Source organism: Pseudodesulfovibrio pelocollis (assembly GCF_030282845.1).
Classification (GTDB): Bacteria; Desulfobacterota; Desulfovibrionia; order Desulfovibrionales; family Desulfovibrionaceae; genus Pseudodesulfovibrio; species Pseudodesulfovibrio pelocollis.
In genome coordinates this window covers 1-57,671 of sequence record NZ_JASTWE010000009.1, presented here as the reverse complement: position 1 = coordinate 57,671, position 57,671 = coordinate 1, and the positions used below count along the sequence as shown (strand labels likewise).

Genomic DNA, 57,671 nt, shown 5'->3' with positions numbered 1-57,671 from the left:
TTCTACAACGTCTCCTTCGTGGGTGCCGAGGAGCTGGCGCGCAGGCTGGGGCCCGAGGTGCAGTCCGAGGTGATCATGTCCCAGGTGGTGCCCCAGCCCGTGGCCGGGCCGGACGGAGCCGAAGACGTGGCCTCGCAGTATGTGCGGCTGCTGGCCCGCTACTTTCCCGACGACACGCCGAGCTTCGTGGGGCTTGAGGGGTTCCTCAACGCGCGGATCATGGTCGAGGGGCTCCAGCGGGCCGGGCGCGACCTGACCCGCGACGGGCTCATCGCGGCCATCGAGTCCCTGCGCAACTACGAGCTGGGGCCGGGCCTGTCCATCACCTACGGCCCGGGCGATCGGCAGGGGCTTGAGAAGGTCTACTTCACCCGGCTTGAGCGCGGCCGGTTCGTGCCTTTGCTCGACTGGAAGGGCCTGGGCAGGGGGGAGGGTGCGCAATGACCATCGGCAAACGGATCGCCCAGTATTTCTCCCGGTTGGGGCTTCGGGAGAAGATTCTCTTCTCCATGCTCATCGCCATCATGTTCATCAGCGTGGCCATCGCCTTTGTGGCCCGCTACATCCTGGTCAACTCCCTGACCCACGAGCTGGAGATGCGCGGCGAGGCCATCGCCTATTCCGTGGCCGAGCGCGGCGGCTCGCATATCCTGGACAACGACGTGCCCCAGCTGCTGGCCCTGATCTTTGACGAAACCCGGCTGCATCAGCGCAAGCACCTGGTCTCGTACATCTTCATCGAGAATCAGGCGGGCGAGGTCCTGGCCCACACCCTGACCCGGGCGCTGCCCGAGAACCTGTTGACCAACCGGCTTTCGCCCGGGGCGCAGGACTCCATCAAGCTCCTCGATCTCGACGGCGAGCCGGTCTACGATCTGGCCACAGCCATCAACGAGGGGCTGTACCGCATCGGCACGGTCCACGTGGGGCTGAACAAGAGCCACATCGACGCCCTGGTGGGCAAGCTGCGCGTGGCCTTTCTCGGCTTCATCTCGGGTGTCATCATCATCACCATCTTCCTCAGCTCCTGGTTGACGCGCTACATCACCCGGCCCGTGTCCGACCTGACCCGTCTCTCCGACGAGATCGGCCGGGGCAACTTTGACATCCCGCTCAAGCTCGGGCCGGACGAGGACTGGGACGCCTCCCGCTGCCCGGCCTTCAACAACACGGACCTGCCGTGCTGGCACTTTGACCAGGCGCGCGGCGCGGCCAGCCCGGGGGAGGAGTATCGCAAGTGCGCCAACTGCACCTTCTACCGCAAGCACGAGGGCGACGAAGTGGTCCAGCTGGCCGACTCCTTCAGGAACATGGTCTGGTCCATCAAGCTCTATCGCCGCCGCCTGCGCGAATCCGAGGAAAAATACCGCTCCCTGTTCGATTCCGGGCCGGACCCCATCTTTGTGGTGGATTGCGAGACCGGCGAGATTCGCGATGCCAACCCCCGGGCCGTGGAGCTTTACGGCTATTCGCGGGCGACCCTGCACGGCATGCGTTTTGTCGAGCTTGGGCCGGATCACAACGAGAAGTGCCTGACCTTCTTCGCCGAGGGCGGCAGCGGCTGCGTCTATTTCCCCAAGCAGATCCACTACAAGCAGGGCAACGAGCCGTTTTTCGTCAACATGCACGCCTGCCCCATCTCCTATCGCGGTCACCACGCCATCATCATCGCGGTGACCGACATCACCGAGATGATCGAGAAGGACGCCCAACTCATCCAGGCGAGCAAGATGAAATCCCTGGGCGAGATGAGCGCGGGCGTGGCCCACGAGATCAACCAGCCGCTCAACGCCATCAAGATGGGCAGCGACTTCCTCTACCTGATGGGCGAGGAGAACGCCGACGTGCCCAAGGAACACTTCATGGAGGTGGTGCGCGAGATATCGGCCCAGGTGGACCGCGCCGCAGAGATCATCAACACCCTGCGCTCCTTTGGCCGCAAGTCGGATTTCATGGAGGAGCGGGTGGATGTCAACCAGCCGGTGCGGGCCGTGCTCTCCATGCTCCGGCGCCAGTTCGAGCTGGACAACATCGCCTTCGATCTGGAGCTGGTCGAGGGATTGCCGCCGGTCATGGCCCATTCCAACCGGCTCCAGCAGGTGGTCTTCAACCTGGTGGCCAATGCCCGCGACGCCATCAACGACACCGCCACGCCCCACGACGATGTCTCGCGCAGGCGCATCACCATCCGCACCGGGGCCGAGGAGTTCATGGTGTTCATCGAGGTGGAGGACACCGGCTCGGGCATCGACGAGGAGGATCGCGAGAAAATCTTCGAGCCCTTCTTCACCACCAAGGAGGCGGGCCAGGGCATGGGGCTCGGGCTGGCCATCACCTACGGCATCGTCAAGGATTACGGCGGAGACATCCGCATCCGTGGCGAAAAGGGCAAGGGGGCCGTCTTTCGCATGCAGTTCCCCGCGGCCAAGGGCGTGAACAGACAATGAAGGAATCCACCGTGAAGGAAACCATACTGATCATCGACGACGAGCGGCCAACGCTGAAAATGTTCTCCCTGCTGCTGACGGCCATGGGCTATCATGTGCTGATGGCCGAAAACGGCCGGGAGGGGCTTGAACTGTTCAAGCAGGAAAGCCCCTCGCTGGTGCTGACCGACATCAAGATGCCGGTCATGGACGGCATAGAGGTGCTCAAGGAAATAAAGAAAATCAAACCAATGGCCGAGGTAGTGGTCATCACCGGCCACGGAGACATGGACCTGGCCATCCAGGCCCTGAACCTCGACGCCACGGATTTCATCAACAAGCCCCTTCGCCGCGAGGCGCTGGAACTGGCCCTGTCCCGCGCAGGCGAGCGCCTGGCCATTGCCAAGAGCGAGGTGGAGCAGGTCGGGCTTCAGGTGCAGGGGGATGCGGTGGTCATCCGCGTGCGCGGCAACATCACCGGCAATACCGTGCCCCATCTGGCCGAGCGGCTGGCCGAGGCCAGGAAAATTGGCAAGGGGCTGATTCTCATGAACTTCGACGAGAACTCGTCTATCAACGGCGCTGGCATATCCGGCCTGACCGACCTGTTGCGCCAGTGCCGCGAGGCCGGGGTGCGCGTGGTCATGGCCGGGCTTTCGGACAACTTCCGCGCAGTCTTCGAGTCCGTGGGCATCACCCGGCTGGCCGATCTCTACCGTTCCGAGGCCTCGGCCCTGGACGCGCTAGGCAGCCGCAATACTTAGCTGACCGTGGCTGAGGCGCAACGCAGTGATCCGGCGGCCACATGTCGTGGCCGCCGGATCACTGCGTTGGGCGATGGCGCATTGCCATGCCGGGTGTCTGTCAGTCGAGCTTTTCCACTTCCCGGACCAGCAGGACTAGGTCGGGCCGGGTGTTGATGTCGTGGACATCGATGAAGCGCAGCACGCCCTGCTTGTCGATGACGAACAGGGCGCGCTCGGCCTCGCCGGAGGAGCGCAGGATGCCGTACTCGTCAGCCACCGCGCCGTGGGGCCAGAAGTCCGAGAGGACCGGAAACTTGAGCCCGCCCATGGCTTGGACCCAGGCGTGCTGGCTCGGGGTGTTGTCCACGGTGATTCCCAGGAGCACGGTGTCGTGTTGATCAAGGAGGTCCGTGATCAGGTTGTAGCCCGGCCACTGGTCCGAGCAGACAGGGGTCCAGGCCGCAGGCACGAAGGAGAGAACCACGTTTTTCCTGCCGCGAAAGTCGCGCAAACGCACGGGGTTGCCCGCGAGGTCGGGCAAGGTGAAGTCCGGGGCCATCTCGCCCACGGCCACCCGGAGCACGCTGTCCACTGGCTTGGCCGGGCCATGTCCATGGTCGCCCAGGGCCGTGCCGTGCAGGGTCAGGATCAGGATCAGGGAGGCCAGGGCCACCCCGGGAATCCGGTCGGCAAAATGCATGGTTGTGCTCCCTATCTGGTCTTGGCCAGGGACATGATAGTCTCGAAGATGTCTTTGGCAAGCGCCCCTTCGGCCTCGTAGAGCAGCTCCGGTGCCGGGCCGCTGGTGCTGACGATGTAGTAGGTGGGGGCAACCGGCTCTCCCAGCGCCTTGTGGATCACGTAATCCTCGTCCTTGAACAGGGGGAAGGGGACGTTGAACTTGTTCTGGTAGAACGTGGTCTCGAACTCCGTGTTGCCAAGCCCGAGGCCGATGAAGCGGATTCTTCCCTCCGGGTCGGCCTCGGCAATGCGTTGGAACAGTTCGTTGAGGGCCGGGGCGTCCTGCTGGCAGATGGGGCAGTACATGCTGTAGCCCTCGATGAACAGGATGTCGGCCTTGATCTCGGAGAGCCTGAAGGGGTTGGCGTCCACACCGAGATAGATCTTCTGGGCGTCCGTCACCGGGCCGGAGATCGTCAGATCAGGGAAGGCCCTGAGGGGCTGGGCTGCGGCTGCGGTGACCATGATCAGCAGGGCGGTGGCCGCGAGCAGGAAAATTCGCATTGTCATCCGGTCCTCATGTCCTGTTGCGGTTTGGGGGCCTGACGCGTTTTGCCGCGTGCTTGCAGGCCCGCGCGCACATTCAGCGCGTGTGCGCAGTGTCTCCATGAATATAATGGGCCCCGGCACAATAGCAATGGCCGGGGCCCTTGACTCTCCGGGCCATCGCCGCCAGGTCCGAAGCAGCGGGCATGCGGAGGTGTTCTATCCGAGTATGTTGTCCCCGGCGCGGGCCTGCCCGCGCCGGGGGTTTGACTGTTAGCTGTTCATGCGCTTCAGCGGCGAGGCCAGCTTGGCCAGGAACTGCTTCCTGGAGAGCGGTCCGCGCTGGATGGACGAAGCGTCCGCCTCAAGGTATTCGTGGTAGCTGGTCGGGCTGGTCTGCACCAGGTAGATGACCCGGACCGTGTACTCGTCCACCAGTTCGGCGTCGGGATACCGCTTCTGGGCCGCTTCGAGGTTCTTTTCGGCCAGTTCGAGCATGTCCTCGCGCTCGCCGAAGTTCATGGCCCCGGTGGGGCAGGTCAGCACGCAGGCGGGCAGCATGCCCATCTTCACGCGGTCGTTGCACATGTCGCACTTGACCACCATCCCGGTCTCTTTGTTGATGCGCGGGATGTCATAGGGGCAGTTGGCGGCAAAGGATTCCTTGTTGGGCTCCTTGGCCGTGAGGCTGGTGTAGATGACGGCTCCGGTCTCCTGGTCGTGGACGATGGAGCCGGGCACGGTCATGGCGTCGATGCACGGCGGCTCGACGCAGTGGCGGCACTGCTCGGGATAGAACAGCCACTGAAGCTTGCCGTTGGTCTCCACTTCGCTGAAGCGGACCAGTTTGAGGGTGACGCCGGAGAGGTCCTTGGGGTTCTGGCGGGAGCCCCAGTTCACGGTCTTTTCGGCGGGGAGTTTCTTCCACTGCTTGCAGGCAACCTGGCAACCCCGGCAGGCCGTACACTTGGTCAGGTCGATGAAGAAGGTCTTACTCATTTCATTCCTCCTTTACGCCTTGCGGACGTTGACCATGAAGGCCTTGGTTTCGGGGATGCCGGTGTTGGGATCGCCCACGGACGGGGTCAGGATGTTGGCGGAATCGCCGCCGTCCTTGGGCCATGTCCAGCCGTAGTGCCAGGGCAGGCCCACCTGATGGATGACCGTTCCCTGGACATCAAAGGGCTTGAACCGCTTGGTGACCATGGCCTTGGCCCAGACTGAGCCGCGCACGCTCTCGACGATGACCTTTTCGCCGTTGGTGATGCCCCGCAGCGCGGCCAGTTCTTCGCTCATTTCCACGAACATCTGGGGCTCCATTTCCACCAGCCATTCCTGGTTGCGGGTCATGAGGCCGGTCTGCCAGTGTTCGGTGACGCGATAGGTGGTGCCCACGAAGGGGTACCTGGGATCGCACACGGCTTTGTCCTCGTCGGCGTAGGAGATGGCCGTGGGGTTGTGCAGGGTGGTGGAGAACGGGTGTGAGTTCACCGGGCACTCCAGCGGCTCGTAGTATTCCGGGAGCGGGCCGTCCGCACGGCCGGGGCCGTAGAGCTGGCCGAAGCCGAACCTGGTCATGATGAAGGGGTGCCGCTCGCCGGGGGCCCAGCCGCCGTCGGGCACATCGCCCACCCATTTCTTGGTTATCGCGTCCCACTGGATGAGGGGAAGCTCCGGGTTCCAGGGCTTGCCCGTCGGGTCCACGGAGGCGCGGTTGTAGAGGATGCGCCGGTTGACCGGCCAGCACCACGTGTAGTTGGGGAAGAGGCCGAGCTTTTCCTGCTCCGGGGTCTGGGCGAGGCTGCGCCGTGCGGCCATGTTGCCCTGCTCGGTGTAGGAGTTGCAGTACAGCCAGTTGCCCGAGCAGGTCGAGCCGTCGGCCTGGAGCATGGCGAAGCTGGGCACCTGGGTGCCCTTCTTGTAGACCGTGCCGCCGATCTCCACGTCGCGCGTGAAGTGGCCGTTGATCAGCTTGGCCGTCTTGTGCGGATCGAAGATGCCGTTGGTGGCCCAGCCCTCCAGGTTGAACCGCAGGATGGGCTCGGGGTAGACGCCGCCCTCCTTCTTGTACAGGGCCTGGATCTCGTGCATCAGCTCGTACATCAGGTCGCCATCGGGCTTGAAGCCGTGGGGCGCGTCAGGTCCTTGGTAGCGCCACTGCATCCAGCGGCCGGAGTTGCTGACCGAGCCTTCCTTTTCGATGGAAACGGAGCAGGGCAGGAAGAAGACCTCGGTCTTGATCTTAGAGGGGTCCATGCCCGGGCCTTCCCAGAACGAGCCGGTCTCGTTGGGGAAGATGTTGACGTTCACCAGCCAGTCGAGCCTGGTCAGGGCCTGACGGGTCTTGTGGGTGTTGGCGCCCGAACAGGCGGGGTTCATGCCCCAGGCGAACAGCCCCTTGAACTGGCCCTTGTCCATCTTGTCGAAGAGGTTCAGCCAGGAGTAGACCGACGCCGCAGCCGTATCGAGCTTGGGCAGGTAGTTGAAGGAAACCGCCGGGTCGTCGTCCATCCACATGGATTTGAGCAGCGACGCCGAATACTTCGGGAAGTTTTGCCACCAGTTGGCGGACATGGGGTCGTTGGAGACCGGGGTGAAGGCCTTGTTGTACTCCGCCAGGCTCTGGTGCGCCGCCAAGGGGGTGGCCAGGTAGCCGGGCAGGATGTGGTAGAGCAGGCCGTGGTCCGTGGACCCCTGGACGTTGGCCTCGCCGCGCAGGGCGTTGACGCCGCCGCCCGGGATGCCGATGTTGCCCAGCAGCAGCTGGATGATGGCCATGGCCCGGATGTTCTGCACACCCACGGTGTGCTGGGTCCAGCCCATGGCGTACATGATGGTTCCGGCCTTGTCCTTTTTGCCGGTGGCCGCGTAGGTTTCGTAGAACTTGACGATGTCCGCGCGGGTCATGCCGGAGATGGCCTCGACATTGTCCAGGGTGTAGCGCTCGTAGTGCTTCCTGAGCATCTGGTACACGCAGCGCGGGTCCTGAAGGGTCGGGTCCTTTTTGGGGTTGCCGTTCTCGTCCATGGCAAAGGCCCACTGGGACAGGTCATAGCTTCTGGTCTCGCGGTTGTATCCGGAGAAGATGCCGTTATCAAAGGCGTACTTGTCGCCGACGATGAACGAGGCGTTGGTGTACTCCAGGACGTATTCCTTGAATATCAGGTCGTTGTCCAGGATGTACTTGATCATGCCGCCAAGCACGGCGATGTCTGCACCGGACCGGATGGGGGCGTACATGTCCGCCTTGGCCGAGGTCCTGGTGAAGCGGGGGTCCACATGGATGACGGTGGCACCCTTTTCCTGGGCCTTGGTCACCCATTTGAAGGAGATGGGATGGTTTTCGGCAGCGTTGCTGCCCATTATGAGAATACAGTCACTGTTCTTCAGGTCGATCCAGTGATTGGTCATCGCGCCGCGTCCGAACGACTCTGCCAGAGCCGCAACAGTTGCGCTGTGTCAGATACGTGCCTGGTGCTCTACGTACACCAGGCCGAGGCTGCGGAGCATGGTCGAATAGGCCCAGCACTCCTCGTTGTCGAGGGCGGCCGAGCCAAGGGATGCGATGGTGTCGCACCGGTTGACCGCCTGTCCGCGTGAATTGAGATGGGTGAAGTTCTCGTCGCGCGCCTTCTTGACATTGTGGGCGATCTTTTCCAGCGCCCAGGCAAGGGAGACCTTCTTGAACTTGTTTGCGTAGGGGGCGCGGTAGAGGACCGAATCGGGCCTGCGGTCGTTTTCGGCCAGCTGCCAGATGGATGCGCCCTTGGCACACAGCGCGCCTTCGTTGATCGGGTGGTCCGGGTCGCCTTCGACGTTGACGGCGCGCTTGGTCTTCAGGGACGTGTTGACCACAAGCCCGCAGCCTACGGCGCAGTAGCAGCAGATGCTTGTGGTTTGCTTGCTCCACTTCGGGTCCATGGCCGCCGCCCTGTCGACCGCTTCGGCCTTGGGCGTACAGCCAAGCCCGAGGCCGCCGAAGGCCGTTGCCACGGCCGCCGTGGCGGAGAGCTTGAGGAAGTTCCTTCGATTGGTGTGCATGAGACCTCCTGATGTTGGGTGCGGGTCAGCGCCCGCGAATTTCGCGACACAGCGTCACGAGGAGCGTGTAGCCGCTTGGCCGCGCCACGGCAGAGGGCATGGGCGGCGTCTGCCGGTCCATGTCCATTCCGGGGCGGCGCAGGACCATGGCCCGGGCCGCAGAGCAGACCCCGGTCATGTCGAAACCCAGCCCGACAAAGGGCTGGAGCGCCGCCGCCCTGGCGGCCGCTGTCTGGTTGATTGAATCGCGCATGTGCGCACCTCTCCCTTTTGTAGCTGATATCTCTATAGGACGAGTTCGGAAAAAACCGCAAAGAAATCGGTCTTGCGTGTGGTGTTGCACAGTGGTTTTCCCACGTGCGCAGCGTAGGTGCCCGTATTTATGCGAATTCAATTATGCCACATTTGGCATAGCCTGTTTTCTTTACAAGGATTTCACACCAGCAGGGGGGCGAGCTTGCCGCGAGTCGGCATGCGTCGGCGCGGGGTTCAGTCCAGCGCGGGGACCAGGGCGCAGAGATAGGCGGCCAGCACCGCGGCGATGGGCTGCTCCCGGTTGTTGAAGCGGAACTCAAGCTCCTTGAGGTACAAGGGGAAGCGCTGGCAGGAGATGCCCCTGAACCGCCGGATGCGCTCCAGGGCAAAGGGCCAGAAGTCGTCGCCGCAGGCGTCGATGTGGGGCGGCTCGTCGTAGCGGCGGATGACCTCGTAGGGCAGGGAGTCGTTGCCGCAAAAGAGCAGGGCGTCGTATTCCTTGTAGCGGTCGGTGTAGACCAGGTTGCCGGTGCGGATGAGCTTGAGGTGGAAGTTCATGTGAAAGTGGAAGAGGGTCTCGGCCTGGAATCCCGGCACGAGGTCGATGAAGACCATGGCGTCGCGCCGCAGGATGCCATAGACCGGGATGGTGTCCATGCGCATGTCGCGCGGGCCGCCGGTGAGGCGGTTGCCCTTGATGTAGGAGTCGAGCCCGGTGGCCCGGCCCAGCACCTGGCGGGCGTCGATGGCGTGGGCCACGATGGCGAAGCGGATGGCGGTGAGGGCCTTGTACACGGTATTGTAGGAGAGGCCGAGCCGCTCCTTCATCTGGTGGACGCTGCACTCTTCCACGAACAGGGTGACAAGGCCCAGCCATTCCACGGCGGTCAGGGCGCCGTTGTTTATCCAGCGGCCTGAAAAGGGGTGGAAGGTGTACTTGCAGTCGGCGCAGCGCAGCCGCTCGCCCGAGAGGTCGTAGACCTTGCGATGGCCGCAGCGCGGACAGAAGGGGTCGCCCGTGGGCCAGGCCAGGTCGAGCAGATAGCTCCTGGCCCGGGCCTCGTCGCGCAGCATGGCAGAGAAGTCCCCGGTTGGCTGGTGCGTGTGCGCCACGGCCGGACGTCTGGGGCGCACATCACTTGACCGCACATCACTTGACCGCACATCACTTGACCGCGCATCACTTGACCGTGCATCACTTGACCGCGCATCACTTGACCGCGCATCGCTTGGCCGCGCACCGGGTCTGGTCCGCGCGGCCGGTCCTTGCTTGGTGCCGGGCATTGCGTAATCCATGGCCGCCTCCTGTCTCAGAATCCCCATGCGGACAGCGTGGCCCGCTTGTATCCCTGCCCCGCGGCAACGTAGTCCAGCGCCAGGGAGTCCAGGTCGTCGAGCACAGGCAGCGATACCCGGTCCAGCGCGCGGAAGTCGATGGTCTTGATGTAGGTCTTGCAGCTCTCGCAGACATCGACCCGGAAGCCGGGCTCCTCGTCCACGGTGAAGTAGGTCAGTTTTTTCTGGTCTTCCTCGCCGCAGACGGGACAGGCGATGCGCCGGATGCGGTAGTCGTGGCGACAGAAGGAACAGACCGCGTGGCGGAAGCCCGCCTTCTCCTTGAGGGACGAGATGAGCGGCAGGCTGCCGCAGATGGGACATTCGCCCGAAGGCGCGACCTTGGCCGACGGGAGCCGGGAGGCCAACTGCCCAGCCGCGGCCTCAAGGGATGGCCCCAGGGCGGCGGAGGCGAGAAAGGCCAGGGCCTTGGGTGCGCCAGGCGTGCGCTCGGTCCAGGAGGCGAAAAACGTCGCGTCGTCGCCCAGATAGCGGCGAAACAGTTCCTCGGGGGTCATCTCGCCGCTGTCCAGGGCCTTGCCCACGGTCCGGGCGGCCTGACCCAGCGGCCCCCCGGCCGCGTCGAGCAGCGCAACCAGCTTGCTCAGCAGTTTGGCGGCCTGGGCCGGGTCGTGGGGAAAACACTCGCGCGTGACCAGGGGCACCCCCTGGAGCAGGGCCTCGGCCGGAGGCTGTTCGGCATCGGGGGGCAGCGTCACCTCGGCCTCTGTCCGGGCTTCCAGCTGGAGATGCGCCACTGCGTCCAGCAGATCGATCAGTTCAGAGGAAATGTAGGACTTGCCCCTCAGTTGGGTCAGCTTCCGGTCCAGATTGCGCGTCGCTTTGGCCTTGTCGAATTGCATTGGCGTGTCCTCGCTGGATTATGCATGTTATGGAAAAAACCCTAGGGGCGCGCCACTTGGCTTGCCAATGGTTTGGCACTTGCTCACGATATGGCACAAAAAGTCTGCAATGTCTTTGATTCATGGAAGATAATAATCAAGAAACATGCCTTTTTGGGCATAGTCTTGTGGGGTTCGGCCACAAATTCAGCGGGTTCCGGGATGCGAAAAAAAGTGCGTTTTGAGTGAAAAAAGACAAAAAACACACGGCAGTGTCGAGAAAAAACCGCGCTGCGCTGCGTGTACCAAATACGAGGCAGTGGGGCGTGGTCGTCAGAACAGGGTGGTCAGCACCTCGACCTCGTCGCCCGCGAGCATGGCCTCGCCGCCGGGCATGACGGCCACGCCGTTGGCCAGCCCCGTGGCGAGCATGGGGGGGGTGGTCTTGCCTGCCAGCACCGAGGCGCGCAGGTGCGCGCCGTCGCGCCCAAGGATGCAGGGGGCCAGCCACTCGCCGCCCGGCCGGGTGGACAGGGGGGCGTCGAGGCGGGCAGTGACGGCTGCGGGGTCGGTCAGGCCGCGCAAACGGCGTACCAGGGGCAGGACAACGGCGTGGAAGCAGGCAAAGACCGCAGTGGGCGGGCCGGGCAGCCCGATGAGCAGGGTGGCCTCGCGGCGGGCGGCAAACATGTTGCGCCCGGGCCGGATGTCCAGGGAGTTGAAGAGGGTCTCGAACCCGGTCCGGCGCGCCCCGGCGCGGGCGAAATCGCGCTCGCTGCGGCCCGTGCCGCCGGTGGTGAGCACGAGTTCCGGCAGGTCCTCGGCCGCGAGCAGGGCCGTCAGCCGCTCCTCGTCGTCGGGCAGCACCCCGGTCTCAATGGCACCAAGGCCGCACCGGGCCAGCAGGCCCGAGGTCAGGACCAGATTGTCGGCCGGGAAGCGGGCCAGTGGGTGCGTCGGATCGCCATGCTTGGCATGGGTCGGGTCGGACAGTTCGCTGCCCAGAGCCACGACCCTGGCGCGCGGCGCGGGGTGGACCCATGCGCTGGCAACCTGGGTGCGCAGCATCACGGCCACGGCCTGGGGCGTGATCTCCCGGCCTTGGGAGACAAAGACATCGCCGCGTGCGATCTCGCCGCCAGCGGCGCGCACGAACCAGCCGGGCCGCACCGGGGCGCGTACCTCGATGCATTCCGCATCGCCATGGGTCGGGCGGGGGGCGTGCCCGCCGCCGTGGGCGACGTCCTCCTCGGCCACGACCGCGTCCGCGCCGGGCGGGAGCATGCCGCCGGTCAGTACCCGGGCGGCCGTGCCCGGCTCCACGGGGCGCAGGGCGTCGGACTCGGCGCGCACGGTGTGGGTGACACGCAGAACCACCGGCCTGCCTGTGGTCGCGGCCGCGATGTCGGCCGCGCGCAGGGCGTACCCGTCGCGCACCGAGCTGGCCCGCTCGGGCACGTCGCATGCGGCGGCCACGTCGGCGGCGGCCACGAGGCCCGCGCACTCCATGGGAGCCATGGCCGTGGGCGTGGTCGGCCGGGCCGCGTCGATCAGCCGCCCGATGGCCCGGGCGCGGGAGATGGGGCCGTCCTTGGTGCTTAGAATCCCACTATCCGTCCGTTGTCGTTGTAGACCCAGAAGCTGTCGTCCTTGGCGTTGCCCACCAGGGTGATGCCGGTCTTGCGCGCCAGCTCCACCGAAAAATTGGTGGCCACGGCCGTGGAGACCAGGATGGGCACGCCGATGCGCACCACCTTGAGCAGAATCTCCGAGGCCACGCGCCCGGTGGACACGATCATCTTGTCGGCCACGGCCACGTTGTCCAGGAAGCACTGGCCGCAGAGCATGTCAATGGCATTGTGCCGCCCGATGTCCTCGCGGAAGAGGAGCATCTCATCCGGTGTGCACAGGGATGAATTGTGGCATCCGCGCGTGTGGTTGTAAAGGGTGGAGCGTTCGTGCAGCTCGCGGACCAGGGCCAGGATCTGCTCGGGCGTGACCCGGATGTCGCCCCCGAGGCGCCGCTTGGACACGGTCTGCACGTTGCGGCCGAAGTTGGTGCCCTTGCCGCAGCCCGAGGTGATGGAGCGCTCCATGATCCGGTTCTCCCAGGGATCGTGGCAGGTCTCCACCTCGGCCACAAGGCGCTGGTCGTCCCGGCGCACGGTCAGGTCCGTGATCTGGTCCGGGTTGGTGATGAAGGCGTCGGACTTGAGAAAGCCCACGGCGAGATATTCCGGGTGCTTGGCGGTGCACAGCAGGGTGACCACCTCGCGGCCGTTGAGCATGATGGTCAGGGGCACCTCGCGGATGGAGGCGATGGGCCTGCGCGTGAACCCCTGGCGGTATTCGTGGATGTCGAAGTTTTGTGAGTCCATGGTCCGCTCCCTGCCGGTTCGCGGGCGGCCCGTCCGGCGTGGCATTTTTGGTCAGTCTCCTGTATACTGCCCATTGGCGCGGCGGCGCAAAGAAGCGTCTTTTCCCCCTGCTCTCACACTACGAGGTGGTTCCCATGTCCGTTCCCGTATTGTGCATCGTCGGCAAGAAGAAATCAGGCAAGACGACCCTCATCGAGGGGCTGCTGCCAGAGCTGGCCGCCCTGGGCCTGAGCGTGGGCACGGTCAAGCACGATGCCCACAGCTTCGAGATGGACCGCGAGGGCAAGGATTCCTGGCGGCATCGGCAGGCCGGGGCGGCCACGGTTGCCGTGTCCTCGCCGACCCGGGTGGCGGTGATCAAATCCGTGGACCGGGAGATGTCGCTGGCCGAACTGGCCGAGACCTTTTTCGCCGACCGGCAGCTAGTGCTGGCCGAAGGCTTTTTCCGCTCGGACATGCCCAAGATCGAGGTGTTCCGCGCCGAGGCCCACGCCGAGCCCCTGTGCGATAAGGACAACGCCGACGAGAAGCGCTTGATGGCCATGGTCACGGATGATCCGGCCGACGCGGGCGTGCCGGTCTTTGCCCTGAACGACGCGGCCGGGCTGGCAGAGTGGATCGCTCGGCGTTTCCACGGCTGGGTGCGCAGCGGCCTGTGGAGCGCGGACAGGCTGGGAGAAAGAGTGTGCAAGGCGGCTGGCCGGAGAACCTCGCGGCGCTAAAACGCCCCTTCTTCGGCCATCTGCCGGGCCAGGGCCAGGTCCTCGGGGCGGTTGACGTTGAGAAACGAGATCAGGTCAGGGTCGCCGGGAACCAATGCAGCCACCGGCACCTCTCGGACCTTCACCCGGTGGAAGAAATCGATGATCTTGAAATTCCCGTTTTCCAGCTGGCGGGCGATGTGGGGCAGACAGCGGCGGGAGTAGACCGCGGTCAGCGGCTCGCGGTAGCCGTCCTCCTTGAGGGGCAGGACCACGTCATCGTCCGGCTCCACATGGGCCAGCAGGCGGCGCACCAGCCCGGCCCGCAGAAAGGGTGCGTCGCAGGCCGCGAAAAAACCGTGGTCAGTGGTCATGGCCGCGAGTCCGGCGTGGATGCCGGTCAGGGAGCTGCGCGCTTCGAAGCGGTCCAGGGCCACGGGCAGCCCCAGCCGGGCAAAGGGTTCTGCCTCGCGGGCCGCGATGAGCACCTGCGCGAAGATGGGCCGGTACACGGCCAAGAGCCGCTCGATGATGGGCCTGCCGCCGATGTCGAGAAACGCCTTGGCCACAGAGCCCATGCGCGTGCCCAGCCCGCCCGCCAGGATCACGCCCGTGATCGCGGCGCAGGGGATGTCCGCGACGCGGGCAGTCGTGTCGGCCCCGATGTCGTCGGGAGTTTCGGTCTTATGCATGTCCCCACGGTACGCCAGGCCCGGGCCGATGAAAAGGGGAACCGCCGATTTTGTCCGGCCCGCCAAGGGTAGGCAACGGGAGCGCGGGCGTGTATGGTCCGGCCATGACCTCGTTTCTGAAGATCGCGTCAATTCTGGCCGTGATGTATCTTTGTCTGGCCGCCTGGGTCTATCTTACCCAGCGCAGGCTGCTCTATTTCCCCACCCGCAGCGTGGTCGCCACCCCGGCCGACGCCGGGCTGGCCTTTGAGGACGTGCTGCTGGTCAACGGGCTGGGCACCGAGCTGCACGGCTGGTGGCTGCCCCATCCCAAGGCCCGGTTCACCCTGCTTTTCTGCCACGGCAACGGCGGCAACATCTCGCACCGGCTTGAGTCGCTGCGCATCTTCCACGACCTTGGCCTCTCGGTGCTCATCTTCGACTACTCGGGCTATGGCCGCAGCCAGGGCGAGCCGTCCGAGACCGCCACCCGGGCCGATGCCCGCGCCGCCTGGGACTGGCTCTTCGAGCGGGGTGTCGAGCCCGGCTCTGTGATTGTTTTTGGCCGCTCCCTTGGCGGGGCCGTGGCCGCGGGGCTGGCCGCGCAGGTGGTCGCGCAGGGCGCGGCTCCGGCCGGGCTGATTGTCGAATCCACCTTCACCTCGGTGCCGGACATGGGCGCGCGCCTCTACCCCTGGCTGCCCGTGCGCCTCCTCGCCCGCGACCGATACGACGCGGCCGAGGCCCTGACCGGACTGCGGATTCCGGCCCTCTTCGTCCATTCGCCGGCCGACGAGATCGTGCCCCACGCCCTGGGCCGCGCCCTGTTCGAGGGCTACCAGGGGCCCAAATCCTTCCTCGCCCTGCGTGGCGGGCACAACGACGGCTTCCTGCTCTCCGGCCGCGACTATACCGACGGACTGGCCCGGTTCCTGGACAGCCTTTCCGGTCCTGGAGCTCCCTTGTCCGCCCCGGACCCGGCCAGGGCGGAAAATCCTGCCTGATTTTTGGGACCGTGTTTCGGCAACATCAAGAAATGAAAAGAAAAATGCGATTGTGCATGCCTCTTGCTGTGGTCGAACCACGCTGCAAGGAGGGACACGCATGCATCGAATAGACCTGTCGCCGGGGTTTGAGCCCCGCATAGACCAACTCTCCAAGAAGATACGGGACCTGCGCGATTCGCGTCAGTCGAGCGAGGGGCTTGACGCCGCCCTGAACGTGGTGGAGCGTAACGGCGGGCGGCGCGAGGCCATGGAGGCCGCAGCGAGCCTGAACGGCTTGAGCGATGCGTTGTCCGCGCAAGGCGCGCATCTGCACGGCCTGGACCCCAGCCGGGTGGCCGACCTCATCAGCGACCCCTTTGCCGACGAGTAGGCCCGGCTCACTGGCTGCCCGCATCGCCTGGAGCGGAGATTTACGAACAGCCTGGTCAGCTTGGCCGGGTCTTTGTTCTTGCCTTTGCGTAGCAATTGCAATATGCTGTTTTAATTGCCTCTTGTTTCGTCCGCCTGTCTTCGGGCGGTGACATGCTCCTCCGTATTCCCCTGACGCGTTTTTATCTCCTGCACTGCCCGGCGGTTGCGCTTTGCGAGCCGTTTTTTCGGCCAGACCCCCTTGCCATGATTTTTGGACAGGCGTATATTGCAGTCAAAGGCAGAGGCCCCTTCGAGAGCGAAGGCATCACAGCAACGGCAACGGAGGGTGGAGGGAAATAGACACCGATTTCTTCCAGAACACATGTGGCGAATCGAGTCGCCCTGTCTCTAGAAAGAGCACCGTGCGCCAGACCCAACGTATCAGGTCGTCATACAGACACAATTTGAAATGACGGTCCAGATACACCCGGATAACCCGGAATGGCGCACTTTGCTTGGGCCATTCGCCCCTTCCTGTCCCGTCATTTTCCCTTTTCCCGACCACCAATGCAACGCGCCGAAATCGTCTCGTTCCCTCTTTACATCCGCCGCCGGATGCTTATCTATTGATTGCAAGGGAGGCCCACTGGCAGCCCATGAGATAGACGGAAGAACCCAAGCGGAGGATAAAGGCGATATCACCCTCAAAAGCCATAAATCAGCGAAACGAGTCGCAACACATCACCAAACAGTGACGTGCGCATGAACCCCCCGGACCGAGAGCAAATCGGTCGGAGGCCAGCCGGGCAAACCGGCCAGCGCACTTCTTTTTTGCCTTTTTCCCGCCCCGGGCGCGGCAGTCCGCCGTGTCACCACTCCCCATCATTTCCTCTTTCGACCCTCTCCCCCTGCCTCTCACGGCCCGGCCCGCGTTCACGGGTCACAGCCGCCGCGACGATTCCGGCCGCAGGGGGCGGCAGCCCGCCAGGGCCGTGTCCAGCTCGGCCAGGGCCGCGTCCCGGCCCGAGGGCAGCCGGACTTTGAGGGGCAGGTAGTTGGAGGCGTGGTTGGCCAGGAACAGGCCGCGCGTGAGGGTCAGGTGGGCGAGCATCTCGCGGATTTCGGCCAGCATGCCGGTGGCGTCGGGCAGGACGAACTCGCCCCGGGCGTGCCTGTCGTAAAGCGGCGTTCCCGGCACGAGCATTAGGCTCAGGGCGCCGATCTGGTCCGGGTCCATGGCGCTCAGCGCCAGCCCGGTGGCCCGGGCGTGCTCCATGGAGCGCTCGACCCCGCCCAGGCCGTTGATGACCGTGACGTTGAGCTTGAACCCCGCCTGCCGGGCGCGGATGCCCTGCTCCACGATGGCCGCGCTGTCGCCGTTCTTGTCCATGGCGGCCAGGATGGTGTCGTCGCCCGATTCAAGCCCCATGTAGACCATGGCGATGCCTGCCTCGCGCAGCTCTGCCAGCTGGGCGTCGCTCTTCAGGCGCAGGCTCTTGGAGCTGGCATAGGTGGAGACCCGCGTGACCCAGGGCAGCTCGCGACGGATGGCGTCCAGGATGTCCAGCAGCCGGGCCTGGGGCATGACCAGGGCGTCGCCGTCGCACAGGAACACGCGGCGCTGGCGGCGGCAGTGGCGAGCGGCAAAGGTGATGTCCCGGGCCACTGTCTCGCGGTCCTTGATGCCGAACCGTTTGCCCTGGTATGCGCCGCAGAAGGCGCATTTGCCGTGGGAGCAGCCCAGCGTCACCTGGAGCAGGATGCTGTCCGCCTCGCTGGGCGGGCGAATGATGGTTCCCTGATAGTCCATGCCGCTTTCTACCATCCCCGCGCCGGATTGAAAACAGCCTCGAATCGGGCAAAGGCATCGGGTGAATGGGAAAATACCATTGACCTGTCCCGTGGGGTTCTCTACGGTTGCAGAGTGGACCATCTGTGCGCGGCGGTCCCCGGCATGCCTCGTCGAAACCGGAAATGTGAACGGGATAAGGATCATGGCGCTTCCCCCGAGGCCGGCAAGGCCCACCTCATATGTCTCCATGGACGAGACCTCCAGGGCGCTGCTCGAGTCGTCCATGGAGTCGTCGCTGGTCATCGACGTGAGCGGCTATGTGCTGGCCGCCAACCTCATGGCCGCCAAGCTTTTTGGCATGGAAACGCCCGGGGAGCTTGAGCAGGCCAATATCTACGACCTGCTCCCGCGCGATTCGGCGGACTCGCGCCGGGCGCGCATCAGCGAGGCCATCGAGGCCGTGCGCTCCCTGCGCTTCGAGGAGGAGGTCAGCGGCCGCTCGCTGGTCCATTCCATCGTGCCGGTGACCAACCCCTGGGGCGAGGTGACGCGGCTGGCCATCAACACCCTGGACCTGACCGAGCTGCACCGCACCGACGAGGACCTGCGCCGCGAGCAGCAGCGTCAGATATTCTTCATGGAGTCCCTGCCCGGCATCGTCTACCACCTGTATCCGGACCAGTCCATCCGCTACGCCAACCGCTATTTCCGCAAGTATTTCGGCAGCCCCAAGGGCAAGAAATGCGCCGAAGCCCTCAACTGCGCCAACAGCTCCTGCGAAGGGTGTCCGCCCATGGAGTCCATGGAATCGGACCGCACCCAGGAATGGGACTGGACCGACGCCCGGGGGCGCACCTTCCACCTCCAGTGCAGCCCCATGACCGATTCGGCCGGGGAGCGCATGATCATGGTCCTTGGCATCGACATCACGGACCGCAAGCGGGCCGAGGACGCCCTCAAGATCGCCCACGACAAGTCCGAGGACAAGGTCCGCCGCCGCACCCGCGAACTGGAGCGGGCCAACGCGGAGCTGACCAGCAAGTCCACCCGGCTGGTGGCCGCCATGAAGAAAGCCGATGCCGCCACCCGGGCCAAGTCCGCCTTCCTGGCCAACATGAGCCACGAGATCCGCACCCCGCTCAACGCGGTGCTGGGCATGGCCGAGCTGGCCCTGCGCGTGGAGGACCCGTCCCGCAAAAACGAGTGCCTGGGGCGCGTGCTCGAAGCGGGCACCTCGCTGCTCACGGTCATCAACGACATCCTCGACTTCTCCAAGATCGAGGCGCGCAAGCTGCCCCTGGAGCGCATCGACTTCGACATCCGCGAGGTGCTGCGCACGGCGCTGGACATGCACCGTCTGCACGCCGCGGACAAGGGGCTGACCCTGGTGGCCGAGGTGGGCGACGACGTGCCCCTGGCCATTGTCGGCGATCCCGGCAGGCTGCGGCAGGTGCTGGTCAACCTGGTGGCCAACGCGGTCAAGTTCACCGAGGCTGGCGGCGTCACGGTGCGCATCGGCGTGGCTCCGGGCGGGGTGGATACCGCCCCGGGCAGCCCGCTGACCCTCGAATTCGCCGTGGCGGACACGGGTATCGGCATTCCGAAGAAAAAGCGGCGTGCCATCTTCAAATCGTTTCTCCAGGCCGACGACTCCATCACCCGCAAGCACGGCGGCACCGGCCTGGGGCTGGCCATCTGCAAGCTGCTGGTCGAGCTGATGGGCGGCACGCTGGAGGTGGAGAGCGAGGAGGGCCGGGGCAGCACCTTTTTCTTTGCCATAGATTTTTCCGTGGGCGATCCCGAGGCCCTGGAGCAGGACCGCGCCGAGGCCGCCACAGCTGCCCCGAGGCCGGGCCTGCGCGTGCTCCTGGCCGACGACAACGCCCTCAACCGCAGCCTGGCCATGGACCTGCTGGCCGAAAAGGGCTACGAGGCCGTGGCCGTGGAGAACGGAGTCCAGGCCCTGGAGGCGGTCAGGCGCGAGCGGTTCGATCTGGTGCTCATGGACGTGCAGATGCCCGTTATGGACGGCATCACCGCCACCCGGGCCATCCGCGATCCCGGCTCGGGCGCCCTGGACTCGGAGGTGCCCATCGTGGCCCTCACCGCCCACGCCCTCAAGGGCGACCGCGAGCGGTTCCTGGCTGCGGGCATGAACGATTACATCGCCAAGCCCATCCGTATCGACGCCTTTTACGCCACCGTGGCCGGGGCCGTGAACGGCGCTCAGGCCCCCGGGGCTGATTCTGTGGCCGGGGCGGGCGTCGCGGCGGGCGTCGCGGCGGGAGGAAATGACTGTGCCGAGGACCGGCAGGAGGGCAACGGCTGCCCCGCCTTTGACCGGGGAACAGCCCTGGAGATGCTCGGCGGCAACCGCGCCCTGCTCGGGCGCATGGACGCCATCTTCCTGCGCGACACGCCGGGCGAGATGGAGGAACTGGCCGTGGCCCTGGCCGACCAGCGCTGGGACGAGGCGTTGCGGCTGGCCCATTCCATCAAGAGCAGCGCGCGGACCGTGGGCGCGCGCCGGGCCGGGGCCCAGGCCGAGCAGGTGGAGTTCTTCTGTCGCCAGCAGGATCACACCTCCGCGACCAGGGAGTACAAGGCGCTTGAATCCGAGATCCGATCCGCGCTAGAGTTCCTGGCGCGGGAGGCGGCCCCGAAGTGAGAAACGACCATCAACGCAAGGAGCGTGAGGATGAAGACTATACTGGTTGTTGACGACGCCCCCATGATCCGGGAGCTGCTCAGGAGCGTGCTTGAGGCCGAGGGATACGCCGTGGTCGAGGCGGCCGACGGCGAGGAGGCCCTGCGCGTGTACAAGGACAATGCCATCGACCTGAGCATCATTGACATTTTCCTGCCCAAGAAGGGCGGGCTTCAGGTCATGGGCGAGCTGATCAAGTCCGACCGCTCCCGCAAGTTCATCGCCATCTCGGGCGGCGAGGCCTTCAACCCCGAGGCCATCGTCGAGCTGGCCAAGGTCTTTGACGTGGTGGACACCTTCACCAAGCCCATCGACACCCGCAAGCTGCTGGAGGCCGTCAAGAAGGCCCTGGCAGACTAGCCGACACGGCAAAGGGCCGCGCTTCCCCGGAAGCGCGGCCCTTTGACTGCGGGGGTGCGGCCGGTCAGGCCACGTCCACGGTGACGCCCTCGTTGACGTAGAAGAGGACCATGTATTTCTTTTGCAGGGTTTCCACCAGTTGCTCCACGGCGCGGCCGCCCGGGCCTTCCAGGCGGATGTAGGCGTTTCGGGTGCCGGGGTTGCGGATGTCGTAGGCCGTGAACACGCTCGTGAAGTTCAGTCCCATCTCGCGGATGTCGGTGAGCAGTTCGGCCAGGGGGCCGGGCCGGGCTTCGAGCCGGAAGGCGAGTTGGACGCCCGAGCGCAGCGACCCCGCCGCAGCGCACAGGAAGCGCATAACGTCCGCCTGGGTGATGATGCCCACCAGTTGTCCCCCCTCCACCACGGGCAGGCCGCCCACCTTGTGCCTGACCAGGATCTCGGCCACGGCGTTGATGGATGTGTCCGGGGCCACGGTCAGGGGGCCGGGAGTCATGATGTCGCCTGCGGTCAGGGTGTTCAGGCCGCCCTCGCGGCCGTCGGTACAGTCGCCGGGAATGAACTTCGACGGCATGGCGTCGCGGATGTCCCGGTCGGACACGATGCCCACCAGCCGCCCCTCGGCGTCCATCACCGGAAATTGCCGGATATCCTTGCGGCGCAGGATGTCGGCCGCGTCCATGACCGACGAGTTGACACCCAGGGTGACGACGTTTTCCGTCATCCAGTCTCTGACAAGCATTGCAGCCTCCTTTGTTCCCGGCTCCGCGCCCCGGAGGGCACATCATCGCCCAACACTAGTCGGTCATTGGCAAAAATGCAACGGCCAGCCGGGCGGTGTGGCGTGGGCGGCAGGGGCGGCCCCTGGCCCTGGCCGCGATCAGGGACGAAATTCCGACCCCAAGCGTCTGAAAAGCCATTGTTTCCGAGCCCTTTGCTTGCCATGGGCCGCGCAGGGGCGTACACCGGAGAAAAGGGCCGGATTCTCCCTGGCCGGCCCCAGTGGTGCCAGAGCTGGCAAGGACGATGGAAAGGCCCGGACATGCGCGCGCTCAGCCTGATTCTCTCCCTTCTCCTGCACGCGGCCTTCGCGGCGGTGCTGATCCAGACCCTGCACCTGGGTCGTTCGCTGCCGCCCAAGCTCATGGAGCTGGATCTGACCACCATGGCCGAATCCGTGGTCATGCCGATTCCCGCACCAATCCCTGCACCAATTCCCGCGCCACCTCCGGCAGAACCGGAAAGGCAGGAGCCCCAGCCGCAGGTCCTGCCCATGGACAAGACCATCCTCCTGGACGACGCGGCCGCTGCGCCGCCCGCACCTGTTGAATCCGTTGCCCCTGAATCTGCCGTCCCGGCCGAGTCCGAAGCGCCGGAACCGCCCGCGCCCGACGCCATCGACATCAGCCCGGTCAAGACCGCGCCGCCGCCCGAGACGCCGCCCGCGCCCGATGTCCCTCTCGCGCCGCCCTCGTCCGGCACGGAAGGGGAGCGCGACGGCCCGCCCATCCATGTCAGCCGCCACGACGTCCTCGCCCACCGGGGGCACGAGGCGCGCTTCGGCCGGTCCATGATGGCCGAATACTACACCTACGAATCCACGGAATTTTCCGGCCAATTCCGGGCACGCGACGACCGGATCATCTCCATCATCGACGCCCGCGACACCGAGTACGGCCGCTTTCTGATCTATGACTCAAAAAACAAGACTCTGCGCCGTCTCAAGGAGTTCGCCAAATACATCTACACCATCGGCCCCTCGGTCCACGCGGATGAGCCGATCACCGGCACCGTCACCTTCCTGGCCAAGGACGACCGCATCGAGCGTTTCATCCTGATGACCGACGACGACCGCATCGCCCAGTTCCCGGTCAAGGTCCATGTGCGCGAGAGCGATGTGCGCTTCGCGGTGTCCGATGCCGAGCCGGACCCCGGGGCAAGGGCGGGCAGGAAGTCCCAGAAGGAGCCGAAGCCGGAAACACTGGCCGGGCGGACCACCCTGCCGCCCGCCGGCCAGGGGCATCCCGGCGTGGTCCTGACCTATGGCGAGCGCTGCGTGGACAATGGGCTGGTCCAGGGGTTCACCCGTGCCCTGTCCGCCTCGGGGCTGGCCGTGTTCTCCTTCCGTCCGCGCGGCTGCGACGAATCCGGCGGGGCCGCCGCCCACGCCCTGCCCGAGGGGTTGAGCGTGGCCGAGGCTGCGGCCCTGGCCCGGCAGCGGCAGGCGGCGGACACGGCCTCGGCCCTGGCCTACTTTGCCGGGCTTGAGCCGATGGACGCGGCGCGGGTGGGCGTGTGGGGCAACGGCACGGGCGTGGTCCCGACCCTGGCCCTGGCCCTGGGGCAGAGCGCTGTGCGGCCCGCTTTCCTGGTCTGCCTGCTGGACGACAGCGTGGGGCCGGACGGGCTGCCCGGCCGCGACCAGCTGGCCCGGCTGGACATGCCCGTGCTCTGGCTGGTCACCGGGCGCAGTCTGGGCCGCTGGCAATCCTTTGTCTCCACCCTCGAATCCCTGCGCGACGGGCAAGGCCGCGCCTTCACCATTGTCATGGCCCCGCTTCGGGCGAGCCGCGAGGTGCTCGACGCCCGGAGCGATTCCTCGGGCTGGGTCGAGCAGGTGGCCGAGGAGCACGCCCGGCTCGGCGCGTCGTGGATCGCGGGGCTGAATCAGTGACAGCCGAGGGTTGTCGCTCCGGGCCATCTTGCGCGAGTCCGCTTCAACGGCCGATCCGTCTTCCCATCCCCGTGTGAATGGGTTAAGAAAACCTAAAGAAACAAGACCCGATCCGGCCACCCTTGACCCCGAGTGCGCGTGAAGAAACCATCGCAGACCAACCCCCAGGCGGGGCGGGAGATCAATCCCCACCTCTTCGAGCAGGTGCTCAGCACCTCGGGCGTGGCCATGACCATTCGCGACGCGGATCTGCGGCCCATCTTCGCCAACCAGGCGTTCACGGATTTTTACGGCTATTCGCTGGAAGATATCCTGGACGGACGGGCCGAGGACGTCCTGCCCGGAACCGCGCAGGCCCCGCTTGGGGAGACCGTGGCCCCGGTCATGCGCCTTGGCCAAAGCTGGGAAGGGGAATACGTGATCCGCACCGCCGGGGGCAGGCTCTGTCCGGTCTGGGGCCGGTTCGACCCGGTGCTGGACGACTCCGGCCGCCTGACCCACATCATTTCCATCATGCGCGACGCCTCGGTCCGGCTGCGGCTGCGCAACGCCCTGACCCAGAGCGAGCGCCATCTGCGCTTTCTGACCGAGAACACCCGCGACTGCCTCTTCCGCCTGCGTCTGGCCGACAGGCGGTTCGACTATATCAGCCCGGCCGTGGAAAGCATCACCGGCCACCCGCCCCAGGATTTCTACGAGGTGCCCGGCCTCTTCGAGGGGCTCGTGCCGGACGGCTGGGCCGAAGTGCATGCGCTGTGGTGGAACGAGCTGCTTGGCGGAACCTGCCGCCACGAGTACGAATTCCCCATCGTTCACAGGAACGGCTCGGTCCGCTGGATCAACCAGCGCATCACCCTGCACGCCGAACCGGACGGCTCGGCCCCGGCCATCGAGGGTATCCTCTCGGACATAACTGTCCGGCACGAGGCCCAGGAAAAGCTGGCCGTGGCCCAGCACAGCCTCAACTTCATCGCCACCTCCACCAGCGACATCTTCTTCCGCATGGCCATCCCCGACGGAACCTACGACTACCTCAGCCCCTCGGTGGAGCGGTTCTCGGGCTACAGTCTGCGCGAATACGAGTCGCGTCCCCTGTTCGTCCGGGGGGTAATCCACCCGGACTGGCAGGACTATTTCCGCGAGGCGTGGGACGAGATGTGCCGGGGCGTGGTCAGGCCCGAGTATCTGTTCCAGTTCGTCCACAAATCGGGCGAGGTGCGCTGGGCGCGCCAGCGCGTGGTCATGCACCGCGACATTCACGGCAGGCCCATCGCCATTGAAGGCATGGCCAGCGATGCCACCGACTACATGAACACCGTGGAGGCGCTCAAGAAGAGCGAGGCCCGGTTCCGCGCCCTGTTCGAGGACTCGCCCATCTCCCTGTGGGAGGAGGACCTGACGCGGCTCAAGGCCCATTTCGACACCCTGCGGGCGCAGGGCGTGACAGATTTCCGCCGCCACTTCGCAGACCATCCCGAAGACCTGGCCTGCTGCGCCTCCCTGGTGGAGGTGGTGGCCGTGAACAAGGCCACCCTGAACCTGCTCCGGGCCGGGAGCAAGGAGGACCTGCTCGGGCGGCTCGACACGGTCCTGACCGAAAGCTCCATGCGGGCCTTCACCGAGGAGATGATCATCCTTGCCTCGGGCGGATTCGAGTACTGCGGCGAGATCACCCACCGCACCCTGGACGGGGAGATTATCTGGGTCATGGTCCATTTCTCGGTGCCGCCAGAGTACCGGCAGACCCTCGCGCGGGTCATCGTCTCGCTCCAGGACGTCACCCCCAGGAAACGGGCAGAGCAGGCCCTGGCCGAGTCAGAAGAGCGCTACCGCGCCCTGGTGGAGAACGCCCAGGAGGGCGTGGCCGTGATCCGCGACAAGGCCGTTGTCTTCGTCAACCACGCCATGGTCCGCATGCTGGACACCCCGTGCGTCGAATTGAAGAATCGCGACCCCATGGATCTGGTCCATCCCGACGATCAGGTCTGGATGCGTGGCCGGGTGGCCGTCTATCTGGCCGGACGGGGCGATGGGCCCGGCGCGCCCTTTCGCGTGGTGCGGCCCGACGGCACGGCCGTCTGGGTCACCTTGAGCCTCAAGCCCATCCGCTGGAACGGGGCGCGGGCGCGCCTGATCATCCTCACCGACGTCACCGGCCACAAGCTCCTTGAGGCGGAGCTGCGCGCCGCCCACGCCGGAATGGAGAGCCGCGTCAGGCGGCGCACGGCCGAGCTTTCCGAGGCCAACGCCCGGCTGACGGCCGAGGCCGAGGAGCGCAGGCAGGCCCGCGAGCGCATCCTTTCCCTCACCCAGCAGCTCATCCATGCCCAGGAGAACGAGCGCCAGCGCATCGCCCGCGATCTGCACGACAACGTGGCCCAGGATCTCTCCTCCATTGTCCTGAACATGGAGACCCTGTTCGACGGCCTGCCCGAGGTGGACGAGGCGCTTCGGCGGCGCGCCGAACCCGTGGCCGAGGTGGTGCGCGGGGCCATCGCCGCGGTGCGCGAGATCGCCTATGGCCTGCGTCCCCCCGCTCTGGATCAGCTCGGCCTCATCCGCGCCCTCGAGAACCACTGCGCCGAAACCGCCGGACGCACCGGCCTTGAGGTCGGCTTCCAGGCTGCGGGCACCGAGGGCATGGCCCTCGACTTCGACGCCGAGATCAACGTCTACCGCATGGTCCAGGAGGCGCTGAACAACACGGCCCGCCACGCCCGGGCGGACCGCGTCTCGGTGCGTCTGGTGCGCAGCCATCCCGAGCTGCTCATCCGCGTGGAGGACAACGGCCAGGGCTTTGACGTGACCTCGCGCATGGCCGAGGCCGTGGCCGAAAACCGCATGGGATTGCGCAGCATGGAAGAGCGGGCCAGGCTCATCGGCGGCACAGTGGAGATTCAGTCCCTGATCGGGACAGGCACGCGCATCGTCTTTCGCATTCCCCTCGACACCATCAAAAGGAGCGCCCAGGCATGGAACTCATGATCGTGGACGACCATCCCCTGTTCCGGGAAGGACTGAAGACCATCGTCAACCGCGACGACAAGTACACCGTGGTCTGCGAGGCAGGCAACGGCACGGACGGCATCCGGCTGGGCAAGCGGCACCAGCCCGACATCATGTTGGTGGACATCTCCATGCCGGGCAAGAACGGCATCCAGATGATCCGCGAACTGAAGCGGTCGCTGCCCCAGACCCGGTTCATCATCATCTCCATGCACTCGGAGGCGGACTACATTGTCGAGGCCTTCCGGGCGGGTGCGTCCGGCTACCTGATCAAGGAGTCCGCCGCGGGCAGCCTGATGCGGGGGCTCGACACCGTGGCCCGGGGCGAGCTGTTCCTTGACGACGCCCTGTCCCAGGAAGTGGTCTTCCGGCTGATGCAGGCCAAGGACGAGCAGAGCGCCGGGCGCGACCCCTACACCACCCTCACCGCCCGCGAGCAGGAGGTGCTGCGCCTGCTGGCCGAGGGCCTCTCGGCCAAGGAGGTGGCGGCCCAGCTCTTCGTCAGCCCCAAGACCGTGGAGAACCACCGCACCAACCTGATGAAAAAGCTCGGCCTGCACAGCACCGTGGAACTCATCCGCTACGCCGCCCGTCTCGGCCTCATCGACCTCGACACCTGGGCCATCTGATCGGGGGGCTGGGGAGGAAAAAGGGAGGAGTTTTCCCTGTCAGGAAAGAGCGGATTGGCGGGCAGGGCATTCCTCTAGCCAGCCTTGCTCCTGGAGGCGCTCAACAGCCAAGTCAATGTGGTGCTGCTTGAACATCCGGCTCTTTCTCTGGGTCCACTGGCTGATGGCCGTGTGCACTTCAGCGGGATCGACTCTGCAATCCAACTCTTTTGTGATTACCCAGTGAACCGAGGCCAACAACTCCAGGCCGTAGGGGGAATCAAAGCCTTCAATGAGATCAAGGACTCGTTCAATTCGATTTTCAAGACAATTGTCTTTCTTTAGCGTGGAATTGATCGCGGGGAGAGCCGGGTCCGTGAGTCTGAGTTTCACCATGGGGCGATTCTCACCGGCACCCCAGCCGCAGAGGTAGTGCCCGTCCAGTTCACTGATGACATGCCGAAGATTGTCGGCGTAGGGCCCGTAGCACCATTTGACAAAGTTGAGTCGCAAGGGCTCGCCGACAAGTTGAAGGAAATAACTGAGCTTCTGCGTTTCGATAAGGGTAAAGTCCGGGTCGAAGCGCATGGCGGAGTAGCGGGCAAGCACGGCCAGCAGAGCGGCCCGCCCTGGCGTCATGCGTGGCTTCTTGGTCCTGTTGGGCATTGATCGCACGTCGGGCGTGCCTTTTGGGGGGTACAGCCTGACGTCCACTTCGGGAAGCTCGGCAAAGGCTTTTTCGATCAACGCGAGGACATCGGTCCAAGGGAGGCCGCCAAGGCCGCATCCGAGCGGGGGAATGGCTATGGAGCGGATGCCAAGGTGCCGCACCGTATCCACGAGGTCGGCGAGGCCGAGCCTGATGTCCTCGATGGTGCTTTTGGCCTTCCAGTGCCGTTTGGTCGGGAAATTGATGATGTATTTCGTGGTGCCAAGACTGCGGACCTTGGTGACGAACATCGAGCCGGGCCGCACCTGTCCAGCCTCGCAGGCCTTGGCGTACTCCTCGAAATTCTCCGGGAAGGCCTTCTTGAACTGCAGGGCTATGCCCTTGCCCATCACACCAGCGGTATTGACGGTGTTGACCAGCGCTTCGGCGTCTGATTTGAGCAGGTTGCCCTCAGCCAAGAAGATCATCATCCTCCCCTAGAAGTACCAGTGTCGTAATTTTTTGGTAGGCACTGCCTGCCCGTGCTTGGCCAGCACCCCCTGAACATACTCCAGATTGTCATCGCCGTACACCCCAATTCCCTTCACGAGGTTCCACGGGAAAAAGCGATGGACCAGGAATTCAGCCATCCGTCTTTCCATTCTGTCAAGATCCTCGGGTGTGTTGTTCCAATATTCCTCGGACATCAACGGCATGTCAACATTGACATGGATGTGACTTATGTCTTTGTAAAATTCTGCCAAATACAATGCTGCGTTGCGATCCGTGTAGCAATAGTCGCAAACGGCCACCACGTCTTCCACTGTGGTACAGAGATAGATAACCTCGTTTTGAGGATACTCGCATGCAGGGACGGTGCCTTTGTGTATAACATAAAGCATGGGCGATCTGGGGGCGAAATAAAACGGGACATAGTCCGCGACGACACCGTGAGGAGCAACCGTGACATCAAGGTGAGCACGCCTCCCCTTGATGTCACGGTTGCCGACAACGGCATGGCGCTGGGCTGCCATCGCCGAGTCGCACAGCAACCCGCCGCTGGCGAGAATTGATTCCAAATTGCTTTGGTGAGTAAAGTGGTATAGATTAGTCATGGCAACCTCCGATAGTGTAGTTGTCACGATATAAAGCAGCGCCTTTTATTTGTAAAGCTCTATTTCATGATTTGATATTTGATGCAGCGCGGTCTCTCCCGCCATACAGGGCGTAGTAGCCGCTGGGCACCACCACCAGGGTGAAGAGGGTTGAGGCGGCCAGGCCGAAGATGAGAGCCCAGGCCAGGCCGGAAAAGATGGGATCAAGGGTGATGGGCCATGCGCCCAGCGCCGTGGTCAGGGCGGTCAGCAGGATGGGGCGCATGCGCACCGCGCCGGACTGGATGATGGCCTCGCGAAGCGGCTTGCCCGCCGCCAGCTCGGACTGGATGAACTCGATGAGCACCAGCGAGTTGCGGATGACGATGCCACCCAGCGCGATCATCCCGATCATGGAGGTGGCCGTGAAGAAGACCGGGTCCGCGTATCCGCCCACAGTCCCGCCCGCCACCACGTTGAGCAGCCAGAAGCCCGGCAGGATGCCGAGCAGGGTCAGCGGAATGGCCGACATGATCAACAGCGGCATGACAAAGGTGCCCGTCTGGATCACCAGCAGGATGTATATGGCGGCCAGGGCCGCCACGTTGGCCAGCCCCAGGTCGCGGAACACGTCCAGCGTGATCTTCCATTCGCCCTCGCCCGCCCAGTCCACGGTGGTGCCCGGCGGCATGGGGTCGTGGCGCAGCCTGCCCTTGAGGTCGAGGACGGCCTCGCCCGGCGGCACGCCTGCGGTCTCGCCGTAGACGTAGGCCACGCGGCGCAGGTTCTTGTGCAGGATGGGCTGGTCCGCCGCGACCTCGCGGAACGTGCCCAGCTCGGCCAGGGGGACCATGGCCCCGGTGGCGCTCTTCATGGTCAGGTGGTCCAGGGTCTGCGGCCCCACGCGCAGGGACGCGGGCAGGATGACGCGCACGGGCAGGGGCTGGCGCTCGCCCGGGGCGTGGACAAAGGCGGGCTCCTCGCCGCTTAAGGCCAGACGCAGGGTCTGGACCACGTCCGAGGCGGTGATGCCATGCAGGGCCGCCTTCTCTTTGTCGAGAACGAAATCGAGCATGGGCCGGTCCGCTTCGGACGAGTCGTCCACATCCACCACGCCCGGCTCGGTGCGCATCATCTCGCGCAGGTGGGCCGCGCCGTCGAGCAGGGCGGAGTAGGGCAGGTCGGGCCTGCCGTACACCTCGGCGGTCAGGGTGGCCATGACCGGCGGGCCGGGCGGGGTCTCCACCAGCTTGATGAGCGCCCCGTGGCGCGCGGCCACCTCGTCCAGCTGATCGCGCAGGCGCAGGGCGATGGCGTGGCTCTGCTGGTCGCGCTCGGACTTGTCGGTCAGATTGATGCGGATTTCGCCCAGGTGGGGCTCGTCGCGCCAGTAGTAGTGGCGGACCATGCCGTTGAAGTCCATGGGCGAGGGTGAGCCCGCGTAAGTGACCAGGGTGGTGACCTCGGGCACGGTGCGCAGCAGGGCCTCGAAGTCGCGCATCACCCGGTCCGTGCGCTCCAGGGTGGTGCCCTCGGGCATGTCCACCAGCAGTTGCAGCTCATTCTTGTTGTCAAAGGGCAGCATCTTCAGCGGCACCAGCCGCAGGACCACCAGCCCGAGGCACAGCCCCAGCCCGGCCACGATGCCCGCCAGCAGCAGCCGTCGGTTGCGGGGTGCGCCCAGGAAGGGGGTGATGGCCCGGGTGTAGACCGCCAGGAGCCGGGCATTGGGCGCGGGGCCGGAAGCGTCCTTTCCCGGTTCCCCGGCGTTCTGCCCATGGCGGCCGCGCAGGAGCAGCCAGGCCATCCAGGGGACCACGGTCAGGGCGGCCAGGGTTGAGAAGGTCACGGTCAGGGGCACGTTGGCGGCCATGGGGGCCATGTACGGCCCCATCATGCCGGTGATGAAGAAGAGCGGCGTGAAGGAGACGATGATGGCCAGGGTGGACATGATCACCGGGGGCAGCACCTCGCGCACCGCGTCCAGGGTGGCCTGAAGCGAGTTCTTGAGGCCCGCGCGGATGTGGCGCTGGATGTTGTCCACATTGGTGATGGGGTCGTCCACCACCAGACCGAGTGAGAGGATGAGGGCAAAGAGGGTGACGCGGTTGATGGTGTAGCCGAAGAGGTGGTTGACGAACAGGGCCAGGGAAAAGCTCATGGGCACGGCCAGGGCCACCACCAGGGCCTCGCGCCAGCCCAGGGCAAAGGCGAGCAGGGCCACCACCGTGACGATGGCGAAGCCCAGCGACGAGAGCAGTTCGTTGACCTTGGCCTGGGCGGTTTCGCCCTGGTTGCGGGTGACGGTGACGGCCACGCCCCGGGGCAGCACCTCGCGCCGCAGCTCCTCGGCCCGGGCCACCACGGTGTCGGCCACGGTCACGGCGTTGACGCCTTTCTTCTTGCCCACGGCCAGGGTTACAGCCGGGCGCGATGGCTGGGCCGCGTCGAGCCCCAGCCGGGCCAGATAGGCGTCGGAAAAACCGATGCGCGAGTAGTCGGCGGGTTCGCCCGGGCCGTCGCTGATCTCGGCCACGTCGCGCAGGTACACGGGTCTGCCGTCGAACACGCCCACCACCAGCGAGGCCGCGTCGTCGGCCGAGAGCAGGAAGGACTGGCTGACCACCCTGGTGCGCCGGTCGGCGGCCACCACGTCGCCCGCGGTCAGGGCTCGGTCTGCCCCGGCCAGGGCGCGGCGCACCTCAAGGGGCGAGATGTTGAACCCGGTCAGCCGCTCGGGCCGGATCTCCACCCGCACCTCGCGGCTGCGGCCCGAGTGCAGGGTGATGCGCGAGACATCCTCCACCTCGGCCAGCCTGTGGAACATCTCCTCGGCCATGCGCCGCAGGTCGTGGTCCGAATAGAGGGCCTCGTAGCCGTGGTCCGCGTGCAGGGTCAGGGCCACGATGGGTACGTCGTCGATCTCCACGGGCTTGACCACCCAGCCCTCGACGATGGCCGGGGCCAGGTCCACGTTCTTGGCGATCATGGAGTGCAGCTTGATCAGCGAGTCCTCGCGGTCCTCGCCCACGAAAAAGCGCACGGTCACGGCGGCCATGTCCTTGCGCGAGATGGAGTAGACGTACTCCACGCCGTCGATCTGCCACAGCAGTCGCTCCAGCGGCGTGGTGACGAGCTTTTCCACCTCCTCGGCCGATGCGCCGGGCACGCGCACCACCACATCGGCCATGGGCACCACGATCTGCGGCTCCTCCTCGCGCGGGGTGACGACGATGGCCGCCGCGCCCAGGGCCAGGGAGGCCAGGGCCAGGATCACGGCCATGCGCGAGGTCAGGAAATAGCCGACGATGCTTCCTATGAGGCCGGGGCGGACCGGTTCGGGCTCCGACATCCTAGTCGTCCCCTCCGGCCTTTCCGCCAGCTTCTCCGGCGGCCTCGCCAGCCGGATCGGCCGCGCCGATGCCCAGGGTCTCGCCGCCGGACAGGCCCGAGAGCACCTCCACGAGACCTCCCGGCCGGTCGCCCCCCTGGTCGCCCACTCGGTCGCCGGTCCGCACATGCACCGGCTGCCACGTCTCGCCCTCGCGGACCATGACCGTCTCCAGCTGGCCCACGCGGGTCACGGCCGCCTCGGGCACCAGCACGGCCTCGCGCTGGCCAAGGGGCACGAAGAGGCGGCCGAACATGCCGGGGTAGAGGCCCGGGGCCTCGGGCAGCCGCGCCTTGACCAGGAAGGAGCGCGTCACCGGATCGGCCAGGGGCTCCATCTCGTCCACCACGGCTTCGAGCATTTCGTCTTCGCCCAAGGCCGAGACGGCCACGCGCACGGTGTCGCCCACGCGCACCCGGCCGATGAGTCCTTCGCGGACCATGGCCTCCAGGCGCAGGCTCTCGCCGGTCTGGAGCACCAGCAGCCCCTTGCCAGGGAAGGCGAGGTCGCCCGGCTCGACCAGTCGTCTGGCCACCTCCCCGTCCTCGCTGGCCACGATGGTGGTGTGATCAAGGCCGATCTCGGCCTCCTGCACCACCTCGTCCGCCTCGCGGCTGCGGGCCAGGGCGGTGGCCACGCCCTCCTCGGCCTGCCCCAGGGCGGCCCGGGCCTGAAGGTAGGCGGACTCGGCCTGCTCCACCTCCTCGACCGTGACCACGCGCTGCTCGCCCAGCTGCTTCATGCGTCGGTAGGTGGCCTCTGCCTTGGCAAAGGACGCCTTGGCCGAGGCCAGTCCGTCGCGGGCGTGGGCGATCATGCTCCCGGCGCTTTGGCGGGCCTGGCGGGCCTGATCGAGCCGGGCCTGGGAGGCGCGACCGTCGAGGACCACCAGCGTGTCGCCCGGGGCCACCCTGTCGCCGGGCCGCACCAGCACTTCGAGTACCCGGCCCGTGATCTGGGCCTCGACATTGACGTCGGTCCTGGCCCTGACCGTGCCCACGGCCTCGTGCAGCCGGGGCAGGGTGGTCCGCTCGGCCACGGAGGTTGTCCGGGGAGCATACGCGGCCCGCGTCCCGCCCGAAGGCGCGCGGTCTGAGCCACAGGCCGTCAGCAGGAGCGCGGCCAGCACAATGGAAAGGGTGGCAAGGAGTTGTCTGGGCATGGCCCTGCCATAGCACGGAACCCCGCCCCTTCGCCAGCGCGGAGTGACTCCGTGGCGAAGAAGCGGGGTTCCGCCGTGGGCCATAAGGCCTCAAGTTGCTGGACTGTAGGCTAGAGGAAAAGCGTGCCGATGCGCTCGAAGCGGACGTCGGTGATGGAGCCCCAGGACCAGTAGATGACCAGGGCCTTGCCCACGATCTTCTCGCGCTTGACCGGACCCCACCAGCGGGAGTCGTGGGACGCCTCGCGGTTGTCGCCGAGCATGAAGTACTGCCCCTCGGGCACGGTATAGGGGCCGAAGTTGTCGCGCACCGGCTCCATGGTGTGCTTGGTGTGCCGCACATAGGGCTCGTCCAGGGGCTTGCCGTCGATGAAGACCACCTTGTCGTGGATCTCGATGGTCTCGCCGGGCAGGGCTACCACCCGCTTTATGAAGTCCTTGGTCTCGTCCTCGGGATACTTGAAGACGATGATGTCGCCGCGCTCAGGCTCGCTCACGGCGTAGAGCACCTTGCCGTCGGTGGTGTCCAGAAACACCGTGGAGGGCAGGCGCAGGTCGTAGGCGAACTTGGTGACCAGCAGATGGTCGCCGATCTGGAGGGTTTCGAGCATGGAGCCCGAGGGAATCTTGAACGCCTGGACCACGAAGGCGCGGATGACAAAGGCGAGGAGCAGGGCCACCACGATGGCCTCCACCGTGTCGCGCAACGATTTCAGGGAGCTTTGGGTCATGAATGGATGCCTTGTCGGTGAGTGATGGTTAATCTTCGTCCGCCTTCAGGACGGAGAGGAAGGCCTCCTGGGGAATCTCCACATTGCCCATGCGGCGCATTCGTTTCTTGCCTTCCTTCTGCTTTTCCAGGAGTTTGCGCTTGCGGGATATGTCGCCGCCATAGCACTTGGCCGTGACGTCCTTGCGGAAGGGCGCGTTGCGCTCCCGGGCGATGATCTTGTTGCCGATGGCGGCTTGGATGACCACCTCGAACATCTGGCGCGGGATGGAGCGCTTGAGCTTGAGGGCCAGCGAGCGGCCCGTGCGCGCCGAGTTCTCGCGGTGGACAATGCAGGAGAAGGCGTCCACCGGGTCGCCGTTGATCAGGATGTCGAGCCGCACCAGATCGGCCTGGCGGTAGTCGATGAGTTCGTAATCCAGGCTGGCGTAGCCCCGGGTGGAGGATTTGAGCTTGTCGAAGAAGTCGTACATGACCTCGGCAAAGGGCATCTCATAGGTGATGACCACGCGGGTGGGCGTGATGTAGGCCATGTTCTTCTGGAGGCCGCGCTTTTCCTCGCACAGGGCCAGCACCGAGCCCACGAATTCGTTGGGCACGTGGATTTCCAGGCGCACGAAAGGCTCGCGGATGGCCGCGATCTTGGTGGGATCGGGCAGCTTGCTCGGGTTGTCGATGGTCATGGTCTCGCCGCCCACGGTATCCACCTGGTAGATGACCGAGGGCGCGGTGGTGATCAGCTTGGCCTCGAACTCGCGCTCAAGGCGCTCCTGGATGATCTCGATGTGCAGCAGGCCGAGGAAGCCGCAGCGGAAGCCGAAGCCCAGGGCCTGGGAGGTCTCGGGCTCGAAGCTGAAGGCCGCGTCGTTGAGCTGGAGCTTTTCCAGCGCGTTCTTCAGGGTCTCGTACTCGGACGGCTCGATGGGGTAGAGGCCGGAGAAGACCATGGCCTTGACCGGCTTGAAGCCGGGATAGGGCGCGTCCACCGGGTTGTCGGCCAGGGTGATGGTATCGCCCACCGGGGCGTCGCCCAGCTCCTTCATGGAGGCGCACAGGAAGCCCACCTCGCCCGCGCCCATGGTCTTGATGTCCATGGCCTCGGGCATGAAGGCGCCGAGCCGCGTGACCTCGAAGCGCTTGCCGGTGGAGAAAATCTTGATTGTGTCGCCCTTCTTGATGGTCCCGTCGATGATGCGGAACAGGACCACCACGCCCTGGTAGGAGTCGTACCAGGAGTCGAAGATCAGGGCCTTGAGCGGCGCGTCCGGGTCGCCCTTGGGCGGGGGCAGCAGCTCGACCACGGCGTCGATGACGCGCTGCACGTTGAGCCCGCTCTTGGCCGAGACCATGAGCGGGTTGGAGCAGTCAAGCCCGATGATGTCCTCGATCTCGCGGGCGATGCGCTCCGGTTCGGCGCTGGGCAGGTCGATCTTGTTGAGGACCGGGACGACCTCGAGGTCGTTGTCCAGCGCCAGATAGACGTTGGCCAGGGTCTGGGCCTCCACGCCCTGGGTGGCGTCCACCACCAGCAGCGCGCCCTCGCAGGCGGCCAGGGAGCGGGAGACTTCGTAGGTGAAGTCCACATGGCCGGGCGTGTCGATGAGGTTGAGGATGTATTTCTGCCCGTCGGGCGCGGTGTAGGGAATGCGCACGGTCTGCGCCTTGATGGTGATGCCGCGCTCGCGTTCCAGGTCCATCTTGTCGAGGTACTGGTCCTTTTTGGCGCGGTCGGTGATCATGCCCGTCATCTCGAGGATGCGGTCGGCCAGGGTCGATTTGCCGTGGTCGATGTGCGCAATGATGCTGAAATTGCGGATATTGGCTATCTTGCTCATGTTTTCCGTATCTGTGGTGACGTGTCTCGCCCCGCAGGGCGCGGCCGGGCGGCCGAATGTACCGGAACGTCTTCTACGGCATTTGGGTGGGGTTGTCTAATATATATGGGCGGGGGTGGCGGGCTTGCCATTACCCCGGCTGTGGAGCATATTGAGCATCGGAACAGTGCCCGCAAGGCGGGATTCCCCAAGCGGGGACACAATGGGGCCACCCCCGGAAGCGAGCGACAAAGGAGAGGGACATGATACGGCTGATGGCTATTGCGATTGCGGCGGGCTGGCTTGTTCTGGTGGCGGGGTGCGGCTCTAGCTACCACGCGCGCGACATGAAGCTGCGGTCCACCTTCGTCGATCCCTCCATCCTGGAGAAGGGGACCGGGGATCAGGCGCTCTACCACTACATCAACAAGAAGATCGACATCAACAAATACGACAAGATCCTGCTCGAACCGGTCCTGGTGGCCAAGGACGGCCAACTGGACGCCGAGACGCGTGAAAACTATCAGCGTCTGGCCAACAACGCCTATGCCCTGATGAGTAGGGAGCTTGGGAAGGACTACACCTTGGTCACGAGCCCGGAGCCGGGGACCATGCGGGTGTCCATGGGCATTCTCGACGCCGATCCCTCCAACCCGGTGCGCAATCTGCTCTCATCCCTGACGCCCATAGGCGCGGTCGTTAATCTGGTGACCTATTCGGGCACCGGCAAGCAGTCCGGCGTGGGCGAGGTGTCGGTGGAGATGAAGGTGGTGGACGCCACGACCGGCGAGCTCATGGGCGCGGCGGTGGACCGCCGCGTGGGCGGCTCCAATCCCGACTCGGTGACTGACACATGGTCCGCCGCCAATGCGAGTCTCGAATGGTGGGCCAAGCGCACGCGCTACGTCCTCTGCCTCGCCCGCGCGGGTCTCGGCTGCGAAAAACCCTGAGCTGGCCAACAGGAGTCCGCTTGGCGCGAGGAAGTCAACACACTCCCCGCCAATCTGGGGAGAGTGATGGGGAAAGGGGAGAAGCGAGAAATGCCGATCGTTGCTGTTCGGCATTTTTGTTAATGATGGCGGAAGCGTACAGGAGTCGAACCTGCCTGTGACATCACTGCCACACATTGGTTTTGAAGACCAAGCGCCACACCGGTGACGAAACGCTTCCTTGGTCGGACAGAAGTAGCAAGTTTGGGGCGAGCGGACAAGAAAGAATGTTTTGACCACGGTTTCGACCCGGCGGGCGGGCTGTACTTTTGGGGCGCGGTGACGTATTTGTGGGAGGGTGGCGAGTGCGGGGTCGGCGCGGCCGACTTTGGATGACGCCACGTGGTCAGCATCAGCGGCTTGCGGGCCGCGCAGCACACTGGAGATTGCCATGACTTTTCGCAAAGCTCGATACGCCCTGGCCGGATGCGCGGTCGCCGTTGGTTTCGCCCTGGCCGGTATGGCCGGTGCGTCCGACATGGGACAGACCGTGAAGCAGTCCTGTTCGCGGTGTCACTCGACCAAGCGGATATGCCTCACCGTGGGCGTCAAGAACGACGCCGCCTGGAAGGCCACCGTGGCCCGCATGGTCCAGAAGGGCGCGCAACTGCCCGCCAACCAGATCGACGCGGCAACGGCCTATCTGGCCGGGCTGGCCCCGGGAACCGGCACGGTCTGCGAATAGCCGAGGGCGGAGTCCGCACGGCGCGGTGACGAAAAGGGAGATGTGCCCATGAGTGAGCGTGTTTACGTCTCGGCGGTGGTCACCGCCGGGGACGGGTGCGCCGACGCCCTTGAGCGGGAATTGCGCCGCGTGGTGCCCCTGGTTCGGGCCGAGGCGGGGTGCGTGCGTTACGACCTGCACCGGGCCGACTACGGCCACGTTTTTTTCTTCTACGAAATATGGGAGAGCGAAACGGCCCTGGCCGCCCATGGCACCGCGCCCCACATGGCCGCCCTGCGCCGGGCCACGGCGGAACTAGTGACCGGCCCGGCCGTGATCACCACCTGGCGCGGTGTCGAGGTGGTCTGAGCCAGTCCGGTCGCCCGTCTTTACTTGAGCCGCCGGGCGTGTCAGGCTGGCCCCGGATACTCCTCATGACCAGCGAACCGGCCATAACACCCCTTTCAGACCCCGGCGACGTCATCGACGCCTGGAGCGACCTCGTGCTCTTTGCCGATGCCTCGGGCACGGTTCTGGCCGTGCAGGGCCAGCCCCTGGCCTACCTGCCCGATTCCGGCCGGGCCGGGCAGCCCTTTTGGAGCGCATTGGGCCTGGAAGCCGGGACCCTGGACGAGGCCCTTGAGCGCCATCCGGCCATGACCATCCACGACGTTGCCAGCGCGGGCGGGCGCAACTTCCTGCTGCGGGTCATCCCCCTGGCCGGGGAGGTGGCGCGCCACGGCGGCTTCGTGATCGTGGCCACGGACAACCGGCCCATGAAGAGCCTGTACGAGACCTATGAGGAACGGCTTGAGGACAACATCACGGCCCTGTCCGACTCCATTGCCCTGTTCAACGCGCTTTTTGAAACAGCCAAGGACCCCACCATCCTCACGGACACCGCGGGCGTGGTGCTCTCGGCCAACGTGGCTGCCGGGGCGCGTCTGGGCCAGCCCGGCCGCGAGCTGTCAGGGCGTGATGTGGGCAGCCTGCTGGCGGGCGAGTCGCGCCGCATGATGCGCCGGGCCATGGGCTCGTTGGACCAGGGCGGGGTCTGGGCCGGTCGGGTGGACGGGGCCGATGGCGCGGGCGGCGCCTATCCGGCCGAGGCCACCCTGCGCCGCATCCGGCTGACAGGATACTCATTGTTCCAACTCATTCTGCACGATCTCTCGCCCCAGGTGGAGCTGCGCGCCGACCTGCGCGACCAGAAGGCCGAGGTGGAGAAGATGAACATCGCCCTCAAGCGCGTCATCAAGACCGTGGAGGAGGACCGCCGCGAGATGCGCCAGAGCCTGACCAGCCAGGTGCGCCAGCAGATGCTGCCAGCCCTGGAGCGCATCGCCAGGGCCGAGGCCGCAGACGTGCGCGAGGGCTATCGGGCGGTCATCGAGGAGCGGCTGGCCGACCTGGCTGGCGACGGTCCGGCCCAGGCCGGGAGCATGGCGCAGGATGCCGCCCTCTACCGCCTCTCGCCCAGAGAGATGGAGGTATGCCAACTCATCCAGTTGGGGCGCACCGGCGCGGAGATCGCCGGGTTGCTCAACCTCTCCTTTGAAACGGTCCAGACCCACCGCAAGAACATCCGGCGCAAGCTCGGCCTGCGCGGCAGCCGCACATCGCTCCACGCCTACCTTCGACAGAAGCCCCCCTTGAGCTGACCTTCGGGTATCCCCGAGTACCCGAGACATCCCCGCTTTCCCCCCTTGCCCGGCAGGGCACAATGATGTTTGCTTGGCATGAATGCGGCACAGGTGTCGTGGCGTGCCACGGCAATGCAACTGCACAGCAGCGCCACTGATGCTGGCGATACGGCGAAGGACTGATCGTCATGCTTTCTGCCATTGCATGCCATCCACGGCCAGCTTCATGATCCCACGATCTTGACCAAAGCGCGGCGAGCATCGGGGAGGATCACGCAAGGCATCGCCCGACCGGACACTATTCATCTCATCAAAACACGGGAGCTTTCATGAAAACAATTGTGCGTTTGCTGGTCGCCTCAGCGGCCTCGCTTCTCCTCCTCGGTCTTGTCGCCTGCTCCGATACGGAGAAGGATTCCCTTGAACGCGTCAGGAAGGCTGGTAAAATCAGTTTCGCCATGAGCGGCGGCTACCCTCCCTTCAATTTCTACAGCGAGAACAACGAACTGGTCGGATTCGACGTGGACGTGGCCCGCGAGGTGGCCTCCCGGCTCGGCGTGGGCCTCAAGCCGGTGACCACCGAGTGGAGCGGCATCATCGAGGGCCTGCGTTCCGGCGTGTACGACGGCATTCTGGGCAGCATGGCCGTGACCGAGGACCGGCTCAAGGTGGTCAACTTCTCCATGCCCTACTATTATTCCGGGGCGCAGCTGATGGTCAAAAAGGGCGCGCCGTTCACCGCTCCCGAGGACCTGCGCGGCAAGATCGTGGGCGTGGTCACGGGCACCACCTTTGCCGATGACGCGGCCCGGCTCGGCGTGGGCGAGGTCAAGCTCTACAAGGACGACACCCAGACCCTGACCGAACTGTCGAGCGGCGTGGTGGACGGGGTGATCACCGACCGCGTCGTGGGCGTGAACGCCATGAGTTCCGACAGGTTCGACATTATCCCCCTTGGCGCGCCCCTGCGCAGCGAGGACATTGCCGTGGCCTTCAACAAGAGCGACGATACCCTGCTCGAGGCCGTGGACAAGATCATCAAGACCATGCACGAGGATGGCACCCTGGCGCGGCTGAGCGTCAGGTGGCTCAACGCTGACATCACCTCGAAGTAGACACCGCCCGGCGTGGTCGGGTTCGGCGGCCATCGGTCGCTGATCGATGGCCGCCCGCTGACGACACAACAGACGACACAACGGCCGGGGCGCACCGCCCCGGCCGGTCCCAACCCTCAAGACATCGGACACTGGCATGTATTTCGACTTTGCGGCCCTGCCCAAGTATCTGCCCTATTTTCTTCCGGCGGCCTGGATGACGCTCAAGGTCTCGGCTCTGGGCATCGTGCTGGGCGTGGGCCTGGGGCTGGGCACGGCCTTCATGCGCATCTCCAAGCGGCGGCTGCTCAATCTTCCGGCCCGGGCTTACATCTATGTGGTGCGCGGCACGCCGCTACTGCTCCAGCTCCTGTTCATCTATTTCGGCCTGCGCAGCCTGGCCGGGCTGAGCGCCCTGACCTCGGCCGTGCTCGCCCTGGGCATCCACAACGGCGCGTACATCGCCGAGATCTTCCGGGGGGCCATCGTCTCCATCGCAGACGGGCAGATGGAGGCGGCCCGCAGCCTGGGCATGCCCTATCCCAGGGCCATGATCCGCATCATCCTGCCCCAGGCGCTCAAGCGGGCGGTGCCGTCGCTTGGCAACCAGTTCATCATCGCCCTCAAGGATTCGTCCCTGGCCAGCACCATCACCATCAACGAGTTGCTGCTCAAGTCGCAGCAACTGGCCTCGTCCAATTTCATGATGATGGAGATGCTGTTCATCGCGGCCTTGTTCTATCTGCTCTATACGGCCGTGTTTAGTTGGCTGTTCCGTTCCCTGGAGGCCCGGCTTGATGTCTCGACGCAGTGATCGGAGTCGAAAGCGGCGGCAGCGGAGAATCTTCAAACCACGGGAGGAAGCGGTGCATCAGACACCGGTCATCGAAATACAGGGGCTGAACAAGTGGTTCGGCGAGCATCACGTGCTCAGGGGCATCGACATGGCGGTCATGCCGTCTGACGTGGTCTGCGTCATCGGGGCCAGCGGGTCGGGCAAGAGTACGCTGCTTCGCTGCGTCAACTACCTGGAGACGTACGATCAGGGCGAGATCCGCGTCAGCGGCCAGCTCGTCCACGGCGACGAGCGGTTCATCAACGCCCTGCGTTCGCGGGTGGGCATGGTCTTCCAGCACTTCAACCTGTTCCCGCACATGACCGTGCTCGGCAACGTCACCGAAGGCCCGACCCAGGTGCGCGGCATGCCCAAGGCCAAGGCCCGCGAACTGGGCCGCTACTTCCTGGACAAGGTGGGGCTGGCCGACAAGGAGAGCGTCTATCCCCAGACCCTTTCGGGCGGGCAGAAACAGCGCGTGGCCATTGCCCGCGCCCTGGCCATGGAGCCGGAGGTGATGCTCTTTGACGAGCCCACCTCGGCCCTGGACCCGGAACTGGTGGGCGAGGTGCTGTCCGTCATGCGCCAGTTGGCCGACGACGGCATGACCATGATGGTGGTCACCCACGAGATGGGCTTTGCCCGCGAGGTGGCCGACTCGGTGGCCTTCATGGACGAGGGCGTGATCCTTGAGCAGGACTGCCCGGAGGCTTTTTTCGAAGCCCCGCGGAAGCCCCGCACCCGGGAATTCCTCGGCCGAATATTGTAACCAAGGAGACGATTTGACCATATTCAACGAACATCAGCAGGAAGTGGCCAGGACGCTGCGCGACACGGCCTCCTGGACCGACTGGACCGACTGGAAATGGCAGGTGCGCAATACCGTCAAGAGCGTGGCCGACTTCGAACGCGTGCTGGGCGTGAAGTTTCCCGAGAAGAAGCGGCGCATCTACGAGCGGACCCTGGACAAGTTCCCCATGGCCGTGACCCCGTACTATCTCTCGCTCATCGACGTGGACGACTACGAGAATGATCCGGTCTTTCTCCAGTCCTTCCCCAGCCCCGAGGAACTGAAGATCGGGCGGCACGACATGACCGACCCGCTGCACGAGGACGAGGACAGCCCGGTGCCCGGCATCACCCATCGCTACCCGGACCGGGTGCTCTTCCACGTCAGCAACGTCTGCGCCATGTACTGCCGCCACTGCACGCGCAAGCGCAAGGTGGGCGATGTGGACTCCGTGCCCTCGCGCGAGGCTCTTGAGGCTGGCCTTCAGTACATTCGCGACACCCCCCAGGTGCGTGACGTGCTCCTCTCCGGCGGCGATCCGCTCATGCTCTCGGACGACAAGCTCGACTGGCTGCTGACCCAGCTCGACGCCATCGAGCACGTGGACGTGGTGCGCATCGGCACCAGGACGCCCGTGGTCCTGCCCTACCGCATCACCGAGGATCTGGTGGCCATGCTCGCCAGGCACCATCCGCTGTGGATCAACACCCACTTCAACCATCCGCGCGAGTTGACCGCCTCGTCGCGCCGGGCCGTGCAGCGGCTGGCCGACGCGGGCATCCCCCTGGGCAACCAGTCAGTGCTCCTGGCCGGGGTCAACGACTGCCAGCGGCTCATCCGCACCCTCAATCAGAAGCTGATCAAGAACCGCATCAGGCCCTATTACCTCTACCAGTGCGACCTGTCCGAAGGCTTGACCCATTTCCGCACGCCCATAGGCAAGGGCATCGAGATCATCGAGAGCCTGCGCGGCCACACCAGCGGGTTTTCCGTGCCCACCTATGTGGTGGACGCCCCGGGCGGCGGCGGCAAGATCCCGGTCATGCCCAACTACGTGGTCTCCTGGGGGCCGAACAAGGTCGTGCTGCGCAACTACGAGGGCGTCATCACCACCTACCACGAGCCTGAAAGCTACGAGGCCAACTACTGCGACCGCGAGTGCGCCAAGTGCAACCTCCAGCTCAAGGAGGACGACGCCGAGGAAAAGGCCATCGGCATTGAGAAGCTGCTTTCGGACTGGGACGAGACCAACAGCCTGACCCCGCAGAGTAACGAGCGCATGGGGAGGCGCGACGATGCGGCATGATTCCGTCACCCGGCTGGGCAACTCCCTGGTCCAGCACGGCCCGGCCAATGACCGGGTCTACCTGATGAAGCTCGACCGCGCCGACCTGCCGGGCATCGTGGACGCCATGCACGATCTGGGTCGCGAGCACGGCTATACCAAGCTCTTTGCCAAGGTCCCGGCCGATGCGGCCGACCACTTTGCCCGGCGCGGGTTCGTCAACGAGGCGCGGGTTCCGGGCATGCGCCGGGGCGAGGGCAGCGCCTGCTTCATGAGCCGATACCTGGCCCGCAGGCGCGCCGTGCCCGCCGACCCGGAGCGCATCGCCGATGTCCTGGACGTGGCCGAACGCAAGTCGCGCAAGCCCGTGGTGGCCGCGCCCGGCCCGGCCGTGATCCGCCTGGGGCCAGAGCATGCCGAGGCCCTGGCCGCCCTCTACGGCGCGGTCTTCGAGACCTATCCCTTTCCCATCACCGACCCCGGCTATCTGCGCGAGGCCATGGACTCGGACGTGGCCTTCTTCGGCATTCCGGGCGCAATTCCAGGTAATCCCGCCGGTGACGAAGGGCTGCTGGCCGCAGCCTCGGCCGAAATGGACATGCACTGGAAATGCGCGGAGATGACCGACTTCGCCACCCTGCCGACCATGCGCGGCCAGGGCGCGGCCGGGCGGTTGCTGGCCCACATGGAGGATGCCGTGCGCGGCCGGGGCATCCGCACCACCTATACCATCGCCCGGGCCGCCAGCTACGGCATGAACACGGTCTTTGCACGGGCGGGTTACCGCTACGGCGGCACCCTGCACAACAACACCCAGATCGCCGGGCGGCTGGAGAGCATGAATGTCTGGCATCGACGACTGGCCGCCCGCTGACGGGCTCGCGGTTCTCACCCCGCCGCCCCTCCCTCGAGAGGGGGGTCAATCCGGGGCCAGGGCAGGATACCCGACGGCACATGGCCGAGCACGATGGCCGAGCCACGCAAACGAAAAACGGGTTACAGCGATTGCTGTAACCCGTTGATTCTCCTTGGCGTCCCCAAGGGGATTTGAACTCCTGTTAACGGCGTGAAAGGGTATACTGAAACCCACGGGAGGCCGCTTACTAGGTGATTTCAGCCGCTTGCAAACGACACCAGCGCCACGAAAAACAGGTTTGACACGTATGGAGCCACGGACGAGCCACGGGGAAAGGGTGCTGATCCATACGCCGAAGCGATATCCCGGCCTGTGGCTTGTCTTCGTGCTTCGACACTGTCAAACTGGTTCAGCCCCGTTTTGCCCCTCAACTCAGCCTGACCCTGCGTCAAAAGGGGTGGGGTATTGATCTTTTGAATGGAGATGCTTGAAATAAATACATGAACGGTATACCAGAAGAGTCGTGAGTGGTGGTCAAACCCGTTCTGAAAGAGCATGCAGACAACCCGGACATGGATGAGCGGACGCAAGCCATGGATATGCAAACCAGGCAGAAAAGCATCTATGCGGTGCTCCTTGTCCTTTCCGCGGCGGGCATGCTTTTTTTGTATCCTGCGGTCAATGAGCCGATTGTGCTTTTGCATCGCGCCAAAATGCTTGCCAAAGAGGGACGTTCTTCCGAGTCCGACGCGATGATCGTTCGAGCCGTGAATGAAGGCGCACATCGACCCGATGCCGTGCTTCAGGCGGCGAAATTTTTGTTGGAGAGCGGTCGAGGCAGGCAGGCGTCCTCCCTTTTGGAACAGACCCTCTCGGAGACACGCCCGACCCCGGTCGGATTGGCCGGGCAAATGGCCGGGCTTATGGACTCGTACGGGTACGATGACGAGGCGTTGGCTCTCATGATGCGGGTCAAGCACGAGAGTTTGAGTCGGGGCGAACGGATGCAGCTGGCTGACCTTTTTCGTCGTCAACAGCGTTATGACCAAGCTCTGGCCGAATATGAAAACCTGCTTGCGGAAGACCCGATGGATGCCGAGGCAGCCTTGGCCAGGGTGGAGACGCTGACTTGGGCGAGAGACATGGAAGCCGCTCTGCCGCTGGCCCGCGACTTGGTCCGCGCCCACCCGGATGATCGGGCCGCTCGCCTGGTTCTGGCCCGCATCCTGAGCTGGAGTGGCCGGATAGATGAGGCAGAAACCGAATACAGGCGGCTGCTGGGGGAGGAACAGTGATCAGATTTTTTGCCGTTGCCCTCGTTCTCGTCTTGCTTTTCGTTTGTGACAACACCTTTGCCCAAGTCAATAATCCCGTGCCGACATCCGACAGGCCCACGGCAAGCCAGGATGTCCCGGACTGGCAGGCCCGGCTTGAGCTGGGCGACCTGCTTTCGGGCGCGGGCCGTTTCGACGAGGCTGCGGCCCAGTATCGAAAGGTGCTGGAGCAGCAACCGGAAAACGAGGTTGCGCGTGTCCGTCTGGCCAGGGTTCTGGCCTGGACCGGGAAGAACGAGGAGGCCATTCGTCTTTTTATGGCACTTCCTGATTCGGCCATCACCTCGGACGACAGGATGCTCATTGCCGATCACGCCATTGGCCGCCGCCAATACGACATGGCCATCAGGCAGCTCTCGGCTGTGCTGGCGGAGAACCCCGACAATGACGCCGCGCGGCTGAAACTGGCCGAAGTGTATTCGTGGAGCGACAGGCTGGACGATTCCTTCGAGCAATATGAACGACTGCTGAAACGTCATCCCGAAGACGTGCAAATCAGGCGAAAATATGCCCAGGCGCTATCCTGGGCCGGGCGGAACGAGGATGCCATCCGAGAGCTCAAACGAACGCTGGAGTAGCCTGCGCCAAGGCTTCGCAGGCTGGTGGCTCATGCCACTGGCAGTGACGCTTGCGGCGGTACTCTGGTGTCTTGCGCCGTCACTCGCGCTGGCCGCCAGCCTCGTTTCTCCGCGAAGCGCCATCTCCGATCACGAGGCCCGGCATCTGCTGGCCCGTCTTTACTCCTACTCGGAAGCCACGCTGGTCCAGGCTGAAGCCGAATACCGCCGCCTCGTCGCCCTGACTCCCGCAAACAGCGAACTCTCTCTGGAGCTGGCCGAGGTGCTCCTGCGCCTGGGCCGCGAGGACGAGGCGCAAAAACTCTACCACACCCTAGATCAGAACGACCCACGCGTTGCGGGCGGACTTGGAGACGCTTTCTTTGCTTCCGGGCGCATGGCCGAGGCTGCGGCAGCCTACCAACGCGCCCGCGATGCCGGGTCGCAACGGCCAGACCTCGGCCTGCGCCTGGCCCAGGCCATGGCCTGGTCGGGACAGGCTGAGCGCGCAGCGCCGTTGCTGTCCGAATTGCACGCCCAGCACCCTACGGATGTGGAAATTTCCCTGCTCTACTCGCGAGTCCTCGCCCAGACAGGCGACACCCGGCGTGCCCGAGCCATGCTTGACCAGTTGGCGGCATTGGCTCCGGACAACGCCGCGCTCCTGTATGAACTGGCCGACCTGGAGGCTGCGCAGGGCCACGCCAGTGCGGCACGAAAGTACGCCATGCAGGCGGTGAAAGCGGACGATACGCCGCAGGCGCGGTTGCGGCTGGCGCAGTTCATGAATCTTTGGGGGGCTTTTCAGCAGTCCGCGTCCATCCGGCGGGAGTATCTGGCAACACAGGGACCGGACCCTCAGGTGACTCGCGCCTTGGCCGAAGCGTTGGCCAGCGCCCAGCGATACGAGGAAGCCGAAGGGGTGTTGCGCGTAGAATTGATGGTGAACCCCGATGACACGGCGGCTCGGCTGGCCCTGGCCCGAGTCAAGTTGCAGGAGAAGAACGGGAGGGCGGCTCTGGTGGTGTTGGACCCGCTTGCCAAGGCCGGGAGCGACTCCAGGGTCGAAGCGCTGCGCGCCCAGGCTCTGACGTTGCTTGGAAGATATGCCGAGGCGGCTTCCATTTGGAGACGGCTGGCCCATGACGATCCGGCCACGCTGGTGGAACTGGGCAGAGTCCTTGAACGAGCTGGTGACACGCAAGCCGCGAAAGACGTTTTTGACCGCGCCCATGAACTGGACCCGGAGTACCCGCCTGCCCGCTACCACGCGGTGCTTGCCAGACCCGGCCACGCCCCGGCGATCTTGAGCCGTGAAGTGATTCAAACCGAAACCAAACCTGACGAACTCACACTCTGGGCCGATCTGTTTTCTCGGGATGGATACCATGCAGAGGCCCTCTCCTGTCTTGAGACCGCCCTCAGGCATGACCCCGAGTTCTTCCCGGCGCGCATGGCCCTGGCCGAGAATCTGGCTTATGCCCGACGCTTCGGTGAATCTCTCAAGCTGCTCGACGGGTTGGCAACCGATTTTCCCGACAGCTCCAAGATTCTGCTCACCCGCGCCAGAGTGCTGGCCTGGGATCGGCGCTACGACGAGTCCATTGCCGCCTTCGAGGCCCTGCATGCCGCCGACCCTGCTGACCCTGTGCCGCTGCGGGAGATGGCACGGGCCGCCTTCTGGGACAAGCGTGCCCAACATGCCTCGGAGATATTCGACCGCATGCTCGAACCGCCGGTGGACGAGTTGCTGGCTGAACGGCTAGAGGAGGAAATGGACGCGGGCCGGGGTGACGTCCAGCTAGCGAGAGCCGCAGCCCTTGCGCGTCGAAGCGCTTATGGGGGCGGCATTTTCCTGGCCTATGCCGACCTGTCCGACACCGACGTTGCCCGGACGCATCCCATGATTTTCGCGGAGCTTCTGCCTCTGTATCGCATCCAGCATGCAACAGATCTGGAGCGACGGGCCAAACTGGCGGCCTTCAACCGGCGGTTTGCCCCGGCCATGAACGATCTGACCGCTTTGACCGATCTGCGGCCCGACAACCAGGAGGCGTGGTTCGATCTTGCCCAGACCCAGTGTGCCCTGGGATTGTGCGAGGAAGAGGCCGCCACCTATGAGCGGCTTCTGGAGATCGACCCCCAGCACTCATTGGCCGGGCAGGCACTTGAAAGAAACAAGCGGCGCAGCGCTCCCTGGCTCCGGGCCGGGGTGAACCTCTGGGAAGAGAAGGGGCGCGGCAATCTCGCCAACATGGTCCGGCTGCGCAACGACCTGCAGGTATCCCTGCCGGTGCAATGCAGCCTGCGGCTGGACATGACCGCCCACCGCTGGCAGGAGATGCCGCAAGGCCCAAGCACACAGTACAGCGCCTTGGGCGGGACACTCGGCTTTTCCGGGGTTTTTAACGAATGGTTCAGCGGTCAGGCGTCATGGACGGCCAAGCGCTTTGGCGCCGCCGACCCCAAGGATACCGATCAATACCGCACACGGTTGGAGCTGAACCTGCGCAATGCTGCCCGGTTGGGCTTCGGCTATGAGCGCGTGGACGAAGTGGCGAACCGCTTTGCTCTGCTCAAGGGCACGCAGTCGGACCACTTTCTTGTCGATGCGCGCGTCCCTGCCGGACGACGATTGGATGTGGAGGCCAGCGCCCGACACATCGAGTACAGCGACAGCAATTCGGGCGAAGCGGCCCACTTGGCCGTGGGCTACGCGCTGACAGACCATCCACGCATGTTCAAGGTCATCCTGCGCGGGGATTACCGGCATACCAGGCACCACAGCCAGGAGATCGACACCGCAGGGACATTGACCGACATCATCCACCCCTACTGGACGCCGCAGGGGTATCTGGCTGGTTCGGCCACGCTTGAGTGGTATGCGGATCTGGCGGACGACTTCTTCTGCGGGGCGAAACAACATTTCGTGGATGTCAGACTCACGGGTGCCACGGGCTCGGACGCCAACAATTCCATTCAGCTGGAAGCGGAGTGGGTGTTGGATATTACCGACCACTGGGGCATCGAGGCGCGTGGCCTGATGCATCGCTCGCCGGAATGGAACGCCAATGGATTCTGGACCGGAGTTCGCTATGGATTCTAGGGCCGCTCCGGGCGCAAGGCCAAAAGGAGTGATGGCCACCACCTCCTTCTCCCTCCTGCTGGGGGCGGCCATGGTCTGCATCTTTCTGTATCTCATGGTGCGGACATCCCTCTTCATCGTCGCGGACTACCACTGGACCGAGAAGTGGCTGGCCATGGCCCTGCTCATGGCCGAGACCTTCACCATGCTCCACGCCTTCGGCTACTTCCTGAACATATTCCATGTGCTGCACAGTCCGAAGCAGGAGCGGCGCATCGCCATGGACCGCGTTCCGCCCCTGCGCAGCTATCCGCCGGTCGCCATCATCGTCGCCTCCTACCACGAGCCGTTGGAAGTGATCGAGGACACCCTGACCTGTTTCTACAACCTGAACTACCCAAACAAGCACATCTATTTCCTGGACGACACCCGCTACGACAAGCCCGGTCAGGATCTGACCGACTATCGCTCCAGCGTGGACGAGTTGTGCGAGCGCATCGGCGTCAACCTGTTCCGCCGTCCCTGGCGCGGAGCCAAGGCCGGGGTGATCAACGACTTCCTGCACTATCTGCACGGCGACCCGCCGGAAGGGTTCACCCTGACCAGCTTCGAGGACGAGCCCTCTGCCCTGGACGAGAAGTACATCATCGTGTTCGACGCGGACATGAACCCGCTGCCCGATTTTGTGGAACCGCTCGTGGCCTTCATGGAGGACAACCCCACCCTGGCCTTCATTCAGACCCCGCAGTACTATACCAACTTCGAGTTCAACCGGGTGGCCCGCGCTGCCGGTCTCCAGCAGGCGGTGTTCTACGAGTACATCTGCGAGGGCAAGAGCCTGCAGGACGCCATGTTTTGCTGCGGCACCAACGTCATCTTCAACAGGCAGGCGCTGTGGGACGTGGGCGGATTCGAGGAATCCAGCGTCACCGAGGATTTCGCCACCTCTCTCAAGTTCCATGAGCGGGGATGGTCCTCGGCCTACCTCAACAAGGTCTGCGCCTTTGGCATGGGACCGGAGGATCTGGGCGGGTACTTCAAGCAGCAGTTCCGCTGGGCGCTTGGCACGGTGGGGCTGTTCCGCACCATCGTGGGGGCCTTTTTCCGCAACCCGCGGCGCATGAGTGCGGCCAAGTGGTGGGAGTACTTCCTTTCGGGCACGCACTATTTCGTGGGGTGGGTGCTTTTCGTCATGATGCTCTGCCCGGTGCTGTTCCTCTTCTTCAATGTGCCCAGCTACTTTGCCAGACCGGAGATATATTTCCTGTTTTTCGTGCCCTACATCCTGCTGACCCTGTCACTGTTTCTGTTTTCCATGAGCCAGCGACGCTACTCGTTCAGGGAGTTGGCACAAGGAATCCTACTCCAGGCATTGTGTTTTCCCGTATACATGAAGGCGTCCCTGCTTGGCATACTCGGCTTTCGCGGCACGTTTGGCATCACGCCCAAGGCCGGAGCCACCTCGCTGCCCCTTCGCGGGCTGTGGATGCAGATACTTCTGGCCTTGGCCTGTTTTTCCGCCGTGTGGTGGGGTGGATTGAGGTTTTGGTATGAAGGGGTCACTCCTTTGGCCCTGCTTACCAACTCCTTCTGGTGTTTCTATCACTTTCTGCTTCTCTCCTCCATCTTCTGGTTCAATTACCCGGAGGAGAAACGGCCATGATTCTGAAGACTTGCCCTCGCCTTACAGGCCTCGTTCGGGACGTGGCGGCGCTGCTGGTCGTCCTTGCCGTGATGACCGGCTGCCAGCCGCCCCCGCCTCCTGGGTTTGGCCTGGCCCTTCACGGCCAGCCTTCATCCGAGGCCATTGAAAATGTACACGAGGTCTTCGGCTGGCCCATTACACTGGTCGTCTTCTTCGTGCACTGGCCAAGGGAAAGCCAGCCTGAGTTTCCCGATGAAGGGATCCAGGCAATCCAGGACGCTGGAGCTGTCCCAGTCATCACCTGGGAACCCATGACGGTTGATGGCGAGAAGGAAACCGCAATTGCCGCCCGCGAGATTCTTGATGGCCACTGGGACGAATACATCGACGCCTTTGCCGTGTCGGCCCGGGACAGCGGCGGGCGCATCATCCTGCGTTTTGCCCATGAAATGAATCTAATGCGCTATCACTGGGGCGGGGACAGAAGCGAATACGGCCCGGAAAGCCCTGCCAGATATCGTGCCATGTTCCGGCATATCCGCGACCGATTTCGCCTCCACGGGGCCGACAACGTGCTTTTCGCGTTCTGTCCCAATGCTGAATCCCTGCCGCACCCCGTGCGCGACGGCGCGGACTGGAACACTGCCAGCTCCTACTATCCGGGCGACGACGCCGTGGACGTGCTGGGCATGGACGGCTACAACTGGGGCACGACCTTTACCATGCAGGAGCATGGCTGGGACAGTCGATTCATGGCCTTTGCCGAGATATTCTCTCCGCTGTACGAGGAACTGCGCGCCCTGGCCCCGCACAAGCCGGTGGTGGTCTTCGAGACCGCCACCGTTGCCGAAGGGGGCGACAAGACGGCCTGGATCGAAGACGCTGTAAACACGGCCAGGAACTGGGGCCTTGCCGGGCTGTGCTGGTTCGACGCGGACAAGGAACAGGATTGGCGGCTGGAGAGCTGTGTCACTCCGGCCCGGTTGCGTCCCCTGGCCGGGATGTTTGCGTCCCATGCGGGTGCCCTCGCCCTGCCATCCAGGGAGGGACGGCCATGACCCAGGCATCCGATTCCCGGCAGTTCAAGCGGCTCGGCATCGCCTCGGTGGTGCTGCCTTTTATCGGGTTGCGCACAAGCGATTTTCAGTCATTCCAGTACATGCTCGCGGATGTGAGTCAGGGCGGGGTGGGCATTTCCATTCCCCGTTGGCTGGCCAGCCGTGAGCGGCTGCATATGCACGACGAGATCAACCTGCATGTGCCCTTTTCCATGGACGGCACCACCCTGACCGTCGGCTCTGTAGTCCGCGAGCGGTGGCACGGCGATGACGATGAACAGAGAATCGGTCTGCAACTGACAGGGGGCGGGCCGGATAAATATGGTGTGTTCCTGGAGATAGGCAGCCGTGAAATCGCCATTGATCTTGGCGGGATGAGAACATTGGAGAACATTCTGCTGCGCGTGATCAAGGACTCCGTGCTGCTCAAGCGCGGCGTCCTCATCTACTTGCGCCACCTCTCGTCGTACTTCTCGCGTCTGGGCGAGTTTTCACCCGAGGAATACCGTTTCTTCCGGGAGACGATCCTGGGCGACATCGACCAGCGTGTGCGTGAAAACATGGGCTATCTCGAATCGCTCCAGCAGGCATGCCTTGATCGGCCCAAGGCCGGGTTCGAAACCCTTGACCTTGAGGAACTGCGCCGGGCCATGGAGCCGGAGTTGTACATGGACCTGTTCCGCACAGCGCTGGGCGACGACACTGCGGCGCTCTATCTGCGAGCCATAAAAGATTTGGAGGGCAGGCTCTTCTCCAACTACAACACCATGGTCATGCTCTACATAGGCACACTGTAGGTGCTCACTTCAATCCTTTGTGGCTCTTTGTCATTCGCAGCACGTTGCGCCCGTCGACACGCTCGACCCGGACATCGTCCATGACCTCGCGGATGAGATACAGGCCCCGCCCCCCGGCGCCCTCCCGGACGTCCGCCTCGGACGGCAGGCAGGCGCACTTAAGCAGGCAAGGATCGAGAGACCGCCCGGTGTCGGACACCTCCACAATCAATCTTTCTGGATCAATGCTGACCTGAAGCCCGATTTCGTGCTCCGGCTCACCCCCATAGGCGTGGCGCATGGAATTGGTGGCCGCCTCGCTCACGGCCAGCTCCACATGATACTTTTCCTCGTCATCCAGCTTCACCCCCTGCAACAGTCCCCGTATGGCCAGACACGCCAAACGCACGGCCTCGGCCCGGCTCGGAATGGAGAGAGCGATCGAATGCATGTCAGCTTCCTTTTTCATTGAGCGCAGCCAGCGCTTCTTCCGTGGATGCGAAGATGCGGAACACGCCCTGATCGAGCCGGGTCAGCGTAAAGAGCTTGCGCACCTTGACGGAAAGGGACGCCAACACGATGTCCCCCTCGCCGCCCAGTGTCTTGAGGCAGCTCATGAGGGCTGCCAGCCCCGTGGAGTCCATGAAGTCCACTGCCGAAAGATCAATGATGAATGAGCGGTGGCCGTCGTTGACCATATCCACAAAGCGGCTCTTGAGCAGGCCAGAATTGGCGGCGTCCACCCTCTCTTCCACGGGCCGCAGAATCGTCGTCTTCCCCATCATGCGTTCTTCCATGCGCCTCTCCTTGTTCAGTCGTCGTTGAACTTGATGCAGACCAGAGAGATGTCATCTTCAGGCTCCACACCTTGGCCAAAACGGTCCAGCTCCCGCCGCAGTTCCTCCAGAATGGCGTCCGGCTCCAGGTGGACGGAGGCCATCAGCGCGTCTTCCAAACGGGTTGCCCCGAATTGCTGGCCGGCGGAGTTGGCGTGCTCGGTGCATCCATCGGTATACAGCAGGAGAACGTCATCTTCCCTGACCTCGGTTCGCTGGGAAACGAACGGCACCGGCTCACCCAGGCCTATCACCGTTCCGCCCGCCGACAGCTGGATGATCGGATGTCCTGGCCGTGCCAGGATCGGAGGCGGGTGACCGGCCCCAGAGGAGGTTATGATTCGCGAAGCCGGATCGAAAACCATGTAGAACATGGTGCAGAACCGGTCGAAACGGTCCAGAGGAATGGCTCGGTCCACCCTGCGCAAGACCTCGTCCGGCTCAAGAGGGCCGTGTTCGTCCTGCACAAACTCCGACCCCGGCTGCATGATCTGGGAAACGGAAACCGTGACCATGGCCGCTGCCGGGCCATGCCCGCTCACGTCGATGAGATAGAGTCCGATCCTTCCGCCAGGCAGGGGCAGGATGTTGAAAACATCACCGCCCACATGATCGCTGGGCAGAAAGAGCCAGTCCATGGCGAACCCCCGCGCGGTTGGGGCTTTCTGCGGGAGCAGACTGAGTTGTATCTGGGCTGCGGCGGCCATGTCCTCGTCCAGTGCGCGCTGCTTCTCCGTCAGGGCCTCGTTCGCCAGCACCAATGCCTGCTCGGCCTTCTTGCGTTCGGTTATATCGCGCATGATGCCGGTGAAGAAGTGCTGTGTTTCGGTCCGTACCTCGCTCACAGCGATTTCCAACGGGAAGGCGATGCCATTGCGGTGCCGACCCGGAACCTCTCGGCCGCTCACGTTGATGACCGAGGATTCGCCGGTGGCCAGGTATTTTTCGAGATACCTGTCGTGCTCGGTTCGAGGTGGCTCGTCCATGAGCATATTCACCTTGCGTCCCACGATCTCTTCCGGCGCGTAGCCAAAAAGCGCCGCCCCGGCCTTGTTGACCGTAGTGATGAATCCCCTGGTGTCCATGGTGAAGATACCGTCCACGGCAGCGTTCACGATGCCGTCGAGTCTCGCCCGATTGTATTCGCGTTCCCGCAGCGCCTTGTTGCGCTCGGTCACATCCACCGCAATGCCGAGATAACCCGTTGTGGTCATTCCGCTGCGGATCGGGGTCACTACAAGCTCCATGTCGAGGGTTGAGCCGTCTTTGCGCACAAAGGTCCATTCGCGGCTTTCAAACCCGCTCTGCCGGGCCGATTCGACGAACACGCCAAACCCGGCCACCTCACGGCCCAAAGCCTTGGTCAACTCTCGTCCCCGCTTCTGCACTTCTTCAGGCAGATGAAAAGCCTCAGGCGTATGCAATCCGATCAAGTCCTTGGCCGCATAGCCCAGCAGGTTCTCCGCTCCGGGATTGAACATGGTTATGGTCCCGTGGGGATCGGTCGCAATGATCGCTATCTGGGTCGCGGCTTTCAACACGCTTTCGAGTTTTGCATTGGCCTCGTGAAGCTGGGAGATGACGCGCCTGTTGGACTTGACCAACTCCCCCATTTTCATGACGCTTTCCACAAGCTCCCTGGACTGGCTTTCTTCGTGGTTTCTGGCGCTTACAAGTCGCTCGTGCACCCGGACCAACAGCAGCGAGAACAAAACGATAATGAGGCTCCCGACACCGAAGGAGACGAAAAGGGGACTCCCCAGCGACGCGGCATGCTTCGCCAGTTCGCCGGGCGGCAGGTGTGCTACGAGAACCCAGCGGGTGTCGCCTGACTCCACGCCAGTCAGCAGGGCAGAGTCCTGGCGTGGAGAACGCGTTCCAAGGACTGCCCGCGAGGGGACGATGCTGGTGAAAAGAAAGAGCCCATCATTGGTGGCTACGCGTCCCGATTCGCTCCCGACGATTGATTCCCAGGCATCCGGGCAGGCGTTGCCCATGTTTGCCGATGCTCTTTCGGGCAGCATGAATCCCCATTCCTGATCCCGGGAAGGCCCCTTCAGCCAATATCCTTGACCATTGGTCACCAGAAATTGCCAGCCTTCCTGAATGGGAATCTCGTTCAGCCAGTCAAGAATGGTTGCCCCGCGCAGATTGAATACAAGCACTCCACGACGGATGTTTTCGTCGCTGAAAAGGGGCATGGACAGACGCACCGTGGGGCGAAAAGGCCTCTCGATCTCTTCGTTTTCCACATTCAGGTCGAACCTGGACACATGGATCGCCCCGCGGGGCAGTTGCCTGGCCGCAGCAAAATATTGCCGCTTGGCCTTGCTCTGCAGATCACTGACAGGACGCAAGAAGGAGCGCTCCGCCGGGTCAACCTCGGCCCGGAGCAACTCATCGCCGTTGACCCCGAGAAGTCGGACCTGGAGCAACAGGTCCTTGTCTCGGACCAGGTGCAGGAAGTCGAAACCCAGCAACTCCAACTGGCCGGAGGTGGGGTTATTCAGCCAGGCGTTCATGGTGTGGCTGTGCGCCAGAAAACGCATATCCGAGGCGGCCTCTTCCAGGCGGGACGCGATGAGCGCCGCCTCCACCTCGATCTGCCTCGCTTGGGGTTCCCCAAGGAGCCGCTCCCCATACTCGTAAAGAGCGCTTCCGGTTATACCAAGCACCAGCGCAAAGACAACCACCACAGGCAAAGCCAGTGTCAGTGTTTTTCGAGCGCAGGAAAGAACCGTCTTCTTCATCAAAGTTGTGAAAACTCCTTAGTCGACAGAGCCCTCGTTGAGACGACTTTCAATGCAATATATTTCAGGCAGATAAAGCGCCAAAAAATGTAAAGCCGGGCTGCTCGACAGGTGATGGACATACACTGTTCCCAGGCAAAAGCGCCAATCCGTTCAACCGTGTTGTCTGTGACCGAAGCGGTGTGATTGGCTCTTTGGAAACCTCTGGTGCAACCTGTGCTATTCTGCCGGAAGGGAGCTTCCATCTATTTGTTGAGTTTTATTCGAACCAGAGTGCCTTTTTCTGCCGAAGAAGTCATTGAAATGTGTCCCCCCAGCGCATCGGTCATGAGTTTTGCGGAGAAGTTGCCGAGTCCGGTCCCGGAACGCTTGCCCCTTGAGTAAAATTTTTCAAAGAAATATGGCTTGATATCGGGGGGAACTTCCTGAGCATTGCGGACCTCAATGGTCAGCTTGTCGCCGTCATCCTGACAGTCGAGATGCACGAGATCGTCAGCACCGCCAGCCTCAAGCGCATTCTTGAGCAAATTGGTGACAATGGTCGAAAGAAGCACTTTATCGGTCATGATTGATGTCGAACATGATGTAAAGCGGATGTTGGCCCCCTGGAAAGCAGGACTGTGGAGCAAGGTGCTCATGACGGATTGGAGTAGCTTGTCAATGTCGACGTTCGTGGGGGTGCTTTCAAAAATCCCAGCCTCAAGCTTGTAGAGATCCATCCATCGGTTGAGCATGTCCAACATCCTGGTTGCTGCATCGGTGATTGCACATGCCAGCTCCCTGGCTGAGCCTTCATTTTCCTGTTCCATTATCCTTGAAATGCCGATTATTCCCGAGAGAGGGCTTCGCAGATCGTGATGGGTGATCATTTCGAAGTTCTCTTTGAGGTACTCAAGATTTTTTTCTTCAGTGATGTCCGTGGCAATGCCTGAGATTATTGTTTCGTCGCCCGTGGTATTTGCGCTTATGGAGCGGTCTCGGAGCCACTTCCACTGCCCGTCTTTGGCCTGGATTCGATATTCGAGGCAGAAGTGTCTCCCAGCGGATGTCCCGATCATTGCGTCTCGAAGAAGGGCCTGATCTTGCGAATGGATTTTGCTCATCCAGATATCCGGGATTTCCATGATGGTCTGCGCACTATATCCCAGAATCTCTTCCAGCCGCTTGGAGGCAAAGAGCCAGCCGCGCGTGCTGGAGACGGTGTAAAAGATGTCCGGCGATTGTTCCACGAGCCTAGCGTATCGCTCCTGGGTTTCCCGGTGCTCTCTCTCCCGTTTGCATCTTCGGAGCACTTCCTCAAGCTTGGCAGGTAGAAGCTTGAGATAGCCCGCGCTGACGTCCTTTACCATGTAGTCAAAGAACCCCAGGCGCATGGCTTTGACTGCGATCAGTTCTGATCCCACTCCGGTGAGCAGCACGAGCGGCAGGTCCAGCTTGTGACTCAGGAGCGCCTCGCCCGCTTCAAGACCGTTCATGCCTGGCAGGTTGAAATCGAACACGACGACCT

The 57,671-nt window shown here is 64.2% G+C and carries 49 protein-coding genes and 1 tRNA gene (1 of these 50 running past the window's edge); 27 read left to right on the top strand and 23 right to left on the bottom strand.

Annotated features, from left to right (window positions below; all coding sequences use genetic code 11):
- The 3 genes in view from QQS14_RS05185 to QQS14_RS05175 are tightly spaced (each overlapping or abutting the next) and all read left to right on the top strand, a layout consistent with a single transcriptional unit that may run on beyond the window.
- Nucleotides 1–444 carry the end of an ABC transporter substrate-binding protein gene (locus QQS14_RS05185; protein ID WP_285905875.1) on the top strand. Its footprint begins 780 nt before the window's first position, so 444 of the gene's 1,224 nt are visible here — the last part of the coding sequence; the start codon falls outside the window, past its left edge; it ends in the stop codon at nt 442–444.
- Nucleotides 441–2,447, top strand: a complete 2,007-nt coding sequence (locus QQS14_RS05180) for an ATP-binding protein (RefSeq protein WP_285905849.1) — start codon at nt 441–443, stop codon at nt 2,445–2,447. Before QQS14_RS05185 ends, QQS14_RS05180 begins: the two co-directional genes overlap by 4 nt.
- A complete protein-coding gene (locus QQS14_RS05175; RefSeq protein ID WP_285905848.1) occupies nt 2,444–3,190 on the top strand; it encodes a response regulator in 747 nt (248 codons plus the stop codon). Before QQS14_RS05180 ends, QQS14_RS05175 begins: the two co-directional genes overlap by 4 nt.
- Before the next feature lie 100 nt (nt 3,191–3,290).
- Here the strand turns inward: QQS14_RS05175 and QQS14_RS05170 are convergent, their stop codons facing one another.
- From QQS14_RS05170 to QQS14_RS05145, 6 genes are all read right to left on the bottom strand, one after another.
- Nucleotides 3,291–3,872, bottom strand: coding sequence for a redoxin domain-containing protein (locus tag QQS14_RS05170; RefSeq protein ID WP_285905847.1), 582 nt, complete (start codon nt 3,870–3,872; stop codon nt 3,291–3,293).
- An 11-nt stretch (nt 3,873–3,883) separates the two neighbouring features.
- Complete coding sequence (locus QQS14_RS05165; RefSeq protein WP_285905846.1) at nt 3,884–4,423, bottom strand: peroxiredoxin family protein; 540 nt, start codon at nt 4,421–4,423, stop codon at nt 3,884–3,886.
- Between the two features lie 249 nt (nt 4,424–4,672).
- Complete coding sequence (locus QQS14_RS05160; RefSeq protein WP_285905845.1) at nt 4,673–5,398, bottom strand: 4Fe-4S dicluster domain-containing protein; 726 nt, start codon at nt 5,396–5,398, stop codon at nt 4,673–4,675.
- Between the two features lie 12 nt (nt 5,399–5,410).
- Entirely contained in the window at nt 5,411–8,440 is a 3,030-nt protein-coding gene (gene fdnG / locus QQS14_RS05155; RefSeq protein ID WP_285905844.1) for a formate dehydrogenase-N subunit alpha, read from the bottom strand.
- Between the two features lie 25 nt (nt 8,441–8,465).
- Nucleotides 8,466–8,693, bottom strand: coding sequence for a hypothetical protein (locus QQS14_RS05150; RefSeq protein ID WP_285905843.1), 228 nt, complete (start codon nt 8,691–8,693; stop codon nt 8,466–8,468).
- Nucleotides 8,694–8,929: 236 nt separating this feature from the next.
- Nucleotides 8,930–9,769 carry an IS1595 family transposase gene (locus QQS14_RS05145; protein WP_285905874.1) on the bottom strand — a complete coding sequence of 280 codons (840 nt, stop codon included), beginning with the start codon at nt 9,767–9,769 and terminating at the stop codon, nt 8,930–8,932.
- Between QQS14_RS05145 and QQS14_RS16600 the strand changes: the two genes are divergently transcribed.
- Nucleotides 9,768–9,986, top strand: coding sequence for a pentapeptide repeat-containing protein (locus QQS14_RS16600; RefSeq protein ID WP_425607914.1), 219 nt, complete (start codon nt 9,768–9,770; stop codon nt 9,984–9,986). The genes QQS14_RS05145 and QQS14_RS16600 overlap by 2 nt on opposite strands.
- Nucleotides 9,987–10,005: 19 nt before the next feature.
- Here the strand turns inward: QQS14_RS16600 and QQS14_RS05140 are convergent, their stop codons facing one another.
- The 3 genes from QQS14_RS05140 to fdhD all read right to left on the bottom strand — a co-directional run bounded on the left by QQS14_RS05140 (nt 10,006) and on the right by fdhD (nt 13,250).
- Nucleotides 10,006–10,893, bottom strand: coding sequence for a formate dehydrogenase accessory protein FdhE (locus tag QQS14_RS05140; protein ID WP_285905842.1), 888 nt, complete (start codon nt 10,891–10,893; stop codon nt 10,006–10,008).
- 312 nt (nt 10,894–11,205) lie between these two features.
- Nucleotides 11,206–12,435, bottom strand: a complete 1,230-nt coding sequence (locus tag QQS14_RS05135; protein WP_345782786.1) for a molybdopterin molybdotransferase MoeA — start codon at nt 12,433–12,435, stop codon at nt 11,206–11,208.
- Nucleotides 12,436–12,470: 35 nt separating this feature from the next.
- Nucleotides 12,471–13,250, bottom strand: coding sequence for a formate dehydrogenase accessory sulfurtransferase FdhD (gene fdhD / locus QQS14_RS05130; protein WP_285905841.1), 780 nt, complete (start codon nt 13,248–13,250; stop codon nt 12,471–12,473).
- A 134-nt stretch (nt 13,251–13,384) separates the two neighbouring features.
- On the opposite strand from fdhD, the gene mobB reads away from it, so the two are divergent.
- Entirely contained in the window at nt 13,385–13,972 is a 588-nt protein-coding gene (mobB, locus tag QQS14_RS05125) for a molybdopterin-guanine dinucleotide biosynthesis protein B (RefSeq protein WP_285905840.1), read from the top strand.
- Here mobB and mobA read toward each other — a convergent pair.
- Nucleotides 13,969–14,643, bottom strand: a complete 675-nt coding sequence (gene mobA / locus QQS14_RS05120) for a molybdenum cofactor guanylyltransferase (RefSeq protein ID WP_285905839.1) — start codon at nt 14,641–14,643, stop codon at nt 13,969–13,971. The genes mobB and mobA overlap by 4 nt on opposite strands.
- A 104-nt stretch (nt 14,644–14,747) precedes the next feature.
- Between mobA and QQS14_RS05115 the strand changes: the two genes are divergently transcribed.
- Complete coding sequence (locus QQS14_RS05115; protein WP_285905838.1) at nt 14,748–15,626, top strand: alpha/beta hydrolase; 879 nt, start codon at nt 14,748–14,750, stop codon at nt 15,624–15,626.
- Nucleotides 15,627–15,726: 100 nt separating this feature from the next.
- Entirely contained in the window at nt 15,727–15,999 is a 273-nt protein-coding gene (locus tag QQS14_RS05110) for a hypothetical protein (RefSeq protein WP_285905837.1), read from the top strand.
- A 921-nt stretch (nt 16,000–16,920) separates the two neighbouring features.
- Here QQS14_RS05110 and QQS14_RS05105 read toward each other — a convergent pair.
- On the bottom strand, nt 16,921–17,790 hold the full coding sequence (locus QQS14_RS05105) for a radical SAM protein (protein ID WP_285905836.1): 870 nt from the start codon (nt 17,788–17,790) through the stop codon (nt 16,921–16,923).
- Between the two features lie 184 nt (nt 17,791–17,974).
- Here QQS14_RS05105 and QQS14_RS05100 point away from each other — a divergent pair, with 184 nt between their 5' ends.
- Together QQS14_RS05100 and QQS14_RS05095 are read left to right on the top strand one after the other, a co-directional pair.
- Nucleotides 17,975–20,440: a PAS domain-containing hybrid sensor histidine kinase/response regulator gene (locus QQS14_RS05100; protein WP_285905835.1), complete on the top strand. Its 2,466-nt coding sequence runs from the start codon at nt 17,975–17,977 to the stop codon at nt 20,438–20,440.
- A 30-nt stretch (nt 20,441–20,470) separates the two neighbouring features.
- Nucleotides 20,471–20,839, top strand: a complete 369-nt coding sequence (locus QQS14_RS05095) for a response regulator (RefSeq protein WP_285905834.1) — start codon at nt 20,471–20,473, stop codon at nt 20,837–20,839.
- Nucleotides 20,840–20,903: 64 nt separating this feature from the next.
- Here the strand turns inward: QQS14_RS05095 and QQS14_RS05090 are convergent, their stop codons facing one another.
- A complete protein-coding gene (locus QQS14_RS05090) occupies nt 20,904–21,581 on the bottom strand; it encodes a CBS and ACT domain-containing protein (protein WP_285905833.1) in 678 nt (225 codons plus the stop codon).
- A gap of 300 nt (nt 21,582–21,881) precedes the next feature.
- Between QQS14_RS05090 and QQS14_RS05085 the strand changes: the two genes are divergently transcribed.
- The 3 genes from QQS14_RS05085 (at nt 21,882) to QQS14_RS05075 (ending at nt 27,148) form a co-directional block, all read left to right on the top strand.
- Nucleotides 21,882–23,513, top strand: a complete 1,632-nt coding sequence (locus tag QQS14_RS05085) for an alpha/beta hydrolase family protein (RefSeq protein ID WP_285905832.1) — start codon at nt 21,882–21,884, stop codon at nt 23,511–23,513.
- Nucleotides 23,514–23,651: 138 nt separating this feature from the next.
- Nucleotides 23,652–26,498 (top strand): PAS domain S-box protein, encoded by a 2,847-nt coding sequence (locus QQS14_RS05080; protein WP_285905831.1) that lies wholly within the window; start codon nt 23,652–23,654, stop codon nt 26,496–26,498.
- A complete protein-coding gene (locus QQS14_RS05075) occupies nt 26,486–27,148 on the top strand; it encodes a response regulator (protein ID WP_285905830.1) in 663 nt (220 codons plus the stop codon). Before QQS14_RS05080 ends, QQS14_RS05075 begins: the two co-directional genes overlap by 13 nt.
- Nucleotides 27,149–27,187: 39 nt before the next feature.
- Here QQS14_RS05075 and darG read toward each other — a convergent pair whose 3' ends face one another.
- The 6 genes from darG to lepA form a co-directional block, all read right to left on the bottom strand.
- Nucleotides 27,188–28,267 (bottom strand): type II toxin-antitoxin system antitoxin DNA ADP-ribosyl glycohydrolase DarG, encoded by a 1,080-nt coding sequence (gene darG, locus QQS14_RS05070; protein WP_285905829.1) that lies wholly within the window; start codon nt 28,265–28,267, stop codon nt 27,188–27,190.
- A 6-nt stretch (nt 28,268–28,273) separates the two neighbouring features.
- Nucleotides 28,274–28,891 (bottom strand): type II toxin-antitoxin system toxin DNA ADP-ribosyl transferase DarT, encoded by a 618-nt coding sequence (gene darT, locus QQS14_RS05065; RefSeq protein ID WP_285905828.1) that lies wholly within the window; start codon nt 28,889–28,891, stop codon nt 28,274–28,276.
- Nucleotides 28,892–28,955: 64 nt separating this feature from the next.
- Nucleotides 28,956–32,222 carry an efflux RND transporter permease subunit gene (locus QQS14_RS05060; RefSeq protein WP_285905827.1) on the bottom strand — a complete coding sequence of 1,089 codons (3,267 nt, stop codon included), beginning with the start codon at nt 32,220–32,222 and terminating at the stop codon, nt 28,956–28,958.
- Nucleotide 32,223: 1 nt separating this feature from the next.
- Nucleotides 32,224–33,423, bottom strand: a complete 1,200-nt coding sequence (locus QQS14_RS05055; RefSeq protein ID WP_285905825.1) for an efflux RND transporter periplasmic adaptor subunit — start codon at nt 33,421–33,423, stop codon at nt 32,224–32,226.
- A gap of 110 nt (nt 33,424–33,533) precedes the next feature.
- Nucleotides 33,534–34,154, bottom strand: a complete 621-nt coding sequence (gene lepB / locus QQS14_RS05050) for a signal peptidase I (RefSeq protein ID WP_285905824.1) — start codon at nt 34,152–34,154, stop codon at nt 33,534–33,536.
- A gap of 28 nt (nt 34,155–34,182) precedes the next feature.
- Nucleotides 34,183–35,988 carry a translation elongation factor 4 gene (lepA, locus tag QQS14_RS05045; RefSeq protein ID WP_285905823.1) on the bottom strand — a complete coding sequence of 602 codons (1,806 nt, stop codon included), beginning with the start codon at nt 35,986–35,988 and terminating at the stop codon, nt 34,183–34,185.
- A 242-nt stretch (nt 35,989–36,230) separates the two neighbouring features.
- On the opposite strand from lepA, the gene QQS14_RS05040 reads away from it, so the two are divergent.
- Nucleotides 36,231–36,917, top strand: a complete 687-nt coding sequence (locus QQS14_RS05040; protein WP_285905821.1) for a DUF3313 domain-containing protein — start codon at nt 36,231–36,233, stop codon at nt 36,915–36,917.
- Nucleotides 36,918–37,043: 126 nt separating this feature from the next.
- On the opposite strand, the gene QQS14_RS05035 is transcribed toward QQS14_RS05040, so the two are convergent.
- Nucleotides 37,044–37,137, bottom strand: a tRNA-Sec gene (locus QQS14_RS05035).
- Between the two features lie 210 nt (nt 37,138–37,347).
- On the opposite strand from QQS14_RS05035, the gene QQS14_RS05030 reads away from it, so the two are divergent.
- From QQS14_RS05030 to QQS14_RS04965, 14 genes are all read left to right on the top strand, one after another.
- Nucleotides 37,348–37,641, top strand: coding sequence for a hypothetical protein (locus QQS14_RS05030; protein WP_285905820.1), 294 nt, complete (start codon nt 37,348–37,350; stop codon nt 37,639–37,641).
- 48 nt (nt 37,642–37,689) lie between these two features.
- Nucleotides 37,690–37,989, top strand: coding sequence for a putative quinol monooxygenase (locus tag QQS14_RS05025; protein WP_285905819.1), 300 nt, complete (start codon nt 37,690–37,692; stop codon nt 37,987–37,989).
- Nucleotides 37,990–38,054: 65 nt separating this feature from the next.
- Nucleotides 38,055–39,281: a helix-turn-helix transcriptional regulator gene (locus QQS14_RS05020; RefSeq protein ID WP_285905818.1), complete on the top strand. Its 1,227-nt coding sequence runs from the start codon at nt 38,055–38,057 to the stop codon at nt 39,279–39,281.
- A 311-nt stretch (nt 39,282–39,592) separates the two neighbouring features.
- Nucleotides 39,593–40,378: an ABC transporter substrate-binding protein gene (locus QQS14_RS05015; protein WP_285905817.1), complete on the top strand. Its 786-nt coding sequence runs from the start codon at nt 39,593–39,595 to the stop codon at nt 40,376–40,378.
- A gap of 136 nt (nt 40,379–40,514) precedes the next feature.
- Nucleotides 40,515–41,171 (top strand): amino acid ABC transporter permease, encoded by a 657-nt coding sequence (locus QQS14_RS05010; protein ID WP_285905816.1) that lies wholly within the window; start codon nt 40,515–40,517, stop codon nt 41,169–41,171.
- A 52-nt stretch (nt 41,172–41,223) separates the two neighbouring features.
- Nucleotides 41,224–41,961, top strand: a complete 738-nt coding sequence (locus QQS14_RS05005; protein WP_285905815.1) for an amino acid ABC transporter ATP-binding protein — start codon at nt 41,224–41,226, stop codon at nt 41,959–41,961.
- 13 nt (nt 41,962–41,974) lie between these two features.
- Nucleotides 41,975–43,288, top strand: coding sequence for a lysine 2,3-aminomutase (gene kamA / locus QQS14_RS05000; protein WP_285905814.1), 1,314 nt, complete (start codon nt 41,975–41,977; stop codon nt 43,286–43,288).
- Nucleotides 43,278–44,141 carry a putative beta-lysine N-acetyltransferase gene (gene ablB, locus QQS14_RS04995; RefSeq protein ID WP_285905813.1) on the top strand — a complete coding sequence of 288 codons (864 nt, stop codon included), beginning with the start codon at nt 43,278–43,280 and terminating at the stop codon, nt 44,139–44,141. The genes kamA and ablB overlap by 11 nt, the downstream gene beginning before the upstream one ends.
- Nucleotides 44,142–44,653: 512 nt before the next feature.
- Complete coding sequence (locus QQS14_RS04990; RefSeq protein WP_285905812.1) at nt 44,654–45,418, top strand: tetratricopeptide repeat protein; 765 nt, start codon at nt 44,654–44,656, stop codon at nt 45,416–45,418.
- On the top strand, nt 45,415–46,035 hold the full coding sequence (locus tag QQS14_RS04985) for a tetratricopeptide repeat protein (protein WP_285905811.1): 621 nt from the start codon (nt 45,415–45,417) through the stop codon (nt 46,033–46,035). Before QQS14_RS04990 ends, QQS14_RS04985 begins: the two co-directional genes overlap by 4 nt.
- Before the next feature lie 31 nt (nt 46,036–46,066).
- On the top strand, nt 46,067–49,120 hold the full coding sequence (locus QQS14_RS04980; protein WP_285905810.1) for a tetratricopeptide repeat protein: 3,054 nt from the start codon (nt 46,067–46,069) through the stop codon (nt 49,118–49,120).
- A 31-nt stretch (nt 49,121–49,151) separates the two neighbouring features.
- Complete coding sequence (locus QQS14_RS04975; RefSeq protein ID WP_285905809.1) at nt 49,152–50,762, top strand: glycosyltransferase family 2 protein; 1,611 nt, start codon at nt 49,152–49,154, stop codon at nt 50,760–50,762.
- Complete coding sequence (locus QQS14_RS04970; RefSeq protein ID WP_285905808.1) at nt 50,759–51,802, top strand: glycoside hydrolase family 26 protein; 1,044 nt, start codon at nt 50,759–50,761, stop codon at nt 51,800–51,802. Before QQS14_RS04975 ends, QQS14_RS04970 begins: the two co-directional genes overlap by 4 nt.
- The gene (locus QQS14_RS04965) at nt 51,799–52,599 is read left to right on the top strand and encodes a PilZ domain-containing protein (RefSeq protein ID WP_285905807.1); all 801 of its coding nucleotides are present in this window, start codon (nt 51,799–51,801) and stop codon (nt 52,597–52,599) included. Before QQS14_RS04970 ends, QQS14_RS04965 begins: the two co-directional genes overlap by 4 nt.
- A gap of 4 nt (nt 52,600–52,603) precedes the next feature.
- Here the strand turns inward: QQS14_RS04965 and QQS14_RS04960 are convergent, their stop codons facing one another.
- The 4 genes from QQS14_RS04960 to QQS14_RS04945 all read right to left on the bottom strand — a co-directional run.
- Entirely contained in the window at nt 52,604–53,029 is a 426-nt protein-coding gene (locus QQS14_RS04960) for an ATP-binding protein (protein WP_285905806.1), read from the bottom strand.
- A 1-nt stretch (nt 53,030) separates the two neighbouring features.
- Nucleotides 53,031–53,375 carry an STAS domain-containing protein gene (locus tag QQS14_RS04955; protein ID WP_285905805.1) on the bottom strand — a complete coding sequence of 115 codons (345 nt, stop codon included), beginning with the start codon at nt 53,373–53,375 and terminating at the stop codon, nt 53,031–53,033.
- Between the two features lie 14 nt (nt 53,376–53,389).
- Nucleotides 53,390–56,164 carry a PAS domain S-box protein gene (locus QQS14_RS04950; RefSeq protein ID WP_285905804.1) on the bottom strand — a complete coding sequence of 925 codons (2,775 nt, stop codon included), beginning with the start codon at nt 56,162–56,164 and terminating at the stop codon, nt 53,390–53,392.
- Nucleotides 56,165–56,409: 245 nt separating this feature from the next.
- Nucleotides 56,410–57,671: hybrid sensor histidine kinase/response regulator (locus tag QQS14_RS04945; protein ID WP_285905803.1), on the bottom strand; the 1,262-nt coding region annotated here is incomplete at its 5' end.

Excerpts from the sequence above, each read along its gene's own strand:
- QQS14_RS04955 (WP_285905805.1), bottom strand. The coding sequence starts at position 53,375 with ATGGAAGAACGCATGATGGGGAAGACGACGATTCTGCGGCCCGTGGAA.
- QQS14_RS04960 (WP_285905806.1), bottom strand. The coding sequence starts at position 53,029 with ATGCATTCGATCGCTCTCTCCATTCCGAGCCGGGCCGAGGCCGTGCGT.
- QQS14_RS05140 (WP_285905842.1), bottom strand. The coding sequence starts at position 10,893 with ATGCAATTCGACAAGGCCAAAGCGACGCGCAATCTGGACCGGAAGCTG.
- QQS14_RS05180 (WP_285905849.1), top strand. The coding sequence starts at position 441 with ATGACCATCGGCAAACGGATCGCCCAGTATTTCTCCCGGTTGGGGCTT.
- QQS14_RS05015 (WP_285905817.1), top strand. The coding sequence starts at position 39,593 with ATGAAAACAATTGTGCGTTTGCTGGTCGCCTCAGCGGCCTCGCTTCTC.
- QQS14_RS05170 (WP_285905847.1), bottom strand. The coding sequence starts at position 3,872 with ATGCATTTTGCCGACCGGATTCCCGGGGTGGCCCTGGCCTCCCTGATC.
- fdhD (WP_285905841.1), bottom strand. The coding sequence starts at position 13,250 with ATGGACTCACAAAACTTCGACATCCACGAATACCGCCAGGGGTTCACG.
- QQS14_RS04980 (WP_285905810.1), top strand. The coding sequence starts at position 46,067 with ATGCCACTGGCAGTGACGCTTGCGGCGGTACTCTGGTGTCTTGCGCCG.
- QQS14_RS05090 (WP_285905833.1), bottom strand. The coding sequence starts at position 21,581 with ATGCTTGTCAGAGACTGGATGACGGAAAACGTCGTCACCCTGGGTGTC.
- lepB (WP_285905824.1), bottom strand. The coding sequence starts at position 34,154 with ATGACCCAAAGCTCCCTGAAATCGTTGCGCGACACGGTGGAGGCCATC.
- QQS14_RS05145 (WP_285905874.1), bottom strand. The coding sequence starts at position 9,769 with ATGCTGCGCGACGAGGCCCGGGCCAGGAGCTATCTGCTCGACCTGGCC.
- ablB (WP_285905813.1), top strand. The coding sequence starts at position 43,278 with ATGCGGCATGATTCCGTCACCCGGCTGGGCAACTCCCTGGTCCAGCAC.
- QQS14_RS05075 (WP_285905830.1), top strand. The coding sequence starts at position 26,486 with ATGGAACTCATGATCGTGGACGACCATCCCCTGTTCCGGGAAGGACTG.
- QQS14_RS05095 (WP_285905834.1), top strand. The coding sequence starts at position 20,471 with ATGAAGACTATACTGGTTGTTGACGACGCCCCCATGATCCGGGAGCTG.
- darG (WP_285905829.1), bottom strand. The coding sequence starts at position 28,267 with ATGATGATCTTCTTGGCTGAGGGCAACCTGCTCAAATCAGACGCCGAA.
- QQS14_RS05165 (WP_285905846.1), bottom strand. The coding sequence starts at position 4,423 with ATGACAATGCGAATTTTCCTGCTCGCGGCCACCGCCCTGCTGATCATG.
- QQS14_RS05055 (WP_285905825.1), bottom strand. The coding sequence starts at position 33,423 with ATGCCCAGACAACTCCTTGCCACCCTTTCCATTGTGCTGGCCGCGCTC.
- QQS14_RS04970 (WP_285905808.1), top strand. The coding sequence starts at position 50,759 with ATGATTCTGAAGACTTGCCCTCGCCTTACAGGCCTCGTTCGGGACGTG.
- QQS14_RS04975 (WP_285905809.1), top strand. The coding sequence starts at position 49,152 with ATGGCCACCACCTCCTTCTCCCTCCTGCTGGGGGCGGCCATGGTCTGC.
- QQS14_RS04965 (WP_285905807.1), top strand. The coding sequence starts at position 51,799 with ATGACCCAGGCATCCGATTCCCGGCAGTTCAAGCGGCTCGGCATCGCC.
- lepA (WP_285905823.1), bottom strand. The coding sequence starts at position 35,988 with ATGAGCAAGATAGCCAATATCCGCAATTTCAGCATCATTGCGCACATC.
- QQS14_RS05105 (WP_285905836.1), bottom strand. The coding sequence starts at position 17,790 with ATGGACTATCAGGGAACCATCATTCGCCCGCCCAGCGAGGCGGACAGC.
- QQS14_RS16600 (WP_425607914.1), top strand. The coding sequence starts at position 9,768 with ATGGCAGAGAAGTCCCCGGTTGGCTGGTGCGTGTGCGCCACGGCCGGA.
- QQS14_RS05085 (WP_285905832.1), top strand. The coding sequence starts at position 21,882 with ATGCGCGCGCTCAGCCTGATTCTCTCCCTTCTCCTGCACGCGGCCTTC.
- QQS14_RS05150 (WP_285905843.1), bottom strand. The coding sequence starts at position 8,693 with ATGCGCGATTCAATCAACCAGACAGCGGCCGCCAGGGCGGCGGCGCTC.
- QQS14_RS05040 (WP_285905821.1), top strand. The coding sequence starts at position 36,231 with ATGATACGGCTGATGGCTATTGCGATTGCGGCGGGCTGGCTTGTTCTG.
- QQS14_RS05115 (WP_285905838.1), top strand. The coding sequence starts at position 14,748 with ATGACCTCGTTTCTGAAGATCGCGTCAATTCTGGCCGTGATGTATCTT.
- QQS14_RS05030 (WP_285905820.1), top strand. The coding sequence starts at position 37,348 with ATGACTTTTCGCAAAGCTCGATACGCCCTGGCCGGATGCGCGGTCGCC.
- QQS14_RS05010 (WP_285905816.1), top strand. The coding sequence starts at position 40,515 with ATGTATTTCGACTTTGCGGCCCTGCCCAAGTATCTGCCCTATTTTCTT.
- QQS14_RS04950 (WP_285905804.1), bottom strand. The coding sequence starts at position 56,164 with ATGAAGAAGACGGTTCTTTCCTGCGCTCGAAAAACACTGACACTGGCT.
- QQS14_RS05100 (WP_285905835.1), top strand. The coding sequence starts at position 17,975 with ATGGCGCTTCCCCCGAGGCCGGCAAGGCCCACCTCATATGTCTCCATG.
- QQS14_RS05025 (WP_285905819.1), top strand. The coding sequence starts at position 37,690 with ATGAGTGAGCGTGTTTACGTCTCGGCGGTGGTCACCGCCGGGGACGGG.
- QQS14_RS05160 (WP_285905845.1), bottom strand. The coding sequence starts at position 5,398 with ATGAGTAAGACCTTCTTCATCGACCTGACCAAGTGTACGGCCTGCCGG.
- mobA (WP_285905839.1), bottom strand. The coding sequence starts at position 14,643 with ATGCATAAGACCGAAACTCCCGACGACATCGGGGCCGACACGACTGCC.
- QQS14_RS05175 (WP_285905848.1), top strand. The coding sequence starts at position 2,444 with ATGAAGGAATCCACCGTGAAGGAAACCATACTGATCATCGACGACGAG.
- mobB (WP_285905840.1), top strand. The coding sequence starts at position 13,385 with ATGTCCGTTCCCGTATTGTGCATCGTCGGCAAGAAGAAATCAGGCAAG.
- QQS14_RS05110 (WP_285905837.1), top strand. The coding sequence starts at position 15,727 with ATGCATCGAATAGACCTGTCGCCGGGGTTTGAGCCCCGCATAGACCAA.
- QQS14_RS05020 (WP_285905818.1), top strand. The coding sequence starts at position 38,055 with ATGACCAGCGAACCGGCCATAACACCCCTTTCAGACCCCGGCGACGTC.
- darT (WP_285905828.1), bottom strand. The coding sequence starts at position 28,891 with ATGACTAATCTATACCACTTTACTCACCAAAGCAATTTGGAATCAATT.
- QQS14_RS05060 (WP_285905827.1), bottom strand. The coding sequence starts at position 32,222 with ATGTCGGAGCCCGAACCGGTCCGCCCCGGCCTCATAGGAAGCATCGTC.